Annotated in this window: 52 protein-coding genes and 1 pseudogene (1 of these 53 only partly in view); 40 read left to right on the top strand and 13 right to left on the bottom strand. The window is 63.1% G+C overall.

Annotated elements, in window-relative coordinates:
- A protein-coding gene (locus G3O01_RS40740; protein WP_205813138.1) for a TRIC cation channel family protein crosses the window boundary here: on the top strand, nucleotides 1-484 show its 3' portion. 140 nt of this gene lie to the left of the window's left edge; the window shows 484 of its 624 coding nt (coding positions 141-624); the start codon falls outside the window, past its left edge; it ends in the stop codon at nucleotides 482-484.
- Between the two features lie 72 nt (nucleotides 485-556).
- Here G3O01_RS40740 and G3O01_RS40735 read toward each other — a convergent pair whose 3' ends face one another.
- Nucleotides 557-850 (bottom strand): GYD domain-containing protein, encoded by a 294-nt coding sequence (locus G3O01_RS40735; protein ID WP_205813137.1) that lies wholly within the window; start codon nucleotides 848-850, stop codon nucleotides 557-559.
- 423 nt (nucleotides 851-1273) lie between these two features.
- Here G3O01_RS40735 and G3O01_RS40730 point away from each other — a divergent pair, with 423 nt between their 5' ends.
- From G3O01_RS40730 to G3O01_RS40710, 5 genes are all read left to right on the top strand, one after another.
- Entirely contained in the window at nucleotides 1274-1573 is a 300-nt protein-coding gene (locus tag G3O01_RS40730) for a Dabb family protein (protein ID WP_241024682.1), read from the top strand.
- Nucleotides 1574-1579: 6 nt separating this feature from the next.
- Nucleotides 1580-2053 carry a PaaI family thioesterase gene (locus G3O01_RS40725; RefSeq protein ID WP_205813136.1) on the top strand — a complete coding sequence of 158 codons (474 nt, stop codon included), beginning with the start codon at nucleotides 1580-1582 and terminating at the stop codon, nucleotides 2051-2053.
- Nucleotides 2054-2110: 57 nt separating this feature from the next.
- Nucleotides 2111-3109 (top strand): NADP-dependent oxidoreductase, encoded by a 999-nt coding sequence (locus G3O01_RS40720; RefSeq protein WP_205813135.1) that lies wholly within the window; start codon nucleotides 2111-2113, stop codon nucleotides 3107-3109.
- A gap of 18 nt (nucleotides 3110-3127) precedes the next feature.
- Entirely contained in the window at nucleotides 3128-3997 is an 870-nt protein-coding gene (locus tag G3O01_RS40715) for an SDR family oxidoreductase (RefSeq protein WP_205813134.1), read from the top strand.
- Nucleotides 3998-4090: 93 nt separating this feature from the next.
- Nucleotides 4091-5050, top strand: coding sequence for an alpha/beta hydrolase (locus G3O01_RS40710; RefSeq protein WP_205813142.1), 960 nt, complete (start codon nucleotides 4091-4093; stop codon nucleotides 5048-5050).
- Nucleotides 5051-5063: 13 nt separating this feature from the next.
- On the opposite strand, the gene G3O01_RS40705 is transcribed toward G3O01_RS40710, so the two are convergent.
- Together G3O01_RS40705 and G3O01_RS40700 are read right to left on the bottom strand one after the other, a co-directional pair.
- Nucleotides 5064-5885, bottom strand: coding sequence for an NRDE family protein (locus G3O01_RS40705; RefSeq protein WP_205813133.1), 822 nt, complete (start codon nucleotides 5883-5885; stop codon nucleotides 5064-5066).
- A gap of 101 nt (nucleotides 5886-5986) precedes the next feature.
- Nucleotides 5987-7048, bottom strand: coding sequence for a folate-binding protein YgfZ (locus G3O01_RS40700; RefSeq protein ID WP_205813132.1), 1062 nt, complete (start codon nucleotides 7046-7048; stop codon nucleotides 5987-5989).
- A gap of 77 nt (nucleotides 7049-7125) precedes the next feature.
- Between G3O01_RS40700 and mltG the strand changes: the two genes are divergently transcribed.
- The 10 genes from mltG to G3O01_RS40650 all read left to right on the top strand — a co-directional run bounded on the left by mltG (nucleotide 7126) and on the right by G3O01_RS40650 (nucleotide 17035).
- Nucleotides 7126-8136, top strand: coding sequence for an endolytic transglycosylase MltG (gene mltG, locus G3O01_RS40695; RefSeq protein WP_205813131.1), 1011 nt, complete (start codon nucleotides 7126-7128; stop codon nucleotides 8134-8136).
- Nucleotides 8136-8756 (top strand): dTMP kinase, encoded by a 621-nt coding sequence (tmk, locus tag G3O01_RS40690; RefSeq protein WP_205813141.1) that lies wholly within the window; start codon nucleotides 8136-8138, stop codon nucleotides 8754-8756. Before mltG ends, tmk begins: the two co-directional genes overlap by 1 nt.
- Nucleotides 8757-8850: 94 nt before the next feature.
- Entirely contained in the window at nucleotides 8851-9912 is a 1062-nt protein-coding gene (locus G3O01_RS40685; RefSeq protein WP_205813130.1) for a DNA polymerase III subunit delta', read from the top strand.
- A gap of 72 nt (nucleotides 9913-9984) precedes the next feature.
- Complete coding sequence (locus G3O01_RS40680) at nucleotides 9985-10491, top strand: GNAT family N-acetyltransferase (protein ID WP_205813129.1); 507 nt, start codon at nucleotides 9985-9987, stop codon at nucleotides 10489-10491.
- 51 nt (nucleotides 10492-10542) lie between these two features.
- Nucleotides 10543-11334 (top strand): TatD family hydrolase, encoded by a 792-nt coding sequence (locus G3O01_RS40675; RefSeq protein ID WP_205813128.1) that lies wholly within the window; start codon nucleotides 10543-10545, stop codon nucleotides 11332-11334.
- A gap of 51 nt (nucleotides 11335-11385) precedes the next feature.
- Nucleotides 11386-12123, top strand: coding sequence for an ankyrin repeat domain-containing protein (locus G3O01_RS40670; protein WP_205813127.1), 738 nt, complete (start codon nucleotides 11386-11388; stop codon nucleotides 12121-12123).
- Nucleotides 12124-12266: 143 nt separating this feature from the next.
- Entirely contained in the window at nucleotides 12267-12623 is a 357-nt protein-coding gene (locus G3O01_RS40665; protein ID WP_205813126.1) for a Rap1a/Tai family immunity protein, read from the top strand.
- 268 nt (nucleotides 12624-12891) lie between these two features.
- Entirely contained in the window at nucleotides 12892-14337 is a 1446-nt protein-coding gene (gene otsA / locus G3O01_RS40660) for an alpha,alpha-trehalose-phosphate synthase (UDP-forming) (RefSeq protein ID WP_205813125.1), read from the top strand.
- A gap of 76 nt (nucleotides 14338-14413) precedes the next feature.
- Nucleotides 14414-15577, top strand: coding sequence for an AAA family ATPase (locus tag G3O01_RS40655; RefSeq protein ID WP_205813124.1), 1164 nt, complete (start codon nucleotides 14414-14416; stop codon nucleotides 15575-15577).
- 384 nt (nucleotides 15578-15961) lie between these two features.
- Nucleotides 15962-17035, top strand: coding sequence for a glycosyltransferase family 4 protein (locus G3O01_RS40650; protein ID WP_205813123.1), 1074 nt, complete (start codon nucleotides 15962-15964; stop codon nucleotides 17033-17035).
- A 335-nt stretch (nucleotides 17036-17370) separates the two neighbouring features.
- Here the strand turns inward: G3O01_RS40650 and G3O01_RS40645 are convergent, their stop codons facing one another.
- From G3O01_RS40645 to G3O01_RS40635, 3 genes are all read right to left on the bottom strand, one after another.
- Nucleotides 17371-17958 carry a YSC84-related protein gene (locus G3O01_RS40645; RefSeq protein ID WP_205813122.1) on the bottom strand — a complete coding sequence of 196 codons (588 nt, stop codon included), beginning with the start codon at nucleotides 17956-17958 and terminating at the stop codon, nucleotides 17371-17373.
- Between the two features lie 408 nt (nucleotides 17959-18366).
- Complete coding sequence (locus G3O01_RS40640; protein WP_205813121.1) at nucleotides 18367-18813, bottom strand: hypothetical protein; 447 nt, start codon at nucleotides 18811-18813, stop codon at nucleotides 18367-18369.
- Between the two features lie 317 nt (nucleotides 18814-19130).
- Complete coding sequence (locus G3O01_RS40635) at nucleotides 19131-19427, bottom strand: PsiF family protein (RefSeq protein ID WP_205813120.1); 297 nt, start codon at nucleotides 19425-19427, stop codon at nucleotides 19131-19133.
- A gap of 252 nt (nucleotides 19428-19679) precedes the next feature.
- On the opposite strand from G3O01_RS40635, the gene G3O01_RS40630 reads away from it, so the two are divergent.
- The 3 genes and pseudogenes from G3O01_RS40630 (at nucleotide 19680) to G3O01_RS45810 (ending at nucleotide 21763) form a co-directional block, all read left to right on the top strand.
- Nucleotides 19680-19976, top strand: coding sequence for a YciI-like protein (locus G3O01_RS40630; RefSeq protein ID WP_205813119.1), 297 nt, complete (start codon nucleotides 19680-19682; stop codon nucleotides 19974-19976).
- A gap of 551 nt (nucleotides 19977-20527) precedes the next feature.
- A pseudogene (locus G3O01_RS45465) lies at nucleotides 20528-20746 on the top strand (transposase); the annotation flags it as partial.
- Between the two features lie 231 nt (nucleotides 20747-20977).
- Nucleotides 20978-21763, top strand: coding sequence for a DUF6566 family protein (locus G3O01_RS45810; RefSeq protein WP_346779262.1), 786 nt, complete (start codon nucleotides 20978-20980; stop codon nucleotides 21761-21763).
- Between the two features lie 312 nt (nucleotides 21764-22075).
- Here the strand turns inward: G3O01_RS45810 and G3O01_RS40620 are convergent, their stop codons facing one another.
- Entirely contained in the window at nucleotides 22076-23605 is a 1530-nt protein-coding gene (locus G3O01_RS40620) for a mannose-1-phosphate guanylyltransferase/mannose-6-phosphate isomerase (protein WP_205813117.1), read from the bottom strand.
- Nucleotides 23606-24214: 609 nt separating this feature from the next.
- Here G3O01_RS40620 and G3O01_RS40615 point away from each other — a divergent pair.
- The 12 genes from G3O01_RS40615 (at nucleotide 24215) to G3O01_RS40560 (ending at nucleotide 39142) form a co-directional block, all read left to right on the top strand.
- Complete coding sequence (locus G3O01_RS40615; RefSeq protein WP_205813116.1) at nucleotides 24215-25612, top strand: undecaprenyl-phosphate glucose phosphotransferase; 1398 nt, start codon at nucleotides 24215-24217, stop codon at nucleotides 25610-25612.
- 75 nt (nucleotides 25613-25687) lie between these two features.
- Nucleotides 25688-27097, top strand: a complete 1410-nt coding sequence (locus G3O01_RS40610; protein ID WP_205813115.1) for a UDP-glucose/GDP-mannose dehydrogenase family protein — start codon at nucleotides 25688-25690, stop codon at nucleotides 27095-27097.
- A gap of 34 nt (nucleotides 27098-27131) precedes the next feature.
- Complete coding sequence (locus G3O01_RS40605; RefSeq protein ID WP_205813114.1) at nucleotides 27132-27584, top strand: low molecular weight protein-tyrosine-phosphatase; 453 nt, start codon at nucleotides 27132-27134, stop codon at nucleotides 27582-27584.
- Nucleotides 27578-28759 carry a polysaccharide biosynthesis/export family protein gene (locus G3O01_RS40600; protein WP_205813113.1) on the top strand — a complete coding sequence of 394 codons (1182 nt, stop codon included), beginning with the start codon at nucleotides 27578-27580 and terminating at the stop codon, nucleotides 28757-28759. Before G3O01_RS40605 ends, G3O01_RS40600 begins: the two co-directional genes overlap by 7 nt.
- 168 nt (nucleotides 28760-28927) lie before the next feature.
- Nucleotides 28928-31120, top strand: a complete 2193-nt coding sequence (locus G3O01_RS40595; protein WP_205813140.1) for a polysaccharide biosynthesis tyrosine autokinase — start codon at nucleotides 28928-28930, stop codon at nucleotides 31118-31120.
- Between the two features lie 66 nt (nucleotides 31121-31186).
- The gene (locus G3O01_RS40590) at nucleotides 31187-32143 is read left to right on the top strand and encodes a glycosyltransferase family 2 protein (RefSeq protein ID WP_205813112.1); all 957 of its coding nucleotides are present in this window, start codon (nucleotides 31187-31189) and stop codon (nucleotides 32141-32143) included.
- Complete coding sequence (locus tag G3O01_RS40585) at nucleotides 32140-33285, top strand: glycosyltransferase family 4 protein (RefSeq protein WP_205813111.1); 1146 nt, start codon at nucleotides 32140-32142, stop codon at nucleotides 33283-33285. Before G3O01_RS40590 ends, G3O01_RS40585 begins: the two co-directional genes overlap by 4 nt.
- A gap of 3 nt (nucleotides 33286-33288) precedes the next feature.
- Nucleotides 33289-34761 carry a glucose-6-phosphate isomerase gene (locus G3O01_RS40580; RefSeq protein ID WP_205813110.1) on the top strand — a complete coding sequence of 491 codons (1473 nt, stop codon included), beginning with the start codon at nucleotides 33289-33291 and terminating at the stop codon, nucleotides 34759-34761.
- Complete coding sequence (locus tag G3O01_RS40575; protein WP_205813109.1) at nucleotides 34758-35978, top strand: glycosyltransferase family 4 protein; 1221 nt, start codon at nucleotides 34758-34760, stop codon at nucleotides 35976-35978. Before G3O01_RS40580 ends, G3O01_RS40575 begins: the two co-directional genes overlap by 4 nt.
- Before the next feature lie 43 nt (nucleotides 35979-36021).
- Entirely contained in the window at nucleotides 36022-37182 is a 1161-nt protein-coding gene (locus tag G3O01_RS40570; RefSeq protein WP_205813108.1) for a glycosyltransferase family 4 protein, read from the top strand.
- Nucleotides 37183-37448: 266 nt separating this feature from the next.
- Nucleotides 37449-37787 carry a helix-turn-helix transcriptional regulator gene (locus G3O01_RS40565; RefSeq protein ID WP_241024680.1) on the top strand — a complete coding sequence of 113 codons (339 nt, stop codon included), beginning with the start codon at nucleotides 37449-37451 and terminating at the stop codon, nucleotides 37785-37787.
- Nucleotides 37787-39142 carry a HipA domain-containing protein gene (locus G3O01_RS40560; protein ID WP_205813107.1) on the top strand — a complete coding sequence of 452 codons (1356 nt, stop codon included), beginning with the start codon at nucleotides 37787-37789 and terminating at the stop codon, nucleotides 39140-39142. Before G3O01_RS40565 ends, G3O01_RS40560 begins: the two co-directional genes overlap by 1 nt.
- Nucleotides 39143-39200: 58 nt before the next feature.
- Here the strand turns inward: G3O01_RS40560 and gmd are convergent, their stop codons facing one another.
- Genes gmd through G3O01_RS40545 form a run of 3 tightly spaced genes read right to left on the bottom strand, consistent with a single transcriptional unit; the run spans nucleotide 39201 to nucleotide 42120 of the window.
- A complete protein-coding gene (gene gmd, locus G3O01_RS40555; RefSeq protein WP_205813106.1) occupies nucleotides 39201-40244 on the bottom strand; it encodes a GDP-mannose 4,6-dehydratase in 1044 nt (347 codons plus the stop codon).
- Nucleotides 40241-41038, bottom strand: a complete 798-nt coding sequence (locus G3O01_RS40550; protein WP_205813105.1) for an SGNH/GDSL hydrolase family protein — start codon at nucleotides 41036-41038, stop codon at nucleotides 40241-40243. Before G3O01_RS40550 ends, gmd begins: the two co-directional genes overlap by 4 nt.
- Nucleotides 41035-42120, bottom strand: coding sequence for an acyltransferase (locus G3O01_RS40545; protein ID WP_205813104.1), 1086 nt, complete (start codon nucleotides 42118-42120; stop codon nucleotides 41035-41037). Before G3O01_RS40545 ends, G3O01_RS40550 begins: the two co-directional genes overlap by 4 nt.
- Nucleotides 42121-42694: 574 nt before the next feature.
- On the opposite strand from G3O01_RS40545, the gene G3O01_RS40540 reads away from it, so the two are divergent.
- The 4 genes from G3O01_RS40540 to G3O01_RS40525 are packed head-to-tail and all read left to right on the top strand — an operon-like array spanning nucleotide 42695 to nucleotide 48990.
- The gene (locus G3O01_RS40540; protein WP_346779261.1) at nucleotides 42695-44842 is read left to right on the top strand and encodes a hypothetical protein; all 2148 of its coding nucleotides are present in this window, start codon (nucleotides 42695-42697) and stop codon (nucleotides 44840-44842) included.
- Nucleotides 44843-44901: 59 nt separating this feature from the next.
- Nucleotides 44902-46380 (top strand): oligosaccharide flippase family protein, encoded by a 1479-nt coding sequence (locus tag G3O01_RS40535; protein WP_205813102.1) that lies wholly within the window; start codon nucleotides 44902-44904, stop codon nucleotides 46378-46380.
- A complete protein-coding gene (locus G3O01_RS40530; protein WP_205813101.1) occupies nucleotides 46377-48848 on the top strand; it encodes a glycosyltransferase family 4 protein in 2472 nt (823 codons plus the stop codon). The genes G3O01_RS40535 and G3O01_RS40530 overlap by 4 nt, the downstream gene beginning before the upstream one ends.
- Entirely contained in the window at nucleotides 48823-48990 is a 168-nt protein-coding gene (locus G3O01_RS40525; protein WP_205813100.1) for a hypothetical protein, read from the top strand. The genes G3O01_RS40530 and G3O01_RS40525 overlap by 26 nt, the downstream gene beginning before the upstream one ends.
- Before the next feature lie 615 nt (nucleotides 48991-49605).
- Here G3O01_RS40525 and G3O01_RS40520 read toward each other — a convergent pair.
- A complete protein-coding gene (locus tag G3O01_RS40520) occupies nucleotides 49606-50784 on the bottom strand; it encodes an acyltransferase (protein ID WP_205813099.1) in 1179 nt (392 codons plus the stop codon).
- Between the two features lie 241 nt (nucleotides 50785-51025).
- Here G3O01_RS40520 and G3O01_RS40515 point away from each other — a divergent pair, with 241 nt between their 5' ends.
- Together G3O01_RS40515 and galU are read left to right on the top strand one after the other, a co-directional pair.
- The gene (locus G3O01_RS40515; protein ID WP_199588629.1) at nucleotides 51026-51169 is read left to right on the top strand and encodes a hypothetical protein; all 144 of its coding nucleotides are present in this window, start codon (nucleotides 51026-51028) and stop codon (nucleotides 51167-51169) included.
- Nucleotides 51170-51429: 260 nt separating this feature from the next.
- Entirely contained in the window at nucleotides 51430-52323 is an 894-nt protein-coding gene (galU, locus tag G3O01_RS40510; RefSeq protein ID WP_205813098.1) for a UTP--glucose-1-phosphate uridylyltransferase GalU, read from the top strand.
- A 73-nt stretch (nucleotides 52324-52396) separates the two neighbouring features.
- Here the strand turns inward: galU and G3O01_RS40505 are convergent, their stop codons facing one another.
- Together G3O01_RS40505 and G3O01_RS40500 are read right to left on the bottom strand one after the other, a co-directional pair.
- Nucleotides 52397-53068, bottom strand: coding sequence for a phosphoribosyltransferase (locus tag G3O01_RS40505; RefSeq protein WP_205813097.1), 672 nt, complete (start codon nucleotides 53066-53068; stop codon nucleotides 52397-52399).
- Between the two features lie 53 nt (nucleotides 53069-53121).
- Nucleotides 53122-53892, bottom strand: a complete 771-nt coding sequence (locus G3O01_RS40500) for an IclR family transcriptional regulator C-terminal domain-containing protein (RefSeq protein ID WP_205813096.1) — start codon at nucleotides 53890-53892, stop codon at nucleotides 53122-53124.
- Nucleotides 53893-54287: 395 nt separating this feature from the next.
- Between G3O01_RS40500 and G3O01_RS40495 the strand changes: the two genes are divergently transcribed.
- The 3 genes from G3O01_RS40495 to G3O01_RS40485 form a co-directional block, all read left to right on the top strand.
- The gene (locus tag G3O01_RS40495; protein WP_205813095.1) at nucleotides 54288-55136 is read left to right on the top strand and encodes a 3-keto-5-aminohexanoate cleavage protein; all 849 of its coding nucleotides are present in this window, start codon (nucleotides 54288-54290) and stop codon (nucleotides 55134-55136) included.
- 23 nt (nucleotides 55137-55159) lie between these two features.
- Entirely contained in the window at nucleotides 55160-57052 is a 1893-nt protein-coding gene (locus G3O01_RS40490; protein ID WP_205813094.1) for a sugar phosphate isomerase/epimerase and 4-hydroxyphenylpyruvate domain-containing protein, read from the top strand.
- 208 nt (nucleotides 57053-57260) lie between these two features.
- Nucleotides 57261-57480, top strand: a 220-nt coding sequence (locus G3O01_RS40485; RefSeq protein ID WP_205813093.1) for a porin, incomplete at its 3' end; no start/stop codon positions are given.

Genomic DNA, 57480 nt, shown 5'->3' with positions numbered 1-57480 from the left:
CGGCGGCGGCGTGACACGCGACCTGCTGATCGGCGCAACGCCGCCCAATGCGATCCGCGACTGGCGCTATCCTGCGCTGACCTTCGTCGCGGGGCTGCTCACGTTCCTCTTTCACACCTACGCTCAAGGCTTCCCCGATTTCTGGCTGATGGTGCTCGACGCGGCGGGCCTTGCGCTGTTCGCCGTCGCGGGCGTCGAAAAGGCGATGCTTTTCCGCATTCGCCCGTTCGTCGCCGCACTGATGGGGACGGTCACGGGTGTCGGCGGCGGCGTGATCAAGGACGTGCTGCTCGCGCGCATCCCGTCCGTGCTCGTCGCGGATATTTACGCTACGGCCGCTTTCTTCGGCGCGGTCGTCGTGCTGGTCGCGCGCCGGCTCGGTCTGTCGCCGGCAATGGCGGGCCTCGCGGGCGGGCTCGCGTGCTTCGTGCTGCGCATCGTCGCGGCGACGCACGGCTGGCATCTGCCGCGCGCGAAACTCTGAGCGAAACGCGGATCGCGGATCGCGGATCGCGGCAGGCTCGCAACCGGGGACAACCCGCGCATTGCACTCCGGCTACTTCAACCCACCGACGATCTTTTCCATGTCCGTTTCGCTGAATGCGCGCATCGTTGCCGTGCGCACGTTGCCTTGCGCAGCGAGTGCGAGGCCCAGACGTGTGGTGGTCTCATCGTCAGGAGAATCGAACGAGATCACGAGATCGTATGCGCCGAGCGTCCAGTTCACCGTGCCGACCGTCACGCCCATCGCCTTGCTGCTTTCGCGAAACGCGCGCGCCCGGTTGACGGTGTCTTTCGCGGTGCGCACGCCTTGATCGGTCCAGTTGACCAGCATGATGTAAGTAGCCATGGTGTCCTCATGAAGTGGATGCAGAGGTGCCGCGCGCGACGCGAGGGGCTCTGGACGGCAGAGGCGAACGCACACACGGCGCGGGCCGTTTTCGATGCGTGCAAAAAGAGGCAAGGAGGAAGGAAGACAAGGCGGCGGGGCATTCGGGAATGCCTTCGCCGCAGACTGCGCGATGTCCGGTTTCGCGTTGCGCGCGAAGTCTTCTGACGCGCACGGCCGGGCTGATTGCCAGAAAAGTATAGGCGACGCGGCGCTTCATGAGGGGATCGATCGTATGGGTGGAGCGTGCGTTCGTCCTATGCTGCGCGGACGGATCCATCGTCTTGCGCAGTGCGGGTATCATCTGGCGAAGCATATTTCCCAGGTGGCACGCAGGCGTTTCGCGCGTGCCGCGGCGCATGATCAACAGCAGGGGTGAATGACTTGATTCGTCATATCGTGATGTGGAAGTTGAAGGATGGTGAAGGCCGCACGCGCGAACAGAACGCGCTCGTGCTGAAGGAAAAACTGGAAGCCTGCCGCGATGCCGTGCCGGGTATTCTGCATCTCGAAGTCGGTATTGCGCAGTCTGGCCTCGACTCGACCTATGACGTCGTGCTCGTCTCCGATTTCACCGACAAGGCGGCATTGGATGGCTATCAGATCCATCCGTTGCATCTGGAAGTGAAGACATTCCTCGCGCCCATCCGCGAAGCACGTCAAGCCGTCGATTACGAAGTCTGAACACCTATGAGCGATTCCACTGGCAACAAGCTGGCCATCGAAAGCCCGTTTATCGATCACCTCGGCGTCCAGCTCATTTCAGCGGCAGACGGCGCGAGCGAACTCGTGCTGGCGCTGCGTCCCGAACATCTGAATACGTGGGCCGTGTCGCACGGCGGCATCACGATGACACTCTGCGACGCCGCGCTTGCAATGGCCGCGCGCAGTCTTGCCGCGGATGGCGTCGGCGTGGTCACTGTCGAGATGAAGGTGAACTTCATGCAACCCGGCAGCGGCGAATTGCGCGCAACGGCGCGCGTGCTGCACCGCTCGACCACGATGGCCTATTGCGAAGGCGAGATCCGCGACAGCGAAGGCCACTTCGTCGCAAAGGCGCTCGGCACGTTCAAATACATGAAGCGGCTCGCTGTGGGCCGTGAAGTGCGGCAACAGCGTCTGCGCAGCGATCCATCGGCAAAACCGGGTCCAAGCGACGGCTGAACACCGCGCGCGATCCCAACCCAACAACCAGCGATATTCTCCGGAGACATTCCCGTCATGAGCCAGGTCAATCGTCAGATTCTGCTCGTGTCGCGTCCGCAGGGCGCGGCATCCGTCGACAACTTCAAGCTCGTCGAAACGCCGCTCACACCGCTTGCCGACGGCCAGGTGCGCGTGCGCAACCACTACCTGTCGCTCGATCCGTACATGCGCGGCCGCATGAGCGACGCGAAATCGTATGCGGCGCCGCAGCCTTTGAACGAAGTGATGATCGGCGGCACGACGGGCGAAGTGGTCGAGTCGAACAACCCGGCGTTCAAGCCTGGCGACAAGGTGGTCGGCATGTTCGGCTGGCAGGAGTTCGGCACGTCGGACGGCAAAGGTCTGCAAAAAGTCGACGACGCGCACGTGCCGCTTTCCGCCTATCTCGGCCCGGTTGGCATGCCCGGTGTCACGGCCTGGTATGGGCTGAACCGGATCATCGCGCCGAAGGCCGGCGAGACGGTCGTGGTGAGCGCGGCAAGCGGGGCGGTCGGCAGCGTCGTCGGGCAACTGGCGAAGCTCGCGGGCGCGCGCGCCGTCGGCATCGCGGGCGGCCCGGACAAATGCCGCTATGTGGTCGAGACACTCGGCTTCGACGCGTGCGTCGATTACAAGGCGGGCAATCTCTATCAGGATCTCAAGGCTGCGACGCCCAACGGCGTGGACGGCTGCTTCGAGAACGTCGGCGGTGACGGGCTCGATGCGACGCTCGCGCGCATGAACGCGCATGGGCGTATCGCGTTGTGCGGCTTCATTTCGGGCTACGACGGCCAGCCGGTGCCGCTCAAACATCCGTCATTGATGTTGACCCAGCGCTTGCTCGTTCAGGGTTTCATCGTCAGTGAGCATATGGATGCGTGGCCCGCCGCGCTGAAGGAACTCGGCACGCTCGTCGCGCAACAGAAACTGCAGTATCGCGAGACGGTTGCGCAAGGTCTGGAGAACGCGCCCGAAGCGTTTCTCGGCATGCTCAAAGGACAGAACTTCGGCAAACAGCTGGTCAAGCTGATCTGAACGGGCGAGGACATCAGGATGGTCGAATTCGACGGCAAGGTTGCCGTGATTACCGGCGCGGCGAGCGGCTTTGGCCGCGCGTTCGCGCAGAAGGGCGCGTCACTCGGCATGAAACTCGTGCTGGCCGACGTCGACGCCGCCGCGCTCGCGCAGACGGTCGACGCACTGCGCGCGGCGGGCGCCGAAGCGATCGGCGTGCGCACGGACGTGTCCGACGGCGCGCAGGTCCAGGCACTCGCGGATGCCGCAGTGCAAGCCTTCGGCAAGGTCCATCTGCTGTTCAACAATGCGGGCGTCGGTTCGGGCGGCTTCCTGTGGGAAAGCTCGGCAAACGACTGGGCGTGGGTGTTCGGCGTCAACGTGATGGGTGTCGCGCATGGCGTGCGTGTCTTCACGCCGATCATGCTGAAGCAGAACGAACCGGCGCATATCGTGAATACGGCGTCGGTGGCGGGACTGCTGTCGCCGCCGTCGATGGGCATCTACAACGCGTCGAAACATGCGGTCGTGTCGCTGACGGAAACGCTGTACCACGATCTGCAGAACGCGGGCGGAGAAGTCGGCTGCTCGTTGTTGTGCCCCGCGTTCGTGCCGACGGGTATCGCGGATGCCGAGCGCGCACGTCCCGATGAATTGCGCAACAGCGCCGAGCCGACTCGCTCGCAACTTGCCGCCGACAAGCAACTGCAGCGCGCGGTGCGCTCCGGCAAGTTGAGCGCGGCGGATGTCGCCGCGCTCACATTCGACGCGATCCGCGAGCGGCGTTTCTACATCCTCACGCATCCCGCCATTCTTGCGACGGTGCGGCTGCGGCACGAGGATATCGAACAGCAGCGCAATCCGACGGATCCCTTGTCGCTGAAACCCGAGGTCAAGGAATCGCGTTAGCGGGCAGCGCCCAGCGAGAGCGTCTCAAAGCGCGTTCATGGCATCATGGCGCGCTTATTCAACCGTCCGGCGCGCGTGCGCCATCGTCCGACAATGCCGCTGAATCCGAAGATCGAACAGGTGCTCGACATGATCGCGCGCGCGAAGCGTCCCGCGTATCACGATCTGACGCCGCAGACGGCGCGTGCGTCGTACGAGAAAAGCGCGCCTATTCTCGAAGTGCCGTCCGCGCCAATGTTTTCTGTCGAGGACATCGATGTGCCTATGCGCGACGGCGCGTCGATCCGCGTGCGTCTCTATCATCCCGCCGAGCCTCAATGGGCTGATCCGGCGCCCGCGCTCGTCTACTGTCACGGCGGCGGCTTTACGGTCGGCAGCGTGAATACGCACGACGCGCTGTGCCGTATGTTCGCGCGCGACGCGCAATGTGTGGTGATGTCGGTCGACTACCGGCTCGCGCCCGAACACAGATTTCCCACTGCCGTCGACGACGCGTTCGACGCCCTCAAGTGGCTGCACGACAACGCGCTGCTGGTCGGTGTCGACGCGAACCGGATCGCCGTCGGCGGCGATAGCGCGGGCGGCACGCTCGCCACCGTCTGCGCGGTGCTCGCGCGCGACGCGGGCATCGCGCTCGCACTTCAATTGCTGATCTATCCGGGTACGACCGGCCATCAGCGGACGGATTCGCACGAACGGCTATCCGATGGTTATCTGCTTTCGGGCGACACGATCCAGTGGTTCTTCGAGCAATACCTGCGCGACGCTGACGACCGTCACGACTGGCGTTTCGCGCCGCTCGACGGCACGCGCGGTGCGCCGGATTTTCACGGCGTGGCGCCCGCGTGGATCGCAACGGCCGAATACGATCCGCTGAGCGACGAAGGCGAAGCGTATGCGCACAAGTTGCGCGAAGCGGGCAATGCCGTTGCGTTCACGTGCTACGCCGGCATGATCCACGAATTCTTCAAGATGGGCGGCTACGTGCCTGAGGTGGCCGTCGCCCATGCTGACGCGGCGGCGGCATTGCGCGCCGCGTTCGGCATCGTGTGATGGCTGGACGACGTCAGGCGATATCGAACGTAAAGCTGCGCTCGTAATTGCCCGGGCGCGCGACGCGATGCGAGCCGTTGTCGTCGCTGCGTTCGAGCGCGGCGACGCTCAGGCGGCCTTCGTGCGCGATTACCTGCAAGGCCGTCGTGCCACGCGTGCCGTAGTCGGGTGTATCGATAAAGGCAGCCGACAGCGCGCGTTCGCGTTCGAGCGAAATGCCCGTCGCGGGCAATTCGTCGTCGCGCGCGACGCGCGGGTCGCGCATCAGGTCGATCAGCGTCGAAAGCGGCGGGCGGGCGTCGCTCTCTAGCGCCTCGGCGAGCCCGGCGCGCTTGTGCACCAGTTTCGGCCACGGCGTGTCGAGCACCGCATTCGAAATGCCGTGCGTGCCCGGCACGAGCAGCGTCGGCGCGGCGGGCGAGCGGTTGCAGTACCACGCGAGTTCGCGCCGGGTCCAGTCGCCGACCAGCAGGTTGAAGCCGTTGTAGATGTCGCCGTCCTTCGCGACCTGCAGCAGATACTCCAGCGGAGCGCCACTCGCGATTCCGTGATTGCCCGACAGCCAGTTGCTGACCAGCGTGCCGCGCGTCGGCGCATCGGCGCGCATTTCGTGCGGCGCGCGATAGTTGGTGAGCGCGGCAAAGCGGCCGTCGCGCGTCATCCCAAGCCACGTGCCCCCGCCGACGAGGTCGCGGCCCGCCAGCAAACCGGGTGCATCGTCCCACCAATGCATCGGTTCGGCTGTGCGTTTCAGGAATTCGTCGCGGTTCGCCGCGAGCGTGAACAGAGGGCCATCGGACGCTTCGGGGCGCCAGTCGAACACGATCAGACACATCGGAAGAACTCTCGGGAGCGAGCAGAATAAAGAGCAGAAATAGAAACGCCGCGACGGGATAACAGGCGCGGCGTCTTGAACATGCAGGCGTCGAAGGTGGGTCAGACTTCCGTCGGCAGCGCGTACGGCAGCGGCAGGAAGGTGAGCGCAGGGCCGTCGGCGGCACCGAGATGCACGGTGCCGTTGTCGAGCGCGGCCAGCTTGATCTCGACGAGAGCGTCGACGCCGCCGTCGGGCGCGGCCGCCGTGTTGACGAGCATGCCGCAAGGCTGGCCGGGATCGTCCGAATGGAACAGCTCCGCACCCGGCAGAACGCTATCCGTTTCGCCCGCAATGTTCGCCAGCGACATGCGCCGCTTGATCGTGCCGCGATACTGGCTGCGCGCGACCACTTCCTGGCCCGGATAGCAGCCTTTGCGGAAATTGACGCCGCCGAGCACGTCGAAGTTGATCATCTGCGGCACGAACTGTTCGACCACGCGCTGCGTAATGCGCGGTTCGCCGGCACGAATGTCGAGCCAGTCCCACACCGCGGGCGACACGCGCTTCAGTTTTGCTTCGAGCGCCGGCAGGCGCGCTTCGACTTCGGCCTTCGGCCCGACCCACACGTAACGCAGACGGCCCGCCGCATCCGGCACGCGCACCAGCGACCCCGCCGGTCCGTCGACTTTCACGTGCACACCGTCGGGAATGGCATCGAACACGCCCGAGAGCGCCTTGCGCACGTCGCCGGCGAGTCCGATGGCGAGCGTGTCGCCCGTTGCGTCACTGAGCTTCGCCTTTGCACGCAGCACGAACATCGACAGGCGCTTTTGCACGGCGGCCTGGACGTCTTTCGATACGAGCATCCGGATCGAGTCGCCGTTGCACCACACGAGGAACGACGCCAGCAGCCGGCCTTTCGCCGAGCAATAGCCGGCAAGGCGCGCGGTGGCGGCATCCAGGTGCTGGGTGTCGTTGGTGAGCTGGCCGTGCAGGAAAGCGGCGGCATCGTCGCCCGTCGTGTCGATCACGCCGAACTGCGGCAGGGGCATGAACGCGCCGGCCGAGAGGACGGCGTCGAACTCGTCGCGCGCGGCACGCGGGAACACTGGGAGCGAAACGGCTACATGAGCAGTAGCGGGTACAGCGGTGCCAGGAGCAGAAGCTAGCGGTGCGTTCATGGATTCGGGGAACAGTCAATTCTGACTTTGGCGGAGGCAAGCAAGTATTATATTGGCTTCACTCGAACCACGTTTCCATGTCCCTCCTGAAGAAATGCCTCATCGCCTGCGTTCTGCTCGCGATGCTGCTCGCCGCCGCGGCGTACGGCGCTTACCGCTGGGCCACGACACCCGTCTCGCTCGCCACACCGCAACTCGACGTCACGATCAAGCCGCACAGCAGCCTGCGCAGCGTCACCGCGCAGCTCAACCGGGGCGGCGTGCCCGTCGAGCCTGAGCTGTTCGTGCTGATGACGCGCGCGCTCGGGCTGCAAACCGCGCTCAAGTCGGGCAACTACGAATTCAAGCAGGGCATCACACCTTACGACGTGCTGCAGAAGATCGCACGCGGCGACGTCAACGAGTATGTGGCGACGATCATCGAAGGCTGGACGTTCCGGCACATGCGCGCCGAACTGGATTCGAACCCGGCACTGAAACACGACACGGCGGGCATGTCCGACGCGGATATCCTGAAGGCGATCGGCGCGCCCGAAACGCCCACGGGCACTGGCGAAGGGCTGTTCTTCCCCGACACCTACCTGTTCGACAGGGACACCAGCGACCTCGACGTCTATCGCCGTGCGTACCGGCTGATGAAGCTGCGCATCGACGAAGCGTGGGCCGCGCGCACGCCTGGTCTGCCGTACAAGACGCCGTACGACGCGCTAACGATGGCGTCGATCATCGAAAAAGAAACCGGCAAGGCGTCCGACCGGCCGATGGTCGCGGGCGTGTTCGCGAACCGACTGCGCGTGGGCATGCCGCTGCAGACCGACCCGACCGTGATCTACGGGATGGGCGAGAGCTACACGGGTCACTTGCGCAAGAAGGATCTGCAGACGGACACTCCTTACAATACGTATACGCGGATGGGCTTGCCGCCTTCTCCGATTGCGCTGCCGGGCGTCGCGTCGCTGCAGGCCGCGCTCAATCCCGCGCAGACCAGCGCGCTGTACTTCGTGTCGCGTGGCGACGGCAGCAGCATCTTTTCTGACACACTCGGCGATCACAACAAGGCCGTCGACAAATACATTCGAGGTCAATGATGGCTCGGGGAAAATTCATTACGTTCGAGGGCATCGACGGCGCGGGCAAGACCACGCATCTGGCCTGGTTTCGTGACCAGCTGGAGCAGAAACTCGCCTCCGCGGGCCGTTCCGTCGTCATGACGCGCGAGCCGGGCGGCACGAAGCTCGGCGAGTCGCTGCGCGACATCCTGCTGCATCAGTCGATGGATCTCGAAACCGAGGCGCTGCTGATGTTCGCCGCGCGCCGCGAGCATCTCGCGCAGGTGATCGAACCGGCGCTCACGCGCGGCGACTGGGTGCTGTCCGACCGTTTCACCGACGCGACCTTCGCCTATCAGGGCGGCGGACGCGGCCTGCCGCGTGACAAGCTGGAAACGCTCGAACGCTGGGTGCAGGGCGGCTTTCAGCCAGATCTGACCGTGCTGTTCGACGTCCCGCCCGACACCGCCAGCGAGCGTCGCAGCGCGGCACGCGCGCCGGACCGCTTCGAGAGCGAATCGGATGCGTTTTTTACGCGCACGCGCGCCGAGTATCTGCGCCGTGCCGAAGAAGCGCCGTATCGATTCGCTATCATCGACTCAACGCGCAGTATTGCCGATATCCAGAAGCAACTTGAAGAATTGATTGCATCTCTCTGATTTTGTGTTGATATAAGATCGACGCATATCAGATCGCAATGCTCGGCCGATACATCAATAATTATCTTCAACTTATTGAATTGAAAGAGAAACGATGATTTTTCCGTGGCAAACCGACGACTGGAACCGCCTGCAGCAACTGCGCGCGCACTGGCCGCATGCGCTGCTGCTTCATGGTCAGGCGGGGATCGGCAAGCTGCGGTTTGCCCAGCATCTGGCGCAAGGCCTGTTGTGCGAAGCGGCGTTGCCGGACGGTCAGCCGTGCGGCAAGTGCGCGGCGTGCACGTGGTTCACGCAGGGCAATCACCCCGATTACCGGATCGTGCTGCCCGAGGCGCTCGCCGCGGAAGCAGGCTTCACCGGCGGCGCCGCTGAGGAAAAAGCGGAAAAAGCGGAAAAAGCCGATGCCGACGACGGCGGCAAGAAAGCGCGCACGCCCAGCAAGGAAATCAAGATCGAACAGGTACGGGCGCTGCTGGACTTCTGCGGCGTCGGTTCGCATCGGGGCGGCGTGCGCGTCGTCGTGTTGTATCCCGCTGAAGCGCTGAACGTCGCCGCCGCCAACGCGCTGCTGAAAACGCTGGAGGAGCCGCCTGCGGGCGTCGTGTTCCTGCTGGTATCGGCGCGTATCGACCGGTTGCTGCCGACCATCATCAGCCGTTGCCGCCAGTGGCCGATGACGATGCCGTCGCCCGAGGCCGCTACCGGGTGGCTCAAACAGCAAGGCGTCGCCGATGCGCCCGGCCTGCTCGCGGAAGCGGGCGGCGCGCCGCTGGCCGCGCTGGCGCTCGCGAGCGACGAAAACCGCCCGCTGCGCGACTGGACGCTCAAACAGCTGGCGGCGGGCGCCAATTGCGATGCGTTCGCGTGCGGCGAAACGCTGCAGAAACTGCCCGTGCCGCTCGTGCTCGGCTGGCTGCAGCGCTGGATGTACGACCTGCTCGCCCAGTCCACAGTCGGCGCGGCAAGCACGCCGCGCTATTTCCCGGCGGCGTCGGCGGCACTTGCGCGTTGTGCGTCGCAGGCCGATGCGAACGCTTTCGCGCGGTTTATGCGCCTCGTCACGCGGCAGCGCGCGGTTGAAAACCATCCGCTCAACGCGCGCCTTGTGTTCGAAGAACTGTTTCTCGGTTATCGCGACCTGTTCGTCCAGTAAGCGGTGTTCCGCTCGCGGCGCGCGTGACCTGACGCGCAACCGCTTTTAGCCCATTGAATCAACCACATCGATATGACTGTTCAGTACCGCGACGCCACGCTCGACGATTTGCCCGCCATCGTGGCCATTTACAACTCGACGGTGCCGTCGCGGCAGGTGACGGCCGATCTGGAGCCGGTAAGTGTCGAAAGCCGCCGCGCGTGGTTCGATGCCCACGGCCCTGAGAAGCGTCCGCTGTGGGTGGTCGAAGATCAGGGTCAAATAATCGCGTGGCTGAGTTTTTCCGATTTCTACGGACGCCCGGCCTATCAGCGCACATCGGAAGTCAGCATCTATCTCGACGAAGCCGCGCGCGGTAAGGGTTTGGGCAAGAAACTGCTGGCGGCTGCGCTGGATGCAGCGCCGAAACTCGGCATCGACACGGTGCTCGGCTTCGTGTTCGGCCACAATGAGCCAAGCGTGCGACTGTTCCAGGCGTTTGGCTTTACGGCCTGGGGGACGCTGCCGCGCGTCGCGGTGCTGGACGGCGTAGAGCGCGATCTGGTCATTCTCGGCAAGCGTCTGGACGGCACGCAGTAAGCCAGAGCCTCCAATCGTTATCGGTTATCGGATTTTTCGCAGGACTTCACCATGTTTGTCGACTCCCACTGCCATATCAACTTCGAAGGACTCGGCGACCGTCTGCCGCAAGTGCTGGAAAACATGCGCTCGCATTCGGTCACGCACGCGCTGTGCGTCTCCGTCGACTTCGAAACGCTGCCGTCCGTGCTGGACATCGCGCGCACGTACGACAACGTGTATGCGTCGGTGGGCGTGCATCCCGATCACGAGGACGCGCAGGAGCCGACGGTCGCCGAGCTGGTCGAACTGGCGCAGCATCCGAAGGTGGTCGCGATCGGCGAGACGGGGCTCGACTATTACCGCCTCGAAGGCCGCTCGATCGACGACATGGAGTGGCAGCGCGAGCGCTTTCGCGTGCATATCCGCGCCGCGCACCAGACGGACAAGCCGCTGATCATCCATACGCGCGCGTCGTCGGCGGACACGCTGCGCATCATGGCCGAGGAGCGCGCGGGCGTGCCGGGCGGCGTGATGCACTGCTTCACGGAGCCGTGGGACGTGGCCGAACAGGCGATTGCGCAGAATTTCTACATCTCGCTGTCGGGTATCGTCACGTTCAAGAGCGCGACGGACGTGCAGGACGTCGCGCGCCGTGTGCCGCTCGAGCGTCTGCTGATCGAAACCGACTCGCCGTACCTCGCGCCCGTGCCGTATCGCGGCAAGCCGAATGAACCTGCGTACGTCAGTTATGTCGGACGCTTCATCGCGAAGCAACGCGAGATGCCCGACGAAGCGCTCGCGACAGCGACGAGCGACAATTTCTTCCGGCTGTTCAAGATTCCGGCGCCCGCAGGCGTCTGAAGTAAAAAACACGTGGTATCAAAAGGATAGGGACGTTTCCTAAAGCAACACATGAAAAAATATCTGACCGAGGACCATCGCCGCGCAACACCCACGCGCGCCGCCAACCTGCGCCGCAGCCTGGCGAACCTGACGCTGGCAGCCGGCGTCGCGCTCGGAGCGCTCGCCGCGTTGCCCGCGCACGCCGCACCCGCCGACACGATGATCAAGGCCGTCAAGTTCGACGACGTGAAGGAAGTGAAGAAGCAGCTGGCAAACGGCATGGATCCCAACATGACCGACAACCAGGGCATTCCGCTGCTCGTGATCGCTGCGCGCGAGAAGTCCGACCAGGTAGTTGCCGCACTAATCGCGAACCCGAAGACGGACATCGAGATTCTCGACAAGGCAGGCGAAAACGCAATGATGATGGCCGCTTTGGTCGGCGACATCGACATCGTGAAACAGCTGATCGCCAAGGACGCGGAGGTCAACAAGAAGGGCTGGGCACCGCTGCACTATGCGGCCGCCAACGGCAACGACGATATCGTCAAGCTGCTGCTGGACCACGACGCGTACATCGACACCGCTTCGCCGAACGGCACCACGCCGCTGATGATGGCGGCGCGCGGCGGCCATGTGTCGACGGTGAAGCTGCTACTCGACAGCGGCGCGGACATGAACGTGAAAAATCAGCTTGGCCTGACGGCTCTCGATTTCGCGAAACAGTACAAGGAGCCGGACGTCGTCGAAGGGCTGACGGCGCGCCTCCAGCAAATGCAGAAACAGGCCCCGCAAGCGCCCCAGTAATGCAGTAAAACAGTGCAAAATAGCGCTCTGGGCGCGGGTCACCACGCGCCCGAATTGCAGCCGGGATCCATCGCATAGACGGGGCGGCAAAGACCGCCGGACCGCGTCGACTGGTTCGGGCTCACACCAGTAAGGATAAAAACATGCTGCGGGTATTGATTTGCGCCAGCGCGCTCGCTGTGCCGTTGACGGCTGCCGCGTTCACGGGGGGCGACCTGAACAAGCTGTGCACGAAGACGGACGTTGCGTCGCGTAGCGCGTGTGCAGCGTATATCGAAGGCGCCGCAGACGGCATTTTCAACACGATCGACGCGATCGGCGGGACCACGGGCCCGCGTGTCGGCCAGTATTTCTGCCTGCCGCCCGAGGCACGCTCGCAGCAACTGACGGACGCCGTGCGCAAGTACATCGCCGACAATCCGAATGTAGCGGGTTACAACGCGAGCACGGCGATCTCGCTGGGGCTCGGCAAGGCGTTTCCCTGCAAGTCGGGCAGCTAAGCGGCGCACGCCGCTTCGTTTCGTCAGATTGAGTCCGATTGCCGTTTATTTCGACGCGCGCCGTGCCTCGTGCACCGCGCGCGTTTTGTGCTTCTCCTTCTCCGAACGCGTTTAACCCTGCGTTCTTTTCAGGCCGGCCGTTTTGCCTATGCCGTCCGGCCTTGCACAGAGGTGCAACTGATCGGGTGCAATCGCGGTCGAACCAGCACTGAACAATGCGCGCGGCACTGCATGACCGCGTGCGCCAACAGAGCGGAGGGACAGCAACATGGGCCGACTGATCGTCGTGTCGAATCGCGTGGCAACGCCAACGGAAACCAAAGGCTCGGCAGGCGGGCTCGCGGTTGGCGTGTTCGGCGCGCTCAAGGACGCGGGCGGCGTGTGGTTCGGGTGGAGCGGGGACGTCGTCAGCGAAACCGTCGCGAACGCCGGGCCGACGCTCGAACAGGACGGCAACGTCACTTTTGCGACCACGGGCCTCACGCGCAAGGACTACGACCAGTACTACCGCGGTTTCTCGAACGCGACGCTGTGGCCCGTCTTCCATTACCGCAACGATCTCGCCCGCTATGAGCGCGAAGAGTACGCGGGCTATCGCCGGGTCAATGCCTGGCTTGCGCACAAGCTCATCAAGCTGCTCAAACCGGACGACGTCATCTGGGTTCACGACTATCACCTGATTCCGTTCGCCGAGGCGCTGCGATCCGAGGGCGTCAGGAACCGTATCGGCTTCTTCCTGCACATTCCGTTTCCGTCGCCGCAGATTCTGCTGAACATTCCGCCGCACGAAGAGCTGGTGCGCTCGCTGTGCTGCTATGACCTGCTGGGATTCCAGACCCAGAACGACGAGGTCGCTTTTCACGACTACCTGCGCCGGCACGCGCGCGGCACGGTAACGGCCGATGGCCACGCGCAAGCGTTCGGTCGCCAGCTGCGCACGGGCGTCTACCGGATCGGCGTGTTTCCCGACGACATCGCCGAGCAGGCCAAGCGCTACGAAAGCCGGCAGCATGTGCTCGACCTGAAGCAGAGCCTGGAAGGGCGCAAGTTGATCATGAGCGTCGACCGGCTCGATTATTCGAAGGGCCTGGTCGAGCGCTTTCGCGCGTTCGAAGCGCTGCTGGAACGCTCGCCCGAATGGCGCGGCAACGTTACGCTCGTGCAGATTGCGCCGCCCACGCGCTCGGATGTCACGACCTACCAGGACATCCGTCAGCAACTCGAATACGAAGCCGGGCGCATCAACGGAAAATACTCAGGTCTGGACTACACGCCTATCCGCTATCTGAACCAGCAATACGACCGCTGGAAGCTGATGTCGCTGTTCCGGGAATCGCAGGTTGGATTCGTGACGCCTTTGCACGACGGCATGAATCTCGTCGCGAAGGAGTATGTCGCGGCGCAGAATCCGGACGATCCGGGCGTGCTGGTACTGTCGATGTTCGCAGGTGCGGCGGCTGAACTGGAAGGCGCGTTGATCGTGAATCCTCATGATTCGATCGGCATGTGCGAAGCGCTGGAGCGTGCACTCGCAATGCCGCTCAGCGAGCGCAAGGAGCGTCACGAGCGGGATATGGAAGCGCTGCGCAAGAACGATCTCGGCGTGTGGCGCGACACATTCCTGCGCGATCTGCGCAGCGTGCCTGCTCCCGCGCCGTTGTCGGATAGCGCGTCGGAAGGTGCGCCTCGGGTGAAGAAAGCGAGTCGTGGCTGATGCGGCGCCAGCAATCATTCGACATCCGGAATAATCCTGCTTTGTCTGATCGACGCGCCGTTTATACGGAGCGCGAATGCTGACGACGCTCGCGATCGCCAACTATCGCTCGCTGCGGGATCTGATCGTGCCGCTCGCGCGCCTGAACGTGATCACGGGCGCGAACGGCAGCGGCAAATCGAGCGTGTATCGCGCGTTGCGGCTGCTGGCTGTGACGGCACGCGGCGGCGTGATTCCGTCGCTGGCCCGCGAAGGCGGCCTGCAATCCACGCTGTGGGCCGGGCCCGAGCGCTTCTCCCGCGCGATGCTCGCAGGCGACGTTCCTGTGCAGGGCACGCGCCGCACGGAGCCCGTCAATCTGCGGCTCGGTTTTGCGGGCGACGAATTCGGCTATGCGATCGATCTCGGCTTGCCCATTCCGGGCGAGACCCAGTTCGGGCTCGATCCCGTCATCAAGCGCGAATGCATCTGGAGCGGCCCCGTGTTGCGTCCGTCGGCGCTGCTGGTCGACCGGCATGGCGCGTCGATCCGCGCGCGCGCCGACGACGGTGAATGGCAGACCATTCCGCATAGCGTCGCCAGTTTCGACAGCATGATGACGGAGTTTTCCGATCCGCGTAGCGCGCCGGAGATGATCGCAGTGCGCGAACAGATCCGTTCGTGGCGCTTCTACGATCATTTCAGAACGGATGCGGAATCACCCGTGCGCCTGCCGCAGATCGGCACGCATACGCCCGTGCTTGGCGACGACGGCGCGGACCTCGCCGCCGCATTGCAGACCATCCGCGAGATCGGCGACGCATCCGCGCTCGATGCCGCCATCGATGACGCCTTTCCCGGCTCGCGCGTCGCCATCACCAATATCGAAGGACGCTTCGAGGTGACGATGCAGCAGCAAGGGCTGCTGCGTGCGCTCAAGGGCGCCGAATTGTCCGACGGTACGCTGCGCTATCTGCTGCTCGTCGCGGCGCTGCTGACGCCCAGACCGCCCGCGTTGCTGGTGCTCAACGAACCGGAGACGAGCCTGCATCCCGATCTGCTGCCCGCGCTCGCGCGCCTGATTGCGCGAGCTTCGTTGCGTTCGCAGGTAATCGTCGTGTCGCATGCGGCGCGGCTGATCGCAGCGCTCGAACGCGAGGAGGGCAGCGAATCGGTCGTGCTCGAAAAACAACTGGGCGCAACGCGCATCGCCGACGCCGAGTCGCGTGATCTGCCTGCCTGGAAGTGGCCAGCGCGCTAGCCCAAAGACGCGACGTGACGCCACGCCACGCCACGCGCTTCGCACGACCCGGTATTTCGCGCCAAAGCGCAACAAGGGATTGCCCGAGGCGAGTGTTTCCCGACTGTAACAGCGTAATGCAATTGAAATACCTACAGTGTGGCGGGCAGACGTCGGGCAATAATCGGCTCTTAGGACACGAGAGGCCCACGGCCGGATGCGTGCGTTTCGTTCCGATGCGGCGTCATTCGGGCCATGGCACGAAAGCCGCATACGGATAAACCCGACATCGCCCGACAATGCGCATGAAATCGCCGCGCTGCGTTTGATCGGCTGTCTGCCTGCTGTCATACTCGTTCGCCACTGCTCGCTGCAGCCGCGCTTGCGCGGCCCCTGGAGACACAGATGAGAATTGCGCAGATCGCTCCTTTGACCGAATCGGTGCCGCCGAAACTCTATGGCGGGACCGAACGTGTCGTGTCGTACATCACCGAGGCACTGGTCGACCTGGGCCATGACGTGACGCTGTTCGCTAGCGGCGACTCCGTGACGCGCGCGAAGCTCGAGCCCGTGTGGCCACGCGCGCTGCGCCTCGACCCCGGCATTCGCGACCGTATCGCGCCGCACATGCTGCTGATGGAACTGGTACGCCGTCAGGCCGAAGATTTCGACGTGCTCCATTTTCACATGGACTACTACTCGTTTTCGGTGTTCAAACGTCAAGACACGCCGTTCGTCACGACCTTGCACGGCCGTCTCGATCTGCCCGAACAGCAGCCCGTGTTCGACACGTTCAACACTGCCCCGGTCATCTCGATCTCGAACTCGCAGCGCCATCCGTTGCCGCAGGCGCGCTGGCTCAGCACCGTCTATCACGGCTTGCCGGAAACGCTCTATACGCCGCAGCCTGTCGAGCAGAAGTACCTTGCGTTCCTCGGTCGCATTTCGCCCGAAAAACGCGTCGATACGGCGATCCGAATCGCAGGCCGCTGCGGCTTGCCGATCCGCATTGCGGCTAAAGTCGATGCCGCCGACGCCGAGTACTTCGAGCGCGATATCAAGCCGTTGCTGGATTTGCCGTATGTCGAGTACATCGGCGAGATCGCCGATCATCAGAAGGCCGAGTTTCTGTCGGGCGCGCATGCGTTGCTGTTCCCGATCGACTGGCCGGAGCCGTTCGGGCTCGTGATGATCGAGGCGATGGCGTGCGGCACGCCCGTGATCGCGTTCAATCGCGGCTCGGTGCCTGAGGTGCTCGATGACGGCGTGTCGGGCTTCATCGTCGAGGATGAAATCGGCGCGGTTGCCGCCGTCAACCGTCTGCACAAGCTGCCGCGCGCGGGCGTGCGCCAGCGCTTCGAGGAGCGCTTCACGTCGCACCGGATGGCGCGCCAGTACATCGAGGCGTATCAGTCGGTGATTCGCGCGCAGAAGCGTTCGCGCTTCAAGGTGATCGACACGTCGTCGACTACCAGCTAGATCACTCCGGCACGGGCGCTTCGCTTCCGAACATCACGGCCGGTTCGTCAGCATCATTGACGGCGCTGGCAAATTTCGCCGCTGCCGCCTGAAGCGACTCATCAGGCTTTCGCACGAGCCGCTCCATATAACCAAAGGGCGGCGCAATCTCGCGATTGCGCCGCCCTTCGTCACTTCCATTCGTATCATCTTCGTCGCCGATGGGCGAGGGTGGCGTAGCCCCTCCCGTCGTCGGCGACCAGCCGGAACTGCGACGCGGACCTGGCGTCCGCATCCCGTAGCGCTTCGCCGCAGCGGCCCGCGTTCAGGCCGCCGCGCCGTCATCCCGCCATGCGTCAGATCTTCAGCTTCGAGACCTTCGTACCCGCTAGCGACACGTCGGCCATCAGGCCGGCGTTCGTCAGGACGAACACTTCGACGGGTGCCGTCGCCGTGGTCGAATCGACGACGCCATTCGCCCCGACCTTGACGAGCGCGACGGACGCGTCGGCACCCACCGACCAGCCGTCCGAGCTGCGGAATTTGTCGAGTGCGTCCTGGGTCATGAACAGGAAGATGATCGCCTTCGACTGCGCGCCTGCCTGCAGGCCGAACGAGCCGGAGATCGTGCTGTAGTAGCCGACCGTGCCGCCGCCCACGCGCAGCGAGCCTTCGCCATATTGCCCGCCGACCACGAAGCCGACCTGCAACACGGATGGGAAAACCAGAATGCCGCGCGCTTTCGCAACCAGTTCGCGCGAGCCTTGAACCGTGGTGTAGAGACGGGACATGGTGCCGTCGACGCTGGCGTCGATCGACTGCCGTTTCGACATGTCGGTAGCGGCAGATTCCCCGCTGCTCTTGGTGGTGGTGCAGCCGGCCAGTGCAAGGGTTCCGAAAGCGAGCGCTGCCGTACTCTTCAACATGAAGTTTCGTCTTTGCATCGTTTTTCTCCATCGTGGTTCCGGGGTGCAGCCTCAGTTCACGCGGGTTGCCTGTTTAGTTATATCACACGTACCAGCAATGCAAGGGTTCTGGGGACACCGCGCAAACCCTTGTGTGACGGGCACTCCCGCGATGGCCAGCGTTTCGTCGGGTAATTCTGGCCGGTTCCTCGCGCGCGTGAGAATGCACTCGGAACAAGGTTCGGCAAGTGCGAAGGCAGACGCGAACGGTCGTCGTCTGCGCGAATCCGGGTCATCGGTGAGGGCACTCGCGCACGGTCGTATTTACCGGTTTTGCAGTGCAATGTCGTCGTCGTAAGCCAATGGAAAGTGTTGCGGGAAAGCCGCAGGAGCGCCCGTATGGCGCCTGCCGTCATCCAACCAGCGCGCGAGCCGCGTCGGCGTCCGCTAATGGTTCGCCGGGCTCTTGTTGACGGGCGGCCGCCGCAGCGCGCGTCGCACCATGCCGATCACGAAGCCGATCGCGAAGATCGTCGCGGCGGGCACCACCCAGTAGCCGACGAACGCATGCCACAGATAGCTGGCGAGCGTGCTCTTGCGGACCGCGTATTCGTTGAGCGCTTCCTGCTGGCGCGGCGCGTTCGCGGCCAGCACATCGGCGGGGCAGCCCGCTGCGCGCGCGTCGTCGGGCATGCCGTGACAGCGCGCGGCCGCACCTGCGGCGCGTTGCGCGTCGGTCAGTTGCCAGCTCGTGAGCGCGTTGTTCAGGTCGACCCGGTTGTAGGCCATTTCCTCCTGAATCTCGCGCACGGCGACGATCGCCACGGGCACGGCCCAGAATATGATCACCACCAGCCAGCGACGCAGCCAGCGGTTCTTGTGTCTCCCAACCATCCTTGCCTCCGTGCGATGCGCTTGCGGCATCAACGACAAGCTGGCGGCCCGTGGGACTTGTTGTGTGTGGGGTGGGCCGTCTGTGCCGCCATCATAGAAGAAAACGGCCCGGGAAGTGCAGGGTGTGATAGCGGGAATAAGCGGCTTGTGTGCGCGGGCGCGCAAGCTGTCATGACGGAAAACGCCGCCGCTTCACCACGACGGCATCGGCGCGACGCCCAAAAGAAAAAGCGGCGCCCGTAATGGACGCCGCCCGTCGATACCGCATCGCCTGTGGCGCCGCACGAACTCGCGCAGCGCGACGCGCAACGGCTCGCTCAGCCCTTGTTGCTGAGGCAGGAGCTCATGAACGCCTTGCGGTCGTCGCCTTTCTTGTCGGCGGCCTGCTTGTTGCACATCTTCATCTTGTCCTGCTGCGTCATCGGCGTGGATGCAGCCGCCGCCGGCGACGCCGACAGGCAGCTCTTCATGAACGCCTTGCGTTCGTCTCCCTTCTTGTCGCCCGCCTGCTTGTTGCAGTCGGTCATTTTCGATTGCTGGCTGTTCGCGGCAAAAGCAGGCGACGCGAGCAGACCCGTCAGGGCGAGGGCAGCGAGAGCGGCTTGGATCTTCATGGGACACTCCATCACGGGTTGTGGATCTTGTTGGTTATCGTGAGACGGGCATCGAGCCGGGGCGCATCGCCTGTGCTGTGATCGGCCGTCACCATTGCTATGCATGGTGTCTGTCAGAACGAACAGGCCATACAAACGGTTGACGTAGGCCACATTCAGACTGCACAGGTGTTTCCCTAAGATCGCTTACCCTGAACGCGTGTGCCGCTATGCTTGAGTCGTCAACGTCATTGCAATCCAGGAGTTTTCGCCATGCACTATCTGCTGATCTACGATGTCGCATCGGACTATCTTGAGCGTCGCGCGGAATTTCGCGGCGCGCATCTGAAGCATGCGTGGGCAGCCGCCGAACGCGGCGAACTGCAACTCGGCGGCGCGCTTGCCGATCCTGTCGATATGGCGGTGCTGCTGTTCGAGGGCGATTCGCCCGCTGTCGCCGAATCGTTCGCCCAGGCCGACCCGTATGTGCTCAATGGGCTCGTCAAGACATGGCGCGTGCGGCAGTGGACCACCGTTGTCGGCGAACGCGCCGCGACGCCCGTGCGGTGATCCCATTATTTAGGCCAACCACGCTTGTTATGCTCTTCACATCGCGGCGGCGATGCATCACAAATAGAAACACCGCCGCGCACTCGCACGCTGATGCGTCGCACATCGAACCGAATGTAACTGCGTCAATAGTGTTGTGCGCCGTCCACGCGAACAGATGTTTGTCATCGCGGCAGCGCGAGCATGAATGCGCTGTGTCGCGCCGTTCGCGCAGTGTCGAAGTCGTTGCAGCCGGCGTCAATTCTGTGACAGCCGGCAACTAAACGACGCAGCAAAAAGGACAAGATTGTTTCTATCCGTAACACTTGTCTCAGTCATATTCAGACAAACCCTAGCAATGGTATGCTTCGTGCACAAATTCTCCCATGCACGAGTGAGACCACGTTTTGTGCGTCATACCGGTGAACTAGCGCACTATCGATGTGCGGTTTCTTAATACCGGCGCAAGAACGTATAAGCATATTGTGCAACCGAGGACCTGACACGAACCGCCAAAATGAAGTTCGTGCGAGCCCAAAGCCGCAGCCGGGCCAGGCTGCGTGGAGAACTGAATGTTTTTCGATGAGCTAAGCAATGACGAATGGGCGCAGGTATCTGCGCTTGTTTCTGACGAGCCAGCCGTCCGCCTGAACCGACGCGGACGGCCCCGCGCCGAACCCCGAATCGTGGCCAATGCCGTACTGTGGATCCTGACTACTGGTGAGCCGTGGTCGAAGCTTCCCGGCCGTTATCCGTCAGGGCCTACCTGCCGGCGCCGCTTCGAGGAGTGGCAAGCCAACGGCGTGCTGGCTGAAGTGATCCGCCTGTTGACACTGAATGGCCGCGCGTTCGCCTATATTCCGGAACCGACGCCGCCCGCTGCGCCGAAGCCGGCGCCCGTGGTCGAAGCGCCGAAGCCGCGCGACGAACTCGCGCGGGGTGTGTTCTGGAAGAGCCCCGAGACGTGGCAGGCGTCCCAGCAAGAGCCCGGCGCGCCGACGGGCTGGCGCGCGCTCGCCCCGATGGCCGACATCACGCGTCAGCTCGCGGGTTCCGCGGCTGTCGAGACGGGTTTTGTCGAGGCGCCGCTCGCAGCTGTTGCGAGTGCGCACGACGCCGCTCCCGTGTTCGACGACGTGCAGCGCGCGCAGATGCATGCGCCGTTGCAGGTGCAGGGCGCTGAAGTGGCGTTGATGGTGCCTGATGCACCCGAAGCGCGCGACGAAGCCGGCGAGCATGACGAGCGTGATGAACGCATCGATGCCGGCACGCACACGCCGCTGTGGATGAGTCTGACGACGCCGCGCGGCCTGCAGGTTGCCGACCGCCAGGGCTACACGATTTATGTCGTGGCGGAGCCGGTGCCTGACGACAAGTTCCGCGCATGGGCCGAGATCATGAAGGATGGCAAGCGCGTGGAGCGCTCGGGCCTGATCGGCCCGCGTTTCGCCGACGCCGATGCAGCGCATCGTTTTGCGCTCGACTGGGCGCGGCAATGGATCGACCGCGAGTGCCGCACGTTTGATGCAGCGGCAGGGTTGCACGCGAGTGTGCCGGGCATCGGCGCGCATGCGCCGAAGGCAGCTGTACGGCCGGTCTCGCGTGCCATGCCCGAACTCACGCCGACGCCTGTGCTCGCGGCTGCGAATGTCGCTGCAGTTGCCGCGACGGCGGCGGGCAATCCGCATCTGCCGCAGCATCTGAATCCGCGTCTGATGCCGCTGCGCCGCTATCCGGCCGATGCCGCCAAGGACAAGACGGGCGAACGTTATCCGTTGCCGTCGAATCTGCTTTCGCACGTAGGATGATGACGGTGGCGTCAACACGCCATCGTTTGATTCCGTGATGGAACCGGTTGCCGGGGAGTGCGCGCAACGGCGTTGCGCGTTGCTGCATGTCACGCTGTCTCTGTCGTTGCCGGTGCGTGTTGCACACGCCTGACGCTGTCTCGTAGTCCTTGTCGTTTTCGTCGTTTCTGCTGTCCGTTCCTGCGATCCACGCATTACGCTTTACGCATTACGTAATGCGCGTTTCGCTGAATACCGCTGTTCCGGTCTGAAGCATCAATACACAGCTGTCCAAAGCGGGGACGGGCGCTCGCGCGCCCGTCGTCTTGCACGTTATCGACGGCCGTAGGTGTCGTCGAAGCGCACGATGTCGTCTTCGCCGAGATACGAGCCCGACTGCACCTCGATGATTTCGAGCGGCATCTTGCCCGGGTTCTCGAGACGGTGCGTGACGCCGAGCGGGATATACGCCGATTCGTTTTCCGACACGATAAAGCGCTCTTCGCCGCGCGTGACGAGCGCCGTGCCGCGCACGACGATCCAGTGTTCGGCGCGATGGTGGTGCATCTGCAGCGACAGTTGCGCGCCCGGCTTCACGACGATGCGCTTCACCTGGAAGCGTTCGCCCATGTCGACGGAATCGTAGTGGCCCCACGGACGGTGCACCTTGCGATGGTTCACGGCCTCCTTGCCCTGCGTTTCGCGGATGCGGCCGACCACCTTCTTCACGTCCTGCACGCGGTTCTTGTCGGCGACGAGAATCGCGTCGTCCGTTTCGACGACGACGAGATCCTGCGTGCCGACGCATGCAATCAACCGTCCTTCCGAATGCGCGAACGTCGAGCTTGCGCCTTCGAACATCACGTTGCCGCGGCCGACATTGTCGTTATCGTCCTTCGGCAGGATGTCCCAGATGGCATCCCACGAACCGACGTCGGACCAGCCCGCGTCGAGCGGCACGACGACGCCCGAGCAGACCGACGTGTCGCTGCCGAGACGTTCCATCACCGCATAGTCGATCGAATTCGACGGGCATGCGTCGAACGCGTCGCGCTGCACGCGGAAGAAGTCGCCGTCGGTCGTGCCTTGTGCGTGCGAGGCTTCGCAGGCTTCGTAAATGGCGGGCTGGAAGTGGCGCACGGCCTTGATCCACGTCGACGCACGCAGAATGAAAATGCCGCTGTTCCACCAGTACTCTTTCGATTCCAGGTAGCGCTGCGCCAGTTCCACATGCGGCTTTTCAACGAAGCGGTCGAGCTGGTGCGCGTCGATCGTGCGCTCGCCCGAGGCGTTGTCCGTCGGCATCGATGCGCCGATGCGGATATAGCCATAGCCCGTTTCGGCACGCGAGGGCACGATGCCCATCGTTACGATATGGCCGTTCGACGCGTGCTGCACGCCTGCCGCGACGGCAGCGTGAAAACCTTCGCTGTCGGTGACGGCGTGGTCGGCGGGCATCACGACCATGATGCCGTCCTGGTCCTGCGCGAGCACGGACAGCGCCGCGATGGTCAACGCCGGCGCCGTGTCGCGCGCGCACGGTTCGAGAATCAGGCGGCTTGGCTTGCCGCTCACGCGCAGTTGCTCTGCCGTCGTGAAGCGATGCTCTTCGTTGCAGACGACAACCAGTTGCTCGGCAAGGGGATAACCGGCATCGAGCCCGTCGAGCCGGTGTGTCGTGGATTGCAGCAGCGAGTCTGCGCCCAGCAGGCCAATCAGCTGTTTCGGATGCTGTTCGCGCGACATCGGCCACAGACGCGTGCCGGAACCGCCAGCCAGTATGACGGGGTGAACCTTGAGCTTGACGTTGAGCCGGGTTTGATTCGCCTGTCGATTATCGACGGCTGACGCCGTAGCAGTCATGGTGATAACTCCTCGAAGCGGGGTGAATGCCTGAGTTTTTATCACGTCGTAATCCGTCAATAAACCGGATTGAATTTCTGTCGAATAATTACAATGAAAAATGCTTGATCAGCATTGGTGAATAATTTCGCAATGCCATAAAAACGGAAAATAAATCCGATAAAAATTGACTCGACACAATTCGCGCCGATGAAATAAAGCCGACTGCCGGTGCGGCCACGACGTCATCTGGCACCGCAAGCGTCAAAAAGACAGAGAAAGGTGACCGGAATGGTCCGCATCGCTCAACGAATTTGCATAATTCGGCAATAGTTACCGAATAAAAGCAGAAAAAATATCGTAAATCGTGCCGATACATTTTGAGATTTTTTGCTGCCTTGCAGCCGGAATTTTAATGCCGCTTTATGGAGCCTTGTACAAGGGTATTCACTCACCAGCGCGATGAAGCCGCATTCGATCGTCAATGCAATCTGATTGACCGATACGCAATCCGGCAATTGCAAGGCGCATTGAATTGCCCGACAGACGGCGCGCGAATCCCGCGACGCATTTTTCAACGGACCGTGGACAGAACTTGATCGAACTGACAGACAAGGCGAGGTGCAGCAGATGCTGAGCGTTCTATCGAGAATCATCGACATCGGCATGGTCGCGCTCGGCGCGCTCATCGCAGCGGCCATGCACGCGGGCCGTTTCGTATGGCTCGACGACATCCAGAGCGTGTCGCTCGCGTTCGACTGCCTGCTCGTGATCCTGTTCTTTCCCGCGCTCGGCATCTATCAGTCGTGGCGCGGCAAGCCGCTGTACGACCTGCTGGCGCGCGTGACGATGGGCTGGACCATGGTCGAGATCACGGGCGTGCTGATGAGCTTCAGCCTGCATCGCTCGGATCTGTTGTCGCGCCTGTGGCTCGTGTACTGGGCCGTCGCCACGGTGGTGTTGCTGATCGTCACGAAGTCGCTGGTGCATGCCGTGCTGCGCGGCCTGCGCCGCGAAGGCTTCAACCAGAAGAAAGTGGCGATCGTCGGCGGTGCGCCGTACGGCAAGTTTCTGATCGAGCAGATGCGCAGCCGTCCCGAAGCGGGCTTCAGCCCCGTCGTCGTGTATGACGAGGACGACAACCGCAGCCACTATGAAGACACCGACGAGCCGGAAGCGATCGAAGGCGTGCCGGTGCGGCGCGACTATGCCGCGATGATCGACGAGATGCGCCGCCGCTCGGTGCGCGAACTGTGGATGGCGCTGCCGATGTCGAAGGAAAAGGTCATCCATCGCTTCGTGATGGAATTCCGCAACGACTTCGTGAACATCCGCTTCATTCCGGATGTGCGCAGCCTGACGCTCTTCAACCAGCCGATGGTCGATCTGCTCGGCGTGCCCGCGATCAATCTCGCGGCCTCGCCGATCACCGATCTGCGCGTGCTGCCCAAGCGCATCTTTGACCGTCTGTTCGCGCTCGCTGCGCTGACGGCGCTCGCACCGCTGATGCTCGGGATCGCTGCCGCCGTGAAGCTGTCGTCGCCGGGACCGGTGTTCTTCCGGCAGCGGCGCAAGGGCATCGACGGACGCGAGTTCGAGATCTTCAAGTTTCGCTCGATGAAGGTCCACAAGGAAGAGGCGGGCAAGATCACTCAGGCGACGCGGCGCGATCCGCGTATCACGCCCGTCGGCGCATTCCTGCGCAAGACCAGCCTGGACGAGCTGCCGCAGTTCATCAACGTGCTGCGCGGCGAAATGTCGGTGGTCGGGCCGCGTCCGCATGCGCTCGAACACGACGACATCTACAAGGATCTGGTGAAGGGCTATATGCACCGCTACCGGATCAAGCCCGGCATCACCGGCTGGGCACAGATCAACGGCTATCGCGGCGAAACCGATCGCATCGAAAAGATGATGGGCCGCGTGAAGCTCGATCTGTACTACATGCAGCACTGGAGCTTCTGGCTCGACATCAAGATCGTGGGCCTGACTTTCTGGAAAGGCTTCGTGGGCAGCAACGCGTACTGAAACGCGGCGCGTCCATCGCATCGAACGCGCGGCGTTCGTCATTTACAGAACCATTCAATCTCCGAGGTGTAATTCATGAACCTGACGATCGTTGGAACCGGATACGTGGGCCTCGTGACGGGTGCCTGCCTGGCAGACATCGGACACGACGTCTTCTGCCTCGACGTCGATCAGCGCAAGATCGACGTGTTGAACAACGGCGGCGTGCCGATCCATGAGCCGGGTCTGCTGGAGATCATCGCGCGCAACCGCAAGGCGGGGCGCCTGAAGTTTTCGACGGATGTCGAAGCGGCGGTCGCGCACGGCGATATCCAGTTCATCGCCGTCGGTACGCCGCCCGATGAAGACGGCTCGGCCGACCTGCAATACGTGCTGGCAGCCGCGCGCAACATCGGCCGCCATATGAAAGGCTTCAAGGTGATCGTCGACAAGTCGACGGTGCCGGTCGGTACCGCGCGCCGCGTCGCGCAGGCGGTGCAGGAAGAGCTGGATCAGCGCGGCCTCAAGCAGATGTTCTCGGTCGTGTCGAACCCCGAGTTCCTCAAAGAGGGCGCCGCCGTCGAAGACTTCACGCGCCCGGACCGCATCATTCTCGGCTGCGACGACGACGTGCCCGGCGAGAAGGCGCGCGAACTGATGAAGCGCCTGTACGCGCCGTTCAACCGCAACCGCGAACGCACGATCTACATGGACGTGCGCTCGGCCGAGTTCACGAAGTACGCAGCCAACGCGATGCTCGCCACGCGCATCTCGTTCATGAACGATCTCGCGAATCTCGCGGACCGCGTCGGCGCCGATATCGAAGCAGTGCGCCGCGGCATGGGCTCGGACCCGCGCATCGGCTACGACTTCCTGTACGCGGGTTGCGGCTACGGCGGTTCGTGCTTCCCGAAGGACGTGCAGGCGCTGATCCGCACGGGCAGCGAGATGGGTCACAACCTGCGCATTCTCGAAGCCGTCGAAGCCGTCAACGAAACGCAGAAGATGATCCTCGCGCAGAAGATCGTCGCGCGTCTGGGCGACGATCTGTCGGATCGTACGTTCGCCGTGTGGGGTCTCGCATTCAAGCCGAACACCGACGACATGCGCGAAGCGCCGAGCCGCGCGCTGATCGCCGACCTGCTCGCACGCGGCGCGAAGGTCGTCGCGTACGACCCGGTTGCGATCGACGAATCGAAGCGCGTGTTTGCGCTCGATCTCGAAGGCAAGCCGCAGCATCTCGCGCGCCTCACGTTCGCGGACGAAGAAATGCAGGCCGCCGAACAGGCCGATGCGCTCGTGATCCTGACCGAATGGAAGGTCTTCAAGAGCCCGGACTTCGACAGCCTCAAGACGCTGCTGAAGACGCCGCTGATTTTCGACGGCCGCAATCTGTACGAACCGGACACGATGCGCGAACTCGGTATCGAGTATCACGCAATCGGCCGCCAGCCCGCGCAAACGCAAGCCACCGCAGCGTCGCCTGCGACGGCTGACGCGCTGTAAAGCAAGGCGTCATCGACTCCTGGAGAGGCCGCCCATGTTCGCGAACGTCCTGATCGTCTGCCACGCCAACGTGTGCCGCTCGCCCGCCGCCGAGCGGCTGTTCCGCTCGCGTCAGCAGACGCAGCGCGCGCAGCCCATCGCGTTTGGCTCGGCGGGCCTGCACGCGATCGACGGACACGATATGGACCCGGTGATGCGGCGTCTGCTCCAGGAGCGCGGCGTGGACAGCGGCGCGCATCGCGCACGGCGGCTCGAACGTCAGAGCGTGCGCGATGCCGACCTGATCCTCGTCACCGAAAAGCGGCAAGTAAAGGACGTGGAAGCCCTCGAACCCACGTCGCGCGGCAAGGTGTATCCGCTCGGCAAGTGGGACACATGGGGAAGCGCCGACGTCGTCGATCCGCATGGACGCGACGAAGGCACGTATCGCGACAGCCTCGCGCATATCGAACACCTCGTCATGGGATGGCTGAACAAAATATGCTGAAACGAAACATCACGTTATCTATTCTGCTGACGACTTTTCTGTCGGCATGCGCGACCGCGCCGGGGAATTACCTCGACACGTCGAGCCTGAAGGAACAGCAGCAGAACAAGCCGGCTGAAACGTATCCGGTCACGCTCATCGATGCCTCTGTGATCCAGAAACAGCAGGCCCAAACGGCCGACGCGATCGCGAAGCAGGTGCTGCCGCCGCCGGGTCCGTTCGCCGATCCGACGCAATACGTCTATCACGTCGCGCCGCAGGACATTCTCGGCATCACCGTGTGGGATCACCCGGAACTGACGACGCCGAACGGCAGCACGCTGTCCTCGGGTGGCAACACCACGCAGTCGATCGGCGGCGCCTTGCAGCAGCCGTATACGCAGGCGTTGCCGGGCCAGGCCGATCCGTACGGCCAGACCGTCGCGCCCGACGGCACGATCTATTTCCCGTTCGTCGGCCGCATTCGTGCATCGGGGAGAACGACGGCGCAGATCCGCGACGAACTCGGCAAGAAGCTGATTCCGTATATCCGCGATCCGCAGGTCGATGTGCGCGTGCTGTCGTACCGCAGCCAGAAGGTGCAGGTGACAGGCGACGTGAAGACGCCGGGACCGCTGGCGCTGTCGGATGTGCCGCTCACGCTGGTCGACGCGATCACGCGCTCGGGCGGTTCGAGCGACAACGCCGACCTGCAGCGCGTGCGTCTCACGCGCAAGGGCAAGCTCTATGTGCTCGACGCGAACCGCATGCTCGACAAGGGCGATACCTCGCAGAACGTGATGCTCGAACCGGGCGACATCGTCAACGTGCCCGATCGCAGCGACACGCGCATCTTCGTGATGGGCGAAGTGAAGACGCCGATTCCGGTGCCGATGAACAAGGGCGAGCTGACCATCGCCGATGCGCTCACGCAGGCGGGCGGCATCCTCGACACCGACGCGAACCCGCGCCAGATCTACGTGATGCGCGGCATGAAGGAAAAGCCGACCACGCCCGAAGTCTATCGACTCGACATGACGCAACCCAACGCCATCATGCTGTCCTCGCAGTTCGAACTGCAGCCGATGGACGTGGTGTACGTGGGCACGGCGGCATCGACGACGTTCAACCGTGTGCTGCAGCAGGTGCTGCCGACGGTGCAGACCCTGTTCTACCTGAAGCAGCTGACGCGTTGATGTCCTGTCGCAGAAGCTTTGCCTGAAACGCCGCCGGCATGCCGGCGCTTCGCATCCGGAATATGAACGGATGCAACGCGCCGGATGCCGCTGGCGACCCGACCCGGGTCAACCCTGAGCACTCAAGCGAGTATCCAAGTGAGCACTCAACCGAATCCCCATCTGGCCATGCAGGCCAGAACCGAAGAAGAGGACGTGGTCCTCGGCCAACTGCTGCAGGTGATCATCGACGACATCTGGTGGCTGATCGGCATTGCCGCGACCATCGTCGCGATCGCCGGCTTCTACTGCTATGTCGCGAAGCCTGTGTATTCGGCCGATGCGCACGTGCGCGTGGAAACGTCCGACAACACGTCGCAGGCGCTCACGCAGACGCAAACGGGCGCGACCATCTCGACGGGACAATCGACGATTCCCACCGACGCCGAGATCGAAATGATCAAGAGCCGCGGTGTCGTCGCGCCCGTGGTTCAGCAGATGAAGCTGAACTTCTCGGTGACGCCGAAGACGATTCCCGTGCTCGGCAGCCTGGCCGCCCGTCTCGCGACGCCGGGCCAGCCCGCCAAACCGTGGCTCGGCCTCGGTTCGTACGCGTGGGGCGGCGAAGTGGCCCAAGTCGATTCGATCGACGTGACGCCCGCGCTCGAAGGCCAGAAGCTGATCCTTACGGCGATGGACAACGAGCGCTACACGCTGATGACACCCGACGGCCAGCTGCTGTTGCGCGGCCAGGCGGGACAGGCTGCGCAAGGCGGCGGCGTGACGATGCTGGTCAACAGGCTGGTCGCGCGTCCCGGCACGCAGTTCACGGTGATGCGCGCCAACGACCTCGACGCGATTGCCGCGTTCCAGTCGGCCATCAACGTGCAGGAGCAGGGCAAGCAGACGGGCGTGATCTCGATCTCGCTCGAAGACCAGAGCCCCGAACATGCGGCGGCGGTCGCCAATGCGCTCGCGCAGTCGTATCTGGTCGAACACATTCGCACCAAGCAGGCCGACGCGAGCCGCATGCTCGACTTCCTGAAGAGCGAAGAGCCGCGCCTGAAGTCGGATCTCGAACGCTCGGAAGCGGCACTGACTGCGTATCAGAGCAAGAGCGGCTCGATCAACGCGAGCGACGAGGCGAAGGTCTATCTGGAAGGCAGCATCCAGTACGAACAGCAGATTTCGGCTTTGCGTCTGCAGATTTCGCAGCTCGAACAGCGCTACGGCGACGATCACCCGATGATCAAGGCCGCGCAGCAGCAGATGGCCGAACTGCAGGCGCAGCGCGCGAAGTACTCGGACCGTTTCCGCGATCTGCCCGCCACCGAAGTGAAGGCCGTGCAGTTGCAGCGTGACGCGAAGGTGGCGGAAGACATCTACGTGCTGCTGCTCAACCGCGTTCAGGAACTCTCCGTGCAGAAGGCCGGCACGGGCGGCAACGTGCATATCGTCGACGCCGCGCTGCGTCCCGGTTCGCCCATCAAGCCGAAGAAGGCGCTGATCCTGTCGGCGGCGACGATTCTCGGGCTGATCATCGGCACGGGCTTCGTGTTCCTGCGCCGCAATATGTTCAAGGGCATCGACGATCCGGAAACCGTCGAGCGCACGTTCCATCTGCCCGTGTACGGCCTCGTGCCGCTGTCGGCGGAACAGGGGCTGATCGAGAATGCGGCCGTGCGCGGCGGCACGCGCCAGCGCGCGGTGCTCGCGAACGTGAAGCCGAAGGACGTGTGTATCGAAAGCCTGCGCAGCCTGCGCACGTCGATGCAGTTCACGCTGCAGGACGCGCGCAATCACATCGTGATGTTCACGGGCCCGATGCCCGGCGTCGGCAAGAGTTTCCTGACGATCAACCTCGCCGTGCTGCTCGCGCATTCGGGCAAGCGCGTGCTGATGATCGACGGCGACATGCGCCGTGGCGCGCTCGAAAAGCATCTGGGCGGCTCGCAGGACAACGGCCTGTCGGAACTGCTGAGCGGCCAGATCTCGCTGGAAGAAGCGGTGCGCGCAACCGAGATCGACAACCTGTCGTTCATCTCGTGCGGCCGCCGCCCGCCCAATCCGTCGGAACTGCTGATGTCGCCGCGTCTGCCGCAATACCTCGAAGGTCTTGCCAAGCGCTACGACGTGATCCTGATCGACACGCCGCCGGTGCTCGCCGTGACGGATGCATCGATCATCGGCGGCTATGCCGGCTCGACGTTCTTCGTCGTGCGCTCGGGCATGCACAGCGAAGGCGAGATCGCCGACGCACTGAAGCGCCTGCATTCGGCGGGCGTGCACGTGCAGGGCGCGATCTTCAACGCCATGCCGCCGCGTGCGCGCGGCAACTACGACCGCAGCTACGCGGCCGTGCAGGAATACCTGAGCACCTGATGCGCATGGTGTCGTGCATCGCCTGCACGACACCTGCGCCGTCAATCAATCCACGGAGAGTACAGGATGAAGATAACGGTACTGGTGCCGACTTTTCGCCGCCCGCAAGACCTCGCGCGCTGTCTCGCGGCCTTGCAGAAGCAGGAGCGCGTGCCCGACGAGGTGGTCGTGGTCGCGCGTCCCGATGACGAAGCCACGCACACGTGTCTCGCCGATCCGCTGGTCGTCGGTGCGTTGCCGCTGAACATCGCCGCCGTCGACGTGCCGGGCCAGGTGGCCGCGCTCAATCGCGGACTGGATGCCGCGACGGGCGACGTGATCGCGATCACCGACGACGACGCCGCGCCGCACGCCGACTGGGTGCGCCGCATCGGCGCGGCCTTCGAAGGCGACGAACGGCTGGGCGCATTGGGCGGACGCGACTGGGTGCATCAGAAGGGCGGCGTGCTCGACGGCTCGCGCTTTCTGGTCGGCAAGATGCTGAAGTCGGGCAAGATCATCGGCAATCATCATCTGGGCGTGGGCGAAGCGCGCGAAGTCGATCTGCTCAAGGGCGCGAACATGAGCTACCGGCGCGATGCGATCCGTGCGATCCGCTTCGACGGCCGCCTGCGCGGCGCGGGCGCGCAGGTGCACAACGACATGGCGTTCAGCATGAGCGTGAAGAACGCGGGCTGGAAGCTCGTCTACGATCCGCGTGTCGCAGTCGATCATTTCCCCGCCGAGCGTTTCGACGAAGACCGCCGCGATGCGCAGTCGCTGACCGCCGTGCGCAACGCCGCGTACAACCTGCATCTGATCCTGCGCGAGCAGTTGCCGGCCGGGCAACGCGAAGTGGCGTGGTGGTGGTACGCGCTGGTCGGCACGCGCGTCTATCCGGGTGCCGTGCATGCGATGCTCGCGCTGACATCGAAAGGCGCGCGCACCAAGCTCGCCCGCTGGCATGCGGTGCGCACGGGCGCGCGTGAAGCGCGTCGCGCGTTCACCCAGCAACGCGGCACGGGCACGGGGGTGCACGCATGACGACGAAGGTCCACGTGCACCTGTTTTACGGCGCCGATCCGCGTTTTTATCGCCAGGGCGAGAACATCGGTTGCCTGTACGGCTATCACCACGCCGAATCCGACGAGTTCAAGCTGAGCTATTCGCAGGACGCGAAGGAGAGCAAGCCGGTGCGCCTCGTGCGCCGCGCGCTGAAGACGCTGCTCGGCTTCGACCTGATCCATACGCTGCGCAACCGCGACGAGATGCTGCGCTCCGATGTGATCTGGACGCATACCGAACAGGAATGGCTGTCCACCGCGCTGATGCTGCTGATGAACGGCAAGCGTGACGCCCAGCCGTTACTGATTGCCCAAAGCGTATGGCTGATCGACAAGTGGCCCCAGTATGGCTTCCTGCGCCGCTGGTTCTATCGCAAGCTGATTCAACGCGCCGATCTGCTGACGACGCTCGCGCGCGATAACGCCGAACTGTGCCGCGACTACTTCGATCGCGATGCAACGCAGCTTTTCTACGGACTGAACACGCGCGACTTTCCCGTTGCACATCCGAAGACGTTCCAGCCGAACACGCCGCTGCGGATTGCCGCGATCGGCAACGATCGCGACCGCGACTGGGAGACGCTCATCAAGGCGGTCGGCAACGACCCGCGTTTTGCGGTGCGGCTCGCGACGCGCCGTCGCATTCCGCGTTCGCTGCGTTCGCTGAACGTGCAGATCGCGCCCGCCGCCGGGCTGAAGAAGCAACGCGAACTGTACGACTGGGCCGATGTGGTCGTCGTGCCGTTGCGGCCGAACACGCATGCATCCGGTATCACCGTGATGCTGGAAGCGGCGGCTGTGGGCAAACCGATGGTGGTGACGAACGTAGGCGGGCTGGAGGACTATTTCTCCAAAAGCGCTGCGTCCTACGTGCCGCCGTTCGATGCCGACGCATTGCGCGACGCGTTCATCCGTCTGCTCGCATCGCCCGATGAAGCGCTGCAGCAGGCGCAGGCAGCTTCGATGGAACTCGTCTCGCGCGATCACACGACTGAGCACTACGCGCAGCAGCACGTGAAAATCACGCGCGACCTGCTGCGCCGGCGCATGCAGCACGCGCCGGCGGCACAGCGTGATAACGCGAACGCGCGCGTGTCGACGCAAAGCCGGGGAGGGCTGTAAGCGATGTCGTCGATTGCACGAGCGGGGATCGACAGCGCGGCGCGCATCGTCAAGGGCGACAAGCGCCAGAAGAGCGAATGGGTGCCGCCGGCGTTGCTGTGGCTCGTCACGGTCATGCTGATCGTCGCGCACCAGGGCACGGTGCTCACGCTCGCGTTCCCGGTGCTGTCGATCGCCGTCGGTTTCTGGCTGTACTTCAAGGCGCCCGCGAAGTACGTCGGCTACATGTGGTGGCTGTGGTTCCTGAGCCCGGAAGTGCGGCGTCTGGCCGACTGGTCCAAAGGCGCGTTCACGCCGACCAGCCTCATTCAGGTCGCGCCGCTTGCCGTGACGATGATCAGCGGACTGTCGCTGATCCGCTTTTACCCGGTGCTCGCGCAGAGACGCGGTCTGCCCGTGCTGCTGGTGCTGGCGGGGCTCGGCTATGCGTTCATGATCGGCGTCGTCTCCAGCGGCCCGCTGGCGGCCCTGTACGACCTTGCGAACTGGGTCTATCCGATCCTGATCGGCTTTCACATCATGGCGCACTCGCGCCAGTATCCGGAGTTTCGCGAAACGATCATCAACACGTTCATCTGGGGCATGTTGCTGATGGGGGGCTACGGCCTCGTGCAGTTCTTCATCATGCCGCAGTGGGACGCGCTGTGGATGCTCGGCTCGCAGATGAACTCGCAGGGCGACCCGGTGCCGTTCGGCGTGCGCGTGTTCAGCACGATGAATTCGTCCGGCCCGTTCGCGCTCGCGATGATGGGCGCGATGGTCTACGTGATGGCCGCTAACCATCGCGTGCGCTGGGTAGCGGGCGCGCTCGGCTTCCTGTCGTTCTGTCTTTCGCTGGTGCGCTCGACGTGGGGCGGCTGGGTGATCGCGATGCTGATCCAGCTCGTCAAGTCGAACAACAAGGTGCGCATTCGCATTATCGCGAGCGCGGTGGTGCTCACGGGCCTGTGCGTGCCGCTGCTCGCGGTCGGTCCGGTGGCGGAGCGGATGCAGGCGCGTCTGGACACCATCGTCAATCTGCACGACGACCAGAGCTACGCCGCGCGCAACGAGTTCTACGCAACCTTCGCGAAAACCGCTTTCACCGATGTGACGGGCGAAGGCCTCGGCGCAACGGGCACCTCGACCAAGCTCTCGAACGACGGCGGCCAGCTCGGCCAGTACGGCAACTTCGACAGCGGCGTGATGAACATTCCGTTCGTGCTCGGCTGGCCAGGCACGCTGCTCTACATGTCGGGTGTGATCTGGCTGCTGATGCGAGCGTTGCGCGCGTCGTTCAAGCTGCGCGACGACAAGTTCGCGTCGGCTTCGCTGTCGCTCGCACTGTCGATTTTCGCCATGCTGGTCTTCACCAATTCGCTCGTCGGCACGGGCGGCCTGCTGCTCTTCATGGGCGTGTTTTCGATTATCTCCGCGGCGCACTGGCAAAAGCTGAATACGCGCCGCCGTACATTTTTTCATGGAGGCACCGATTGAGAGTCGCCATCGTCACGCACGTAGTGCGTCATAACGACGGGCAGGGCCGCGTCAATCACGAGATCGCGCGCGCGGCGCTCGACGAGAACATCGAGGTCACGCTGATCGCCTCGCACGTCGCGCCCGAACTGCTGCAACACCCGCTGGTGAAGTGGGTGCCCGTGAAGATCGGCCGCTTCTGGCCGACCAATCTGCTGCGCCAGCAGATCTTCGCGTTGAAGAGCGCATGGTGGCTGCGCACGCATCGCGCGGAATACGACGTGCTGCATGTGAACGGCTTCATCACGTGGACGGGCGCGGACGTGAACACCGCGCACTTCGTGCATACCGGCTGGTTCAAGAGCAAGTACTACCCGTTCGGCCTCGGCAAGGGGCTGTGGTCCGCGTATCAGTTCGTCTATACGCGGGTGAACGCGGTGCTCGAAGGCTGGGCTTACCGGCGTTCGCGCGTGATCACGGCCGTGTCGCAGAAGGTCGCGGCCGAGATCGCCGCGATCGGCCTCACGCCGCGCAACCGGCTCGATGTGATCTACAACGGCGTCGATACGCAGGGCTTCGCTGCCGCGACGGGCGACCGTACGCGCTTCAGGTTGCCCGAAGACAAGTTTCTGCTGCTGTTCGTCGGCGATCTGCGCACGCCGCGCAAGAATCTCGGCACCGTGTTGAAAGCGTTGACGCATCTGCCGGAGCACGTGCATATCGCGGTGGCGGGTTACCTTCCCGGCAGTCCGTACCCGGAAGAAGCGAAGGCGCTCGGCATCGCGGATCGCGTGCATTTTCTCGGTCTCGTCAAAGAGATGCCCGTGCTGATGCATTCCGTCGATGCGTACGTGTTTCCGTCGCGCTACGAAGCGATGAGCCTGTCGCTGCTCGAAGCGATGGCGGCCGGTCTGCCGGTGGTCACCGCGCATACGGCGGGTGGCGCGGAAATCATCACGCCCGAGTGCGGCATCGTGCTCGACGACCCCGACGATCCGCAGGCGCTCGCGCAGGCCGTAGGGCGTCTCGCCTCGAACGATGAGGCGCGTCTCGCGATGGGCCGCGCCGCCAACGAGCTCGCGACGGGCTTCGGCTGGGCGCGCATGGCGCAGCAGTACATCGCGCTGTACCGGCAGATTGCGGGGCAGCGCGAAGACCGCCGCCGGATTCAGGACGTCAGAAACCTCAACGACAACGAAGCCGATGCATTGACGGCGAACGTGCCGGATCGCGCGTAACGCGTATTGCGTGCACACGGACAACGACAAGGAAGGACACACCATGACCACTCGTTCCATCAAATCGCTGCAGATCGGTATGCACTGGTTTCCCGAGCGCGCAGGCGGTCTCGACCGCATGTATTACTCGCTGATCGGCGCGCTGCCGGGCGCGGGCGTTGAAGTGCGCGGCGTGGTCGCGGGCTCGGAGCGCGTCGCACAGGACACCAACGGCGCGATCCAGGGCTTCGGTCCCGCTGCGCAGTCGCTGCCGCGGCGCCTGATGGCGGCACGCCGCGCGCTGCGCCGCGAGATCCGCACACAGCGTCCCGATGTGATCTCGTCGCACTTCGCGCTGTACACGTTCCCCGGTCTCGACGCGATGCGCGGTATTCCTCAGGTGTCGCATTTTCAGGGACCGTGGGCCGACGAAAGCCATGTCGAAGGCGCGGACTCGCTCGGCCAGCGCGCCAAGCGCTACCTGGAACAGACGGTGTATGCGCGTTCGTCGCGGCTGATCGTGCTGTCCGATGCATTCGGCCGCATTCTCACGTCGCGCTACGGCATTCCCGCCGACCGCGTGCGCGTCGTGCCGGGTTGCGTAAACGTCGACCAGTTCAATCTGCCGATGACGCAAAACGAAGCGCGCCTGCGCCTGCAACTGCCGCTCGGCCGGCCGATCGTGCTGGCTGTGCGGCGTCTCGTGCGCCGCATGGGGCTCGAAGACCTGATCGATGCGATCAAGGTCGTCAAGCGCCGCAATCCCGATGTGCTGCTGCTGATCGCAGGGAAGGGCCGCCTGCAGCAGGAACTGCAGCAGCGTATCGACGATGCAGGTCTTGGCGACAACGTGAAGCTGCTCGGCTTCGTGCCCGACGAGCATCTGGCGGCGCTGTATCGCGCGGCCGATATCAGCGTCGTGCCGACCGTGGCGCTCGAAGGGTTTGGGCTGATCACGGTCGAGTCGCTTGCGTCGGGCACGCCGGTGCTGGTCACGCCCGTGGGCGGCTTGCCGGAAGCGGTGGCAGGGTTGTCGCAGGATCTCGTGCTGCCGTCGACGGGCGCGGACGCGATCGCCGATGGACTCGGCAAGGCGCTCGACGGGTCGATCAGGCTGCCGGATTCGGATGCGTGCCGCGCGTATGCACGGGCGAATTTCGATAACCCGGTGATTGCGAAGCGGGTGGCGGCTGTGTACAACGAGGCGATTCAGGCGGCGGCGTAGCGCTGACTACGCAGCAGGCTAAGGCAAGGGACGGCTGCGCGCCGTCCCTTTTCTTTTTCCCGGCACGCGCAGGTAAGCATTCGCGACGTGCTGTCGATAGTTCCGCTATTCAAGGAACTATCTGGTTTCCATCAACCGTCAAGTCATAATTCCTGAAATATAGGAATTATTGACGCAGAGTCGACATTTTCTCTATAATTCCGATATTCTCGTAATTATCGGCCTTGCCGCAACGCAAGCCGCTTTATTCCTGAAATCCCGGAACTATGGCCCGCACGCTACCTCGTCCCACTGACGTCGACCCGCTAGCCCGCGACATGGCGGCGCTGGGCCGGCTCGTGCGCAACCGGCGGGCGCAGAGCGCGCTGCGCATCGACGACGCCGCCGATATGCTCGGTGTTTCGAAAGACGTGCTGTCGCGCCTCGAAAACGGCCGTTCGGTGAGTCTCGACAAGGTGTTCAAGGTGTTGGACGGCCTCGGCCTGAACATGCTGGTTTTCACGAACCAGCAAACCAGCGCGGTGCTCGACGCCGTTGCACCGCCCGATACGCAGCATGACGACGCGGCCGCCACGGCGTCCCGCCATACGCCGGAGCCGTCCTGATGCCGCACGCTCTTCACGTCGCGGCTCACGAGGGCGCCGTAGGGCGGCTCGACTTCGAGAGCCATCAGAGTCTTTACCGCTTCGAGTACGACCCGAACTGGCGGGCACGCCGCAACGCGTTTCCGCTGTCTCCGCATATCCCGCTGTCGGGTGAAACACCGCTGGCGGGTGCCGTGCACCGCTTCATCGCGAATCTGCTGCCGGAAGGGCGGGCGCTCGACGTCGCGTCCGTCGTCTATCAGGTGTCGAAAGACAACACCTATGGGCTGATCCGGATGCTCGGCAAGGAGCCCGTCGGCGCGCTGAGCTTTCTTGCCGCCGACGACGAAGGCAAGCCCGTTCAGCCCGGCGAGCGGCCGCCCGCGCGCCGTGAGATTTCGCCCGATGAACTGAGTCAGCGCATCCGCGAGCGCGACGCGATTCCGTTTCCTGTCTGGGACGGCAAGGTGCGGCTGTCGGTGGCGGGGTATCAGGACAAGCTGCAGGTGCTGGTGGAAGGCGAGCGTCTCGCGCTGGCGGACGGGCCGCTCAGTTCGACCCACATCCTGAAGCCGGAATCGCGCAGCCCCGTCACGCCATGCATGGTCGCCAACGAGCATTTCTGCATGACGCTGGCGTCCCGCATGGGTTTGCCGGCCGCGCCCGTGTCGATCCGGCGCATTCCGGAACCGATCCTGCTGATCGGGCGGTTCGACCGGATCGTCGAACTCGATCCCGCGGATGGTGTTTCGGTGCAGGCTGTGCGCCGCCGGCACGTGATCGACGGTTGTCAGGCGCTCGATCTGCCCGTCACGTTCAAATACGAACGCAATTTCGGCAATACGCCCGACGTGCGCACGATTCGCGAAGGCGTGAGCTTCGAGCGGCTGTTCTCGCTACAGCGGCATCTGGACAATCCAGCCGCCGCGCGCACGTTCATGATCCGCTGGGCGCTGTTCCAACTGCTGATCGGCAACAGCGATGCGCACGGCAAGAACCTGTCGTTCTTCGTGCATGGCGGCGGCCTCGAGCCCGCGCCGCTATACGACCTCGTGTCGGTCAACGCATACGGCGAGCGGGTCGAGCAGGACATGGCGATGGCCTATGGCGATGCATTCCGGCTCGAAGAAATCACACCGTTCGCATTGGCGGATTTCGCGCAGCGCACGGGCACGTTGCCGCGCTACCTCGGACGGGAAATGACGCGCATGGCGCAAGCCGCGCAGGCGCTGGCGCCTGAGCTGGCGCAATCGGACGTCTATGTCGGCGACGAACGCGCGCTGGTGCAGACGATCGCGCAGTTCATCGGCGTGCAGGCCGAACGTCTGCTGCATTTCGCGCCGATGGTCCCGCAGGTCGATCGCAAGCTGCTGTAAAAAAAGGGCGCCTGAGCGCCCTTTTTTGTTCAACGCCGTGCCAGCACGGTCAGCACGGTCAGCACGACACGCCGTTCTGGTTACGCGAGACATCCGCCTCGACCATCATCTTGCACAGCTGTTCGAGCGACGTTTCCGGATTCCAGCCCAGCTTCTGGCGCGCCTTGTCGGCACAGCCGATCAGCAGATCGACTTCGGCAGGGCGGTAGTACTTCGGATTCACGCGGATCAGCGTTTTGCCCGTGCGCACGTCGATACCCGTTTCGTTCTCGTTGCGGCCCGACCATTCGAGCTGATAGCCCGCCGCGGCGAATGCCATCCTCACGAAATCGCGCACGGTCTCCGTGCGGTTGGTCGCGAGCACGTAAGTATCCGGCTCGTCGGCCTGCAACATGCGCCACATGCCTTCCACGTACTCGAGCGCAAAGCCCCAGTCGCGCTTTGCATCGAGATTGCCGAGTTCGAGCACATCCGCCTTGCCGAGCTTGATCTTCGCGACGGTGTCGGTGATCTTGCGCGTGACGAATTCGCGGCCACGCAGCGGCGATTCGTGGTTGAACAGAATGCCGCTCGTCGCGAACATGCCGTACGACTCGCGATAGTTGATGGTCGACCAGTGCGCGAACAGCTTCGCGACGCCGTACGGGCTGCGCGGATAGAACGGCGTGTCCTCGCGTTGCGGCACGGCCTGCACCTTGCCGAACATTTCCGAGGTCGACGCCTGATAGAAGCGCATCTTCGGGTTCACCGTGCGAATGCCTTCGAGCAGATTCAGCACGCCCACGCCCGTAACCTGCGCCGTCGTCGAAGGCTGGTCGAACGACACGCCCACGAAGCTCTGCGCGGCGAGATTGTAGAGTTCGTCGGCCTGCACGGTATCGAGCAGACGCAGCGTCGAGCCGGCGTCCGTCAGATCGTGTTCGACGAGTTGCAGATTCGGGTTGTCCATCACGCCGAGTTCTTCCATCCGCCAGAAGTTGACGGAGCTGGTGCGGCGATACGTACCCGTCACCTGGTAGCCCTTGCCGAGCAACAGTTTCGTCAGATAGGCGCCGTCCTGGCCGGATACGCCCGTGATGATGGCTTTGCGTTGTGTGGTCATGAGTTGCCTTTCGTCGGGTTGTCGGAAGTGAAGTGAAGAGGGGATGCAGCGCGCGGCGGCTGGTCTTGTGAGACGGCAGCTACGCCGGACAGGTGCTGCACGATCGGATCGAGCACCTGAAAATCCTGCTGCGCCTTCACGCGATACAGTTCAGGCTTCGGATGCGCGCCGTCGGACATATGCGTTTTCCAGTCGGCCATCGCGGAGATTTGCGCGTAATGGTCGACCAGCGGGACGTGCTGCTCGGCGGCAACGCGCCGCGTCATCGCAACCATCCCGGCGAGGCGCGCGTTCAGGCGCCCATCGGGCATCGGGTTCGAGGTTTGCAGCACAGGCAGCTTGCCCAGCGAGCGCGCTGTTTTCACCAGATCGGTTTCGGCCAGGTAGAACTGCTCGGGCGTCTGGTTGTGCATCACCTCGTTGATGCCGTAGTTGATCGTGACGATCTGCGCATTCGACGCAGCGAGACGGTCTTTCCAGGGGCCGTTACGACCGCGGCCAGTGCCGTCGCGCAGTTGCACGGCCATCGTGCCGCCGACGCCGTAGTTCACGACCGACACCCGCGCGCCATATTTCGTGCGCAGTTCGTCTTGCAGATACGTCACCGCGTTGTCGGGGCGCGGACCGCAGTGGCCGTCGCTGCATGAAATGCCGAGCGTGGTCGAGTCACCGTAGGCTTCGATCAGCACTTGCGGCGGCGCAGGTTCCTGCGCCTGCGCCTGCACGTAGACGACGAGGGCAGTGGCGCAAGCGAACGCGCGCAGCGTCGCACGCACTGTCAGCGCGCCCGTCATGCGCTCGTCCTCGATGCTTCGCGTGCGGCATGCAACGCGGCGTCGTGCGGCTGCGCTCGCGGCTTGCCGCCATGAATCAGGCGACGCTCGAAGCCGAACCACGAGGCGCTCGCGTAAGCCAGCGTGATTGCCAGCGCGAGTGCTGCCGTCACATAGCGGTTGTAGTGCAGCGGCCAGAGCGCGTAGAGGATGGTCAGGTGGATCAGATAGATCGTGTAGCTGATCGTGCCGATATAGACGAGCACGGGATTGCACAGCACGCGCTTGACGATCCCTTTGCTCTGCAGCGCGATCACGACCACCGACGTGCACAGCACCAGCGACACGCTATACAGCCCCGCATTCGACAGCGGCGTATTGGCTGCACGAAAACGCGGATAGTGCAGATGCAGCCAGGCGAGCACGGCGAGCGCCGCGCACACGCCGATCACCGCCAGCAGCCTGAACGGTGCGAGCGCATTCGCATTGCGCCGCACGGCGACGGCGAGCAGCGCGCCCGCGGCCAGCAGATCCATGCGGAACGGCGTCAGGTAATAGATCGGCCAGAACGAATCGAACCACGGCGTCGCGACGGCGCGCAGCACGGGAACGAGCACGATCAATGCGGCTGCGACGTAGCCGAGCACGCGCTCGGGCACCAGCAGGATCACGAACGGCCAGAAGATATAAAACTGCTCTTCCACCGCCAGCGACCACAGCACATTCAGGCTGTCGTGGCCGCTCTGGTTGAGTGCGTCGCCGATATTGGTCGCGAAGAACGCGTACCACTCCCAGTGCTGGGCCCAGCCAAATCCGAACAGGATCGACGAGACCGCCATCAGCAGCAGATACGGCGGCAGGATGCGTCGCGCGCGGCGCGCATAAAAATAGCTGAAATACGACTGCTGGCGCGCCTTGCGATCCAGCAGGATGCCCGTGATCAGAAAGCCGCTCAGCACAAAGAACAGATCGACGCCCATCCACAGCGGCGCCTTCAGCGCGTGCTGTGCGAACACCGCGAGCACGGCGATCGCGCGCAGGCCGTCCAGCTGGACGATGCGTCGTTGATGAGGGAGCGTGGCGGGCAGGGTGCTGACTGTCATGTGCGTCCGTGTATGCGCCTGGTGCGGCATTCAAAGGGCCATGCACGGTGTCGCGAGGCGATCACCATGAAGACGGCAAAAACGGATTCGATTCTAGGTAAATAAAAACGCTAAAAAACACGAATGAAATAAACGAATTGATTTGAATAATAAAAAGACGCTTTTTATATCCGCATACGTCCGGTTACACCTCGATACAGACTCGGCCCGAAATGCGGTAAGAAGTTCGGGTCGCGTCCCGTGATCGGTAATTGATGACGTTTTAGCGGTGCAAAATTGCACAAAACGCATGCAGCACGATTTTTTTCGGATTTCTTTTCGTGCGTTTCAACCGACGAATAATTTTGAATTATTTGCGAATTTCGTCCTTCATTCTTTGCACTTACCGTTAAGCGCTGATTGGCGCATTGCGTTTTAACGCGTTGGCGCGCATTGCGCCTTCCTTTCGCATCTGCGCAATGTTGCCGGCCAATTGCATCGTCATTGCCTGCATTCGTATCGCCTTCGTCTCGCCCCGACAGGAGAACCCGCGTTGTCCCGACTCACGCTTGCCCGCGCGCTGTGCGCGTTTGCCATTCTCGCCACGCTGCATGCGTTCGCCGAACCCGCGCTGAACGTGCAGACGTCGTGGATCGGCAATACGTTCGGCTACGGCGACGGCACGTGGACGCAGATCAACATCACGTCGCTTGCGGTGTCGCCGGACGGCAAGGTCTATACGAACGCGCCGTGGGACGAGAGCGGCGCGGAATCGAGCGTCTATCAGAACGGCAAGATGCTCGGCTTCGCGGGCGGCACGCACGGCTGGGGCAACAGCGGCGGCAACGCGATCGCGGTCAACCGGCGCTATGCGTACGTGGCCGTTGGCGTGGGCAACGAGAAGGGACATCTGGTCGGGCAGGGCGTATGGCCCGATAAAGGCCGTCAGTGGTACGGCATCTCGCGGCGCGAGATCGGCGATACGAAGCGCATCGCCGCGTTCCAGCCCGCCGTGAGCAGCATCGATCCGCATGCGAAGGCGGCTGCGGCGTTCCAGCTGGTCAACGACGTGCCGACGGGCACGCGCGGCGATATCAACGGGCTCGCCGCCAGCGACACGACGCTTTACGCATCGAACACGTCGCAGAACCGCATCGAGGTGTACGACGCCGAATCGATGCAGCGCAAGGCGCAATGGAGCGTGCCCGCGCCGGGCCGCATCGCGCGCGCGGCTGACGGCACGCTCTGGGTGCTCACCGATACGCTCGGCGACAAGGCGAAGGTCGCGCATTTCGATGCCAACGGCCAGCGCCTCAAGGACGATCTGCCGCTGCCGGCAGATACCGTCGCCGTCGATATCGCCATCGATCCTCAAGGCCGCGTGCTGGTCGCCGACAACGGCCCGCGCCAGCAGGTGCTGTTTTTCGGCAAGCGCGACGGCGGCTATGCGCTGACGTCGACACTCGGCGAGCGCGGCGGCATCTTCGCGGGCGTCGCCGGCAAGCCAGGCCCGCAGCGTTTCAACGGACTCACGGGCGTGGGCGTGGATGCGCGCGGCAACGTCTACGTGTCGACCAATGGCATCGGTCCGCGCTTCGAGCCAACGGGTGCAGGCCTCGGCGCAACGCTCGAAAGCTATGCGCCCGACGGCAAGCGTCTGTGGCAGGTCGAAGGGCTCCTGTTCGTCGACGGCGCGTGGATCGATCCGGCGCGCCCTGACAGCGTCTACACGGGCAACAAGCGCTTCACGCTCGATCTGTCGAAACCGGCCGGCCAGCAATGGACGTATGCGGGCTTCCTGACGAACCGTTTCAGGAATCCCGACGATCCCGTCTTCAACACCGACCAGTGGCCGGGCCTTCCCATCGCCCGCAAGCTGAAGGGCCGCACGTTCCTGTTCCTCACGGACATGTATGCGGACCATCTGAAGATCTATCGCTTCGACGGCGCCCGCGATGGCGAGACGGCGACGCCTTCGGGCTTTATCGCGGGCCGCGAGCGCGCGGTGCTGAAGGTGCCGAACGCGCCGAAGGGCGGCGACTGGATCTGGCGCGACGCGAACGGCAACGGCCAGTTCGATGCCGACGAATTCACACCGAACACCACCGGCACGCACCTCGCAGGCGGCTGGGGCTGGTGGGTCGATACCAACGGCGACATCTGGCGCGCGCGCGATTCGAAGGGCATCAACCGCTTCAGGTTTGGCGGCCTCGATGCGAAGGGCAACCCCGTCTATTCGTATTCGGACATGACGGCCTATCCGGTCCCAGCCCCGTTCAGCGAAGTCAAACGCGCGATCTACGACCCGCAAACCGACTCGATGTACGTGACCGGCTACACGGCCGACGCGCCGTTCGACCGCGGCTTCTGGAAAGAGGTGGGCCGCGTGCTGGTGCGCTACGACAAATGGTCGAGCGGCAACCCGGTTGCGCGCTACACGCTGCCGCTGCCGTGGGACACGAAGGCGAAGCCCGTATCGACGCTGATCGGCATGACCGTCGAAGGCAAATACCTCTTCGCCGTCGAGCCCGTCGGCACCGTGCATGTCTACGACAGGGATACGGGCACGCCCGTCGGCACGATGCAACCGGGTCCGGAAGTGGGCCACGCATCGGGCTGGGTCGACGTGCCCAACGGCATCAGCGCATCTCGTCGGGAGAACGGCGAATACCTCGTGTTCGTCGAGGAAGACGCGCGCGGCAAGGTGCTGATGTACCGATGGAAACCCGGCTCGAACACATAAACACAACGCTTCTCCACTCACACGCTACCCCAACACATGACTGACCCAAAAGGCATCCGATGGACAAAGGCATCCTCAGAAACGTAGTGATCAACCTGATCGGGCTGGTGCTGCCGACGTTTGTATCGCTCGTCACGGTGCCGTCGTACATCAAGCTGCTGGGCGTCGAGCGCTACGGCGTGATCAGCCTCGTCTGGACGCTGATCGGCTACTTCAGCATTCTCGATCTCGGCATGAGCATGGCCGCGCAGAACCATATTTCGAAGGCACGCGCATCGAACGATGAGCAGGCCTGCGAACAGGTGTTCTGGAGCGCGACGTGGCTGAACCTGGCGACAGGCATCATCGGCGGGCTCGTCATCTATTTCGGCGCCGCGCTCTATACCGCGTATTTCTCGAAGGTGTCGCCCGAACTGCAGCACGAGGTCTATATGGCGTTGCCGTGGCTCGCGGTGGCGATTCCGCTGGCCAACGTGTCGTGGGTCTTTGCGGGCGCGATCAATGGCGCGGAACGCTTCGGTGTCTACAACACGAACCAGACGCTCGGCACGTTCCTGTTTCAGCTATTGCCGCTCGCCGCGGCATGGATGATGGGACCGACGCTGCAGAACGTGCTCGCGGCGGCTGTGGTCGCGCGTCTGCTCGCCGCGATCCTGCTTGGACGCTCTGCGCTGAACGTGTTGGGCATCCGCCATATTCGCGCGCCGCAGTTCAAGGTCGCGAAGGGACTCTTCAACTTCGGCGGGTGGATGCTGATAGCGAGCATCTCGGGCATGGTCGCCGAATCGCTCGACCGCGTGATGCTCGGCACGAGTCTCGGTGCGCGCTTCGTCACTTACTACACCGTGCCGCAGAACCTCGTCACGCGTCTGAACATCATCCCCACGGCGCTGCAGCGCACGCTGTTTCCGCGTCTTTCCGCCGTGGGTCGCGGCGATGCCGACGTGATCATGCGGCAGTCGCTCGAATTTCTGAACGGCGTATTCACGCCCATCGCGCTCGTCGCCATCATCGTGCTCGAACCGTTCCTGCATGTGTGGGTGGGCAGCGAAGTCGCGGATGCAGCGGGCCCTGTGGGACGCATCCTGATCATCTCCGTGTGGCTCGTCGGCCAGGCGAATCTCGCGCGCATCCTGATCCAGTCGCAGGTGAATCCCGCAACGGCCGCGCGCCTCGCGCTGTTCGAGCTGCCGTTCTTCGCGGGCGCGCTGTGGTTTGGCATTGCGCATTTCGGCCTGACGGGCGCGGCCGTCGTGGTCGCCGCGCGCGGCCTGTTCGATTACGTCGCGCTGCTGCGCCTGTCTCGCATTCACGCGCGTCCGATCGTGCTCGACATGCTCGCGCATCTCGCTTTTTTGGTGGGCACGTTGTGGCTCTCCGCCTTGCTCTCCAGTTTGCCGATGGCCATTGCCGCGGGCGCGCTCGTCGTGAGCGCGAACGTAGCGTGGTCGCTCACGATGACCCCTGCATTGCGCGATCTTGCGCGTTCGCTGCTTGTGCGTCTGAAGTTGCGACTCAATACGAGGAATAGCGCATGAACCACGATATCGTTGAAGCCGACCTGCTGCGTCCCACTGGCGTGACGCGCGATGCAGGCCACGATCTCATTGCGGCCACGCCCGTTGCGAAGCCGCCCGCGACACGCCGCGGCGCGCGCAGTGCCGGGCCGGTGCGCGTGGCGATCATCCACGACTGGCTGGTCACCTATGCGGGCGCCGAGCGCGTGCTCGAACAGATCGTCGCGTGCTTTCCGGATGCGGACCTGTTCAGCCTCGTCGACTTTCTCGACGACCGCACGTTCCTGCGCGGCAAGTCGGTGACGACCTCGTTCATCCAGAACCTGCCGAAGGCGCGCACGAAGTACCGCAGCTATCTGCCGCTGATGCCGCTCGCGATCGAGCAGCTCGACGTGTCCGCGTACGACGTCGTGATTTCGAGCAGCCACGCCGTTGCGAAAGGCGTGCTGACGGGTCCGGACCAGGTGCATATCAGCTACGTGCATTCGCCGATCCGCTACGCGTGGGATCTGCAGCATCAGTATCTGCAGCAGTCGAAGCTGACTAGCGGCCCAAAGTCCGCTCTCGCGCGGCTGATCCTGCATTACATGCGCAACTGGGATATCCGCACGTCGAATTCCGTCGATACATTCGTCGCGAACTCCGAGTTCATCTCGCGGCGTATCCGCAAGGTTTATCAGCGCGAATCCGAAGTGATCTTTCCGCCTGTCGACGTCGAGTCGTTCTCGCTATGCGAGCAGAAGGACGATTTCTATCTGACGGCTTCGCGGATGGTGCCGTACAAGAAGATCGACCTGATCGTCGAGGCCTTCGCGCAGATGCCGGAGCGCAAGCTGGTTGTGATCGGCGACGGCCCCGACATGCAGAAGATACGCGCGAAGGCGACGCCGAACGTGCAGATCATGGGCTATCAGCCGTTCAGCGTGCTGCGCGACCACATGCGCCGCGCGAAGGCGTTCGTGTTTGCGGCGGAAGAGGACTTCGGCATTTCGGTGGTCGAAGCGCAGGCATGCGGCACACCCGTCATTGCTTACGGCAAGGGCGGGGCGCTGGAAACCGTGCGCGACCAGTACGAGCCGCATCCGACCGGCATCTTTTTCAGCGAGCAGACGGCCGATTCGATCATCGGTGCTGTCGAAGATTTTGCGGACGATCCTACGCGCTTCAAGCCAGCCGATTGCCGCGCGAACGCCGAGCGTTTTTCGATCCGACTTTTCCGTGAGCGCTTTTTCGGCTTCGTGCGAGAGTCGGTGCCGGCATTGCAGGGCGCAACCTTGCCCCTGGATGAACCGCCCGCGAACGTCGGCAAGCCGGAACCGGCACCGAACGCCTTGCGCGTGCTGGCGATCGATCAAAGCGGCGTGTTGGGCGGCGCAGAGCTGTCGCTGCTGGAAATCGTGAAGGCGCTCAAGGCGCGCGTGCAGGTGGTGCTGTTCGACGATGGGCCGTTCCATGCCGCGCTGCGACGCGAAGGTGTCGCCGTCGACGTGCTCGATCCGGGCGCGACGCGCGATATCCGCAAGCAGGGCGGCACGCCGCCGATTGCGAAGGCGGTGAAGGGTGTGGTGTCGCTGGTGCGCGAGACGGTTGCGCGAGCCCGCAAGAGCGACGTGATCTACGCGAACACGCAGCGTGCGATGGTGATCGGCGCGCTGGCGGGGCGGTTTGCGAAGCGCCCTGTGGTGTGGCATCTGCGCGATATCGTCAGTCCCGAGCATTTTGGCCGCAAGCAGCTTGCGATCATCAAGTGGTGCGCGAAATTGGGTCTCGCGCATGTGATTGCCAATTCCGCGGCATCTGCGCGTGCGTTCGCCGAGCTGACGAATTTCGGCGACAAGCGTATCGATGTGGTGTTCAACGGCATTTCTGCCGCGCCGTTCGCGGCGCTACGGGATACGCCGCAAAGCGTGTTGCGGACGCGTCTGAATCTGCCGCAGGATGCGTTTCTGGTCGGCTCGTTCAGCCGTCTTGCGCAGTGGAAGGGGCAGCACGTGCTGCTCGAGGCGATGGTGTTGAATCCGCAGATGCATGCTGTGCTGGTGGGTGCGCCGCTATTTGGCGAAGACGCCTACGAGGCGCAGTTGCGGGCGTTTGTGGCGTCGAACGGTCTGGAAGGGCGCGTGCATTTTCTGGGGTTCCAGGACGATGTCGCGGCGTGCATGTGTGCAGTCGATGTCGTCGCGCATACGTCGATTACGCCCGAGCCGTTTGGGCGCGTGATCGTTGAAGGGATGCTAGCGCATCGGCCTGTGGTGGCTGCGCGTGCGGGTGGCGTGACCGAGATTATCGATGATGGCGTGAATGGGGTGATGTGTACGCCTGGCGATGCGCATGCGCTTGCGGATACGCTTGCTGAACTTCGTTCTGATCAGGCGATGCGGGATCGGCTTGTGGCTCGAGGGTATCAGACCGCAGTGCGGAAGTTTGGGACTCAGGCTTATGTTGAAGGGGTGGAGAGGATTCTTGCCAGTGTGGCTGCTGGGGTTTGAGTCTGGCTTTGTCTTTGTCTTTGCGACGCTGGATGTGGTGTTTTTAGTTTTTCGCTGGCATCCGCGTGACGCCTTCGTGCTTCAGGCGTTGCCCCTGTGCGGGGCGGCACCTACTTTTCTTTGCCGCGGCAAAGAAAAGTAGGCAAAAGAAAGCCGCTAACACCGCCAGCCCTTGTGCCCGCCTGAGGGCCCCCAACGGGTCCTCCACTTCACACGGCGTTCTGCCATTCAATGCCCGTTGCCAGCGCCTTGAATCGGCGCCTCACCCGCTTCACACTCCCGCGTCGCCACTAGCGCGATCAAATCGCCCGCGTTCTATAGCGGCAAACTGTGTGTAGGCTTTCGCGGCGTACACGCATCACTTCGGACTGAAAAACACGATCGGTGTCGTAAGAGCGCTGAGGTGTGAGGTACTAAGACCTACACACAGTTTGCCACCTGGGCGGCCGTGACCATTCGCCGCCGCTGGCTGCGCTACGGGTGAGTGAAGTGGGTGAGGCGCCTAGCCGAAGCGTTGGCAACAGGCAGTGAATGGCAGAACGCCGTGTGAAGTGGAGGACCCGTTGGGGGCCCTCAGGCGGTGGTCAAGAGTGGGCGGTGTTAGCCCGCTTTCTTTGCTTACTTTCTTTGCGGCGGCAAAGAAAGTAAGTGCCGCCCCGCACAGGGGCGACGCATGAAGCACCGATAACAAAACGCGGATGCCAGCGAAACCACAAGCAAACCAAAACCAAACCAAAACCAAACCAAAACCAAACCATTACCGCCGCTGAGGCTTCAAAGCCGCCGACCACTTCATAGCCGGCAACTCAACACACCGATAAAAAACCCACGCAACCGCCACAGCAACAAGCAAAAACCCGAAGCTAGGCAAAATAGACACCTGCAAAGCGGACCGGAAAAACACCGACGAAAGGAGGACAAAAATCGGCAGATGAATCGAATACAGCGAAAAGCTGAAATCACCGAATCGGGACATGAGGCGAATCAAAGGCGTATCGCCATGACGCCGGCTCTTCAGTGCCTGAGCCAGATAGCATGCAAACCCAAGCGCCCAAAACTGAAACGCCAGATACTGGCCAAAATGAAACGCGGCACAGCCAAGCGCCGTCAGCAAAAGAGCCGCGCCATACATCAGCCAGGCCATACCGCGTCGCGAAGAAGAACGCTCATCACGCGCGACCTGCATTTCAGCGATCCACGCCCCAAGCGTCCACGAAAACCAGAACGACGTAAAAAACTGCAGATCATGGCGTTCAAACACAAAAACCGACGCAACATTGACGAGCAGCACGAGCCCAAGCACAGGCATCATCCCTAGCCGGCGGCGCAGCGCAAACAGCAGCGGATAAACCACATAAAACTGCACTTCCAGCGAAAGCGTCCACAACGCGCCGTTGGAACCATATGTCTTGCCCGCCACGCCCTGCAGCGAAAACAGATTGACGAGAAAAGCCTGCGGCCCAATATCGAGAATCTTGTGATTGACGGGCGGAAAGTGCAGGCTCGTCCAGTCGAGCGCCAGTGTCAGCAACAAAGCAGCAAACAGCACGGGATAAATGCGCGCAAACCGCCGCGCCCAGAAATTCATCGCGTCCAGCCGGTAAGCCGGATTCTTCGCCAGCCGCTGCGCCGCGCTACGATGAATGCAATACCCGCTGATGACAAAAAAAATCGGCACACCCGCGGAGCCCCATGCAATCGGCAGCGTCAGGTACGCCACGATCGTATTCAGATCGAATGACTTGCCGGCCACGTGGTGAAAGCTCTGCATTCCCACCCATTCAACCTGGCGGCAATGAAAATAAGCCACCAGCAACGCGGCAAAGCCTCGCATCGCATCGATGACGTGTTCCTTGTCGGCGACCTTCGCGTCGCTGCGCGCCGCCCGCCCAAAGGACAGGGACGAGCCAGTGGCGTCCAGTGCTGTATCGCTCATGCGCGGTCCTTCTCCGTAGATGACTGATCGGCGCGCAGCATGGAACACGCGGCACGCCCGCTTGCGTATCCTAGGTGAACGGGCACACAAAAAATCGACAAGAAATGTTTGGAATTATTTAATTGACCGTATTCGGATTGAATTATCCGTGATCGATGAAATCCCAATAGACATCTGAATTATTTGACGATTTTTTCATGTTAGGTTGATGCGGGGAAAAACTTTTGACAGGGGTGGGGTCATGAACCTGCATTTGATCGCCGGCGTCGCCGTGCTGCTGCTACTCGTCGCCGTGTCCGCATATCGGGAAGCCTTGCGCAACGAGCCGATCAGCCGTATCCGCATGAATCCGGAAAAGATGCCGCAGTTCGAAGAACACGAGTAACAGGGCACGGGCCACGCCCGTCTCGCCATCACGGCAAGATTTACGCAATGCGACGTTGCGCATGATTGGCGCGCGTCATTCTTTCCACATGCATTTCAAATGACGTCGTGCATCGCTGGAAGAACAATTTGAATTAATTTCCACACTCGTTCGAGTGCTTATTTCAGATAATTTTGCGCTAGTCTCTTTTCCAGCACGACAATGCGCCGCCTCTCACGGCGATTGCATACATTCAATCAAACCGAGTGGAAATGCATACCATGCTGAAAGTCACCAAAGCCGTCTTTCCTGTAGCGGGCCTCGGCACACGTTTTCTGCCCGCCACGAAGGCGAGCCCAAAAGAAATGCTGCCCATCGTCGATAAACCGCTGATCCAGTACGCGGTCGAAGAAGCGATCGCGGCAGGCATCACCGAAATGATCTTCGTCACGGGCCGCAGCAAGCGCGCGATCGAAGATCACTTCGACAAGTCCTATGAAATCGAGGCAGAACTCGAAGCACGCGGCAAGGAACAACTGCTCGAGCTCGTGCGCAGCATCAAGCCGTCGAACGTCGACTGCTTCTATGTGCGCCAGGCTGAAGCGCTCGGTCTCGGCCACGCCGTGCTGTGCGCAGAAAAGCTGGTCGGCGACAGCCCGTTCGCCGTGATTCTCGCCGACGACCTGCTGCACAGCGAAAAGCCCGTGATGAAGCAGCTCGTCGACGTGTTCAACCACTATCACAGCTCCGTGGTGGGCGTCGAAACGATCGCGCGCGAAGCGAGCCGTTCGTATGGCGTGGTCGACGGCAAGGAGTGGGAAGAAGACGTGATCAAGCTGTCGGGTATCGTCGAGAAGCCGGCACCCGACAAGGCGCCGTCGAATCTCGGCGTAGTCGGCCGCTATGTGCTGATGCCGACCATCTTCAAGCACATTCGCGCATTGAAGCCGGGCGCGGGCGGTGAATTTCAGCTCACGGATGCGTTGCAGTCGCTGCTGACGGAAGAGCAGGTGCTCGCGTATCGCTACTTCGGCACGCGCTTCGATTGCGGCAGCAAGCTCGGCTATCTGAAGGCGACCGTCGAATTCGCGCTGCGTCATCCGGAAGTGCGCGCGGAGTTCGAAGACTATCTGCAAAGCTATCTGCCCTTGCATCTGACCGCTGCCGCCGCCTGAAAGCAACGCCTGCGGCAACGACGGCGCGTCTACCCGCCGTCGCGCTGCAGGTCGATCGGCGCAAGCGCGCGCGTCATCCCAACGAAGCGGGCCCGCTGGCCGGGGATGCGCGTGCGAGTATTGCGCGCACCTCGTCGTCGGTGGTTTCGCTGAAGTCCGAATAGAACTGGCTGACGCTGAAGAAAAGCTCGGGAGCCGCGACGCAGACGAATTCGTCGACGTCGTCGCCGATGCGCAAGGCGGCATCAAACGGCGCGACGGGCAATGCGGCCACCAGCTTCGCCGGATGGCGGGCGCGCAATGCGCGCGCGGCCACTTTCATCGACGCGCCCGTCGCCAGTCCGTCGTCGACGATGATGGCGATGCGACCCGCCACGTCGATGCTGGCACGCTGCGGATCGCGAAACAGCGCCTCGCGTCGCGTGAGTTGCGCTTTTTCATCCGCAAGCACGCGTTCGAATTCTGGCTGCGACACGCCCGTGTCGCGCATCAGTTCGTCATCCACATACAGCGCGTCGCCCGATGCGATCGCGCCCATCGCCAGTTCGCATTGCCACGGCACGCCGAGCTTGCGCACGACGAGCACGTCGAGCGGCGCGCCGAGTGCGCGCGCGACTTCATACGCAACGGGTACGCCACCGCGCGGCAAGCCGAGCACGACGACATCGCTGCGTTGCGCGTATTGCTTCAGTTGATGGGCGAGCGCCCGGCCCGCGTCGGCGCGATCCGCAAATCGGCGGTGCATGATTCGCTCCCACGTCCGCTACCCATTCACTATAGGTCGTAGCGGCGGTCGCGCTACAGCACGTTGAGCATCGCGAGCGCCGACTCCTGCAACGGCCGCAGCACGCGATTGAGGGCCGCTTCCGAGGTCTCCTTGCCCATCGGCATGTTCGTGCTGAGCGCCGCGACGACCTCGCCGTGGCGGTTCTTCATCGGCACGGCTACGCCGCGCACGCCGATGTCGAGTTGCTGCTCGATCACGGCGAAACCGTCTGCCTGCGCGCGGCGGACTTTCTCCAGCAGGCCCGTCTTGTTCGTCACGGTGTGAGGCGTGAAGGGCGCAAGGGCGGTGTCGTTGAGCCACGTCCGCATGGCGTCCTGATCGCGGTGATAAGCGAGCAGCACGACGCCGGGCGAGGTGAGCGGGGCGGGCACGCGCGCGCCGAGCACGAAACCCGTCGTCATCACGCGCGACGTGCCATTGCGCGCAATGAACACCAGTTCCCAGTCGTCGAGCACGCTCACATACACCGACTCGTTGATGCTCGCGCTCAACTGCTGCAGATACGGCTGCACCGTTTTCGGCAAACGCGCGGAATCGAAATACGACCAGCCGACGCGCAGCACGCGCGGCGTCAGGCCATACAGCTTGCCGTCGCCCTGCACGTAGCCGAGATGTTCGAGCGTGAGCAGATAGCGGCGCGCGGCCGTGCGCGTCATGCCCGTCAGTTGCGCGGCCTGGCTCGGCGTGAGGCGGGCATGCTCGCTGTCGAACGACTCGAGAATCGCAAGGCCTTTTTCGAGCCCGGCGATCCAGTCGCGTTTGTCCAATGGCGGTCGGTTCATGGCTATCGCTCCCTGATTTTGCGCGGCTAACGTATCGGTACGCGCGATTATCGCTCACGACCGGGCGTTTGTTGATCGCGACCTGCAAGCACGATTGAGGGCGACACCTGCCCCGAAACGCTGCCTCCGACCACCACGAATCACGGGCAAAACCTTGCCGACACTGTGTCGGCGCCGCAACGGCCAGCCTGGTGCAAACCCGCGAAGCGCGCGTTAATCGCACATAAACGTGCGATTAACGCACGTTTTCATCTCCAGGAGCATTGCTCACCCCACGACGCTTGCCTATTCTTGAGCCACCTCGACGCCACCTCGCGTCACGCCACGCAGCACACGGCATGGGCATATCGAATGCGTCGCTCAGCAGCACAGGTTTCATCGACAAAGGTTCTGCCATGACTCACCCCACGAATCAGCCTTGCATCATCTCCGTCGCCATCACGGGCTCCGTGCCGCGCAAGAAGGACAACCCGGCCGTGCCGATCTCGATCCCCGAGCAGGTCGAAAGCACGCATGAAGCCTATGAGGCTGGCGCGACGCTCGTGCACCTGCACGTGCGCGACGAGGAAGAGCGTTCGAGTTCCGATCGAAACAGCTTCGCGTTGCTGCAGGAAGGCATCCGCAAGCATTGCCCGGACATCATCATCCAGTTTTCGACGGGCGGCCGCGGGCGCTCGTTCGAGCAGCGCGGCGCGATGCTCGATCTGCGGCCCGACATGGCGTCGCTGGCAACGGGCTCGGTAAATTTCCCGACCACCGTCTATGAGAACCCGCCCGATTTCGTGCGCACGCTCGCGCAGACGATGCTCGATCACGACGTCAAGCCCGAAATCGAAATCTTCGATCTGGCGATGCTTTACAGCACCGTCGATCTCGTTCAGCAAGGTCTGCTGAAAGAGCCCGTGCACGTGCAATTCGTGATGGGCGTGAAGAACGCGCTGCCTGCGCGCCGCGAGATTCTCGAATTTGAAGTCGCGCAACTGCAGAAGCTGCTGCCGAGCGCGACGTGGACGGCGGCAGGCATCGGCAGGCATCAGCTCGAAGTGAACCACTGGACGCTCGAACTGGGCGGCCATTGCCGCACGGGCCTCGAAGACAACGTGCGCTGGGACAAGGACACGCTCGCGAAAAGCAATGCGCAACTGGTGGAGCGCGTCGCGAAGCTGTGCGGCGAATATGGCCGTCCCGTCGCGACGGCGAAAGAGGCGCGCGAGCTGCTGGCGCTCAAGCCCGCTGCGCAGTAACGTTCTTTCATTCGAGCCAGACTATGCTTCGCTCCATTGCCACCGTGTCGGTTAGCGGCACGCTCGTCGAAAAGCTCGCTGCCATTCGCGCGGCCGGTTTCGACGGTGTCGAGATCTTCGAAAACGATCTGCTGTATTTCGACGGCTCGCCCGCCGACATCCGCAAGCGTTGCGACGATCTCGGCCTGAAGATCACGCTGTTCCAGCCGTTCCGCGATTTCGAAGGCGTGTCGAAAGAGCGGCTCGCGCAGAACCTGAACCGCGCGCAACGCAAGTTCGAACTGATGCACGAACTCGGCACGGATCTCGTGCTCGTGTGCAGCAACGTCAATGCAAACGTGATCGCAGACGATGCACTGATAATCGATCAGCTCGGCCAGCTTGCGTTGCTCGCTGAACGCGAAGGCGTGCGCGTCGGTTTCGAAGCGCTGGCGTGGGGCAAATACGTGAATTCGTATCGTCACGCATGGCGTCTCGTCGATGCGGTCGATCATCCGAGCCTCGGCGTGATACTCGACAGCTTCCATACGCTGTCGATCGACGATCCTATCGATCCCATCGCCGGGATTCCCGGCGACCGGATTGCGTTCGTGCAGATTGCCGATGCGCCGCTGCAAAAGATGGACGTGCTCGAATGGAGCCGGCACTACCGATGTTTTCCGGGGCAGGGCGATCTCGATGTCGTCGGCTTTGCGGACCGCGTGCTCGCAACGGGTTATGAAGGTCCGTTCTCGCTGGAAATCTTCAACGACGGTTTTCGTGCCGCGCCGACCGCGGCCACGGCAGCCGACGGTTATCGTTCACTGCTGTACCTCGAAGAGCAGGCCGCACACCGGCGTTCAGGCGCGAAGGCGACCCAGCCGCTCTTCACGCCGCCTGCGCCGCCTGCGCATTCGGGTTTCCAGTTCATCGAGTTTGCTGTCGATTCGACCAGCGTGCCGCGTCTCGCGCAGCGCTTCGCCGAAGCGGGCTTTCATGCGGCCGGCAAGCATCGCTCGAAAGACGTGACGCTGTATCAGCAAGGCGATGCATCGATCGTGCTGAACGCGGAGACCGATTCGTTCGCGAGCGAGTTCTTCCATCGCCATGGCCTGTCGCTGTGCGCGTCGGCGTTTCAGGTCGACGATGCCGCGCGTGTGTTCGAGCGCGCGACGTCGTTCGGGTATGCACCATTTTCGGGCCGTGTCGGACCGAACGAACGCGTCGTGCCGGGCGTGCGCGCGCCCGACGGCAGCCTGCATTACTTCGTCGATGCGCGGCCCGATGAGCCGACGCTCTATGAAGCCGACTTTGTCCTGTCCGCACAGGACGGCGCGCGCCAGCAGGCAGTGCAGGGCGAGCTGAAAAGCATCGATCACGTATGTCTCGACCTGCCCGCCGATACGCTCGATACATGGGTTCTTTACTTCAAGGCCGTATTCGGTTTCGAGGTCGAACCGGCATGGCTGCTTCCCGACCCTTACGGACTCGTGCGCAGCCGCGCGGTGCGCAGCGCCGATGGGTCGGTGCGAATCGTTCTCAACGCATCGGTGGACGGACGCACCTCAACGGCGCAATCGCTGCACACATATCGTGGATCCGGGCTGAATCATGTGGCATTTGTCACCGACGATATCTTCGCCGCCGTCGAACAGTTGCGCGCACGCGACGTTCGGCTATTGAGAATCCCGTCGAACTATTACGATGACCTTGAAGCACGATACGATTTCGCCGACGGCATCGTGACGCAGATGAAAGACGCCCACATCCTCTACGACAGGGACGCGCAGGGCGGCGAATTCTTCCATGTGTACACCGAGCAGATGGACGGACGCTTCTTTCTCGAAGTCGTGCAGCGCAAGGGCAGTTATGACGGATACGGCGCGGTCAATGCGCCCGTCAGGCTCGCCGCGCAGGCGCAACGCAAGAACGGCTAGACGCAGCGATACGCAGTGAAGGATCGCAAGGGTTATGTAGTGGTACTTACCCTTAGCGATCCGCGCAGCACCCGGTTTTCCCGCAACACACACGCTTTTCGTACGACCCGCAGCACCGGCGGCGACGGCGCACGCTTGTGCCTGTTTGCATCGTGTTTGTGCCCGCTTGTCCGCCGCCGATAACACCTAAACATAAAAGGATCAGGAGATGAAAAGACGTTACCCCGAAGTCAAAGCCGCCCTGGCTGGCGCCGCGATGCTGGCCACGCTGCCCGCATTCGCACAGAGCAGCGTGACGCTGTACGGCATTATCGATAACGGCATCGGCTATCAGTCGAGTTCGACGTCGCTGGGTTCGACTACAGGCGGCCACTCGGCCTTCAAGATGGTCACGGGCGTGTGGGCGGGCAGCCGCTTCGGCCTGAAGG

The organism is Burkholderia sp. Ac-20365, from assembly GCF_017104715.1.
GTDB lineage: Bacteria > Pseudomonadota > Gammaproteobacteria > Burkholderiales > Burkholderiaceae > Paraburkholderia.
The sequence above is the reverse complement of the archived record's forward strand: the minus strand, read 5'-3'. Positions and strand labels throughout refer to the sequence as shown.

Bases quoted from the DNA above. Each gene is read 5' to 3' on its own strand.
- G3O01_RS40665 (WP_205813126.1), top strand. From the start codon at position 12,267: ATGCTGCGGGTATTGATTTGCGCCAGCGCGCTCGCTGTGCCGTTGACG.
- G3O01_RS40700 (WP_205813132.1), bottom strand. From the start codon at position 7,048: ATGAACGCACCGCTAGCTTCTGCTCCTGGCACCGCTGTACCCGCTACT.
- G3O01_RS40685 (WP_205813130.1), top strand. From the start codon at position 8,851: ATGATTTTTCCGTGGCAAACCGACGACTGGAACCGCCTGCAGCAACTG.
- G3O01_RS40600 (WP_205813113.1), top strand. From the start codon at position 27,578: ATGCTGAAACGAAACATCACGTTATCTATTCTGCTGACGACTTTTCTG.
- G3O01_RS40615 (WP_205813116.1), top strand. From the start codon at position 24,215: ATGCTGAGCGTTCTATCGAGAATCATCGACATCGGCATGGTCGCGCTC.
- G3O01_RS40565 (WP_241024680.1), top strand. From the start codon at position 37,449: ATGGCCCGCACGCTACCTCGTCCCACTGACGTCGACCCGCTAGCCCGC.
- G3O01_RS40610 (WP_205813115.1), top strand. From the start codon at position 25,688: ATGAACCTGACGATCGTTGGAACCGGATACGTGGGCCTCGTGACGGGT.
- otsA (WP_205813125.1), top strand. From the start codon at position 12,892: ATGGGCCGACTGATCGTCGTGTCGAATCGCGTGGCAACGCCAACGGAA.
- G3O01_RS40580 (WP_205813110.1), top strand. From the start codon at position 33,289: ATGTCGTCGATTGCACGAGCGGGGATCGACAGCGCGGCGCGCATCGTC.
- mltG (WP_205813131.1), top strand. From the start codon at position 7,126: ATGTCCCTCCTGAAGAAATGCCTCATCGCCTGCGTTCTGCTCGCGATG.
- G3O01_RS40500 (WP_205813096.1), bottom strand. From the start codon at position 53,892: ATGAACCGACCGCCATTGGACAAACGCGACTGGATCGCCGGGCTCGAA.
- G3O01_RS40655 (WP_205813124.1), top strand. From the start codon at position 14,414: ATGCTGACGACGCTCGCGATCGCCAACTATCGCTCGCTGCGGGATCTG.
- G3O01_RS40725 (WP_205813136.1), top strand. From the start codon at position 1,580: ATGAGCGATTCCACTGGCAACAAGCTGGCCATCGAAAGCCCGTTTATC.
- G3O01_RS40620 (WP_205813117.1), bottom strand. From the start codon at position 23,605: ATGACTGCTACGGCGTCAGCCGTCGATAATCGACAGGCGAATCAAACC.
- G3O01_RS40535 (WP_205813102.1), top strand. From the start codon at position 44,902: ATGGACAAAGGCATCCTCAGAAACGTAGTGATCAACCTGATCGGGCTG.
- G3O01_RS40710 (WP_205813142.1), top strand. From the start codon at position 4,091: ATGCCGCTGAATCCGAAGATCGAACAGGTGCTCGACATGATCGCGCGC.
- G3O01_RS40640 (WP_205813121.1), bottom strand. From the start codon at position 18,813: ATGGTTGGGAGACACAAGAACCGCTGGCTGCGTCGCTGGCTGGTGGTG.
- G3O01_RS40520 (WP_205813099.1), bottom strand. From the start codon at position 50,784: ATGAGCGATACAGCACTGGACGCCACTGGCTCGTCCCTGTCCTTTGGG.
- G3O01_RS40670 (WP_205813127.1), top strand. From the start codon at position 11,386: ATGAAAAAATATCTGACCGAGGACCATCGCCGCGCAACACCCACGCGC.
- galU (WP_205813098.1), top strand. From the start codon at position 51,430: ATGCTGAAAGTCACCAAAGCCGTCTTTCCTGTAGCGGGCCTCGGCACA.
- G3O01_RS40590 (WP_205813112.1), top strand. From the start codon at position 31,187: ATGAAGATAACGGTACTGGTGCCGACTTTTCGCCGCCCGCAAGACCTC.
- G3O01_RS40735 (WP_205813137.1), bottom strand. From the start codon at position 850: ATGGCTACTTACATCATGCTGGTCAACTGGACCGATCAAGGCGTGCGC.
- G3O01_RS40675 (WP_205813128.1), top strand. From the start codon at position 10,543: ATGTTTGTCGACTCCCACTGCCATATCAACTTCGAAGGACTCGGCGAC.
- G3O01_RS40635 (WP_205813120.1), bottom strand. From the start codon at position 19,427: ATGAAGATCCAAGCCGCTCTCGCTGCCCTCGCCCTGACGGGTCTGCTC.
- G3O01_RS40715 (WP_205813134.1), top strand. From the start codon at position 3,128: ATGGTCGAATTCGACGGCAAGGTTGCCGTGATTACCGGCGCGGCGAGC.
- G3O01_RS40630 (WP_205813119.1), top strand. From the start codon at position 19,680: ATGCACTATCTGCTGATCTACGATGTCGCATCGGACTATCTTGAGCGT.
- G3O01_RS40680 (WP_205813129.1), top strand. From the start codon at position 9,985: ATGACTGTTCAGTACCGCGACGCCACGCTCGACGATTTGCCCGCCATC.
- G3O01_RS40495 (WP_205813095.1), top strand. From the start codon at position 54,288: ATGACTCACCCCACGAATCAGCCTTGCATCATCTCCGTCGCCATCACG.
- G3O01_RS40515 (WP_199588629.1), top strand. From the start codon at position 51,026: ATGAACCTGCATTTGATCGCCGGCGTCGCCGTGCTGCTGCTACTCGTC.
- G3O01_RS40705 (WP_205813133.1), bottom strand. From the start codon at position 5,885: ATGTGTCTGATCGTGTTCGACTGGCGCCCCGAAGCGTCCGATGGCCCT.
- gmd (WP_205813106.1), bottom strand. From the start codon at position 40,244: ATGACCACACAACGCAAAGCCATCATCACGGGCGTATCCGGCCAGGAC.
- tmk (WP_205813141.1), top strand. From the start codon at position 8,136: ATGGCTCGGGGAAAATTCATTACGTTCGAGGGCATCGACGGCGCGGGC.
- G3O01_RS40720 (WP_205813135.1), top strand. From the start codon at position 2,111: ATGAGCCAGGTCAATCGTCAGATTCTGCTCGTGTCGCGTCCGCAGGGC.
- G3O01_RS40595 (WP_205813140.1), top strand. From the start codon at position 28,928: ATGCAGGCCAGAACCGAAGAAGAGGACGTGGTCCTCGGCCAACTGCTG.
- G3O01_RS40650 (WP_205813123.1), top strand. From the start codon at position 15,962: ATGAGAATTGCGCAGATCGCTCCTTTGACCGAATCGGTGCCGCCGAAA.
- G3O01_RS40550 (WP_205813105.1), bottom strand. From the start codon at position 41,038: ATGACGGGCGCGCTGACAGTGCGTGCGACGCTGCGCGCGTTCGCTTGC.
- G3O01_RS40570 (WP_205813108.1), top strand. From the start codon at position 36,022: ATGACCACTCGTTCCATCAAATCGCTGCAGATCGGTATGCACTGGTTT.
- G3O01_RS40560 (WP_205813107.1), top strand. From the start codon at position 37,787: ATGCCGCACGCTCTTCACGTCGCGGCTCACGAGGGCGCCGTAGGGCGG.
- G3O01_RS40530 (WP_205813101.1), top strand. From the start codon at position 46,377: ATGAACCACGATATCGTTGAAGCCGACCTGCTGCGTCCCACTGGCGTG.
- G3O01_RS40490 (WP_205813094.1), top strand. From the start codon at position 55,160: ATGCTTCGCTCCATTGCCACCGTGTCGGTTAGCGGCACGCTCGTCGAA.
- G3O01_RS40645 (WP_205813122.1), bottom strand. From the start codon at position 17,958: ATGCAAAGACGAAACTTCATGTTGAAGAGTACGGCAGCGCTCGCTTTC.
- G3O01_RS40505 (WP_205813097.1), bottom strand. From the start codon at position 53,068: ATGCACCGCCGATTTGCGGATCGCGCCGACGCGGGCCGGGCGCTCGCC.
- G3O01_RS40585 (WP_205813111.1), top strand. From the start codon at position 32,140: ATGACGACGAAGGTCCACGTGCACCTGTTTTACGGCGCCGATCCGCGT.
- G3O01_RS45810 (WP_346779262.1), top strand. From the start codon at position 20,978: ATGGCCGACATCACGCGTCAGCTCGCGGGTTCCGCGGCTGTCGAGACG.
- G3O01_RS40545 (WP_205813104.1), bottom strand. From the start codon at position 42,120: ATGACAGTCAGCACCCTGCCCGCCACGCTCCCTCATCAACGACGCATC.
- G3O01_RS40605 (WP_205813114.1), top strand. From the start codon at position 27,132: ATGTTCGCGAACGTCCTGATCGTCTGCCACGCCAACGTGTGCCGCTCG.